We start from the raw sequence: 49,139 nt of genomic DNA, 5'->3' as shown, positions 1-49,139 counted from the left end.
TCACGACCAACCGCCGGCCGATCGCCGTGCCACGTCCGATGGCATCGACCCGATGTCTGCGCTAAAGTCGATCCCGGCAGGACCTTCGAACATGGTGCTTCACCCTCGGTTTGTTTGCACTTCCAAGGGTACACAATTTCACGGGTCCTGCCGCTCTCCTGCGGTGATTCACCAAGCCCTACGCTAGGTCTTGGCCGGATTTATGATCAAGGCCGAACATTCGTCTGGACATGCTTGGCGAGCTGTTCCATGCGCACCCGGGGCCGATTATTTGCTTGGACGTCGCACTACGCCGGGGAAACTGCGGCCCTCGTAATCTACCCTGGGGTCCGGGAATGCAGTCGCTATCAACGAGCGGAGTTGGATTGTTTGAATGGGATCAGGACCTTTGCTTTGAACGGGATTCCCATCGTTTGATAAGTGGCCGGCGGCAGACGCTCAAGGAGTGGTCCGGGCTCAAACGTGCTCGTCTTGGCGCTTTGATAAGCGCGGGACTTTCGGCTCCATCCCCGTTGACCCGGCTAATTGAACTGTACCCAGTGACCAGGGAAGGCGCCCCTTTAGCTGGCACTTGGACGCTCTTGAAGGACTACCTTCCTACCGATCCGGAGTCGGTCATATCGGCGGAATCGGGTGACTTGGCTGTTGGCGTCGCTGCCGGACTCGTGGCATTCTCGCTCAAGTGCTCGATGCCGATTCGAGAGGTCGTCGCACTAGCCCAGCCGTTCGTGAACCTTGCCGCGAAGCTGCCAGACTCGAATTCTACCCTGCCCATTCTAACCGTCGGGACACACGAGTTGCGGATTTTGTCGAGGGACTTCGACGGCAAGGCCCCATGGTTGGACGCTATTGCGCCGGCCCAAATCGCAATGGCTGCGGCGCGCCCGACTCATCTAGTCGGCAAAGTGGATGAGTTGGCCCGGGCCCTCGGAGCCCTTGGCGCTGAACTGCCACTTCCACACGACGTGTCGCCCACTCCGGCACTGACCGAACGCCAGCTATCGCTGCTCTCGCCGAACTTGGGCAGCGTGGGTCCATGGCTTGATACCATTACACCGGTCCAGCTCGCGCTCGCGGCTGCCAAGTGGTCCCTTACAATCGGCGAAGTCATATTTTTGGCGCGGCCACTCGCAGACCTCGGCGTGAAGATACCGGATCTCGGCCATATCCCTCCAGATCTCCGCTTCAACGAAACTCAGATTGAACTGCTTTCGCGGCATTTGACTGGTCTTTCCCCATGGCTGGACGGCATCATGCCCGCGCATCTCATACGCGCCGCTGCCGTATGGTCCATGCCATTTAGGGAGGTCGCGGACTTGGCCCGTCCACTCTCCGTTTTGGGCATCGAGTTGCCGGACCTGGACGCAACTTTCCCCGATCCGGTCTTAACCGATCAGGAGCGACGGCTACTCTCTTGGCAACTGGACGGCGAGGGCGACTGGCTGGATACCATCGTGCCCGCCCGGCTCGCTCGCGCCGCCGCGGAATGGACACTACCGCTTGGCGAGGTCGCGAAACTCGCCAAACCACTTGTAGCCAAGGGCGTCGAATTGTCGGCCATGCCGCCGGAAGCGGAACGGTGGCTGGAAGACCGGGCGGTCATTCAAAGCCTCGGGTTCTTGAATGGCGAAATCGACTGGGACGAACAATACTTGGACCCTCTGGACATGGCCTACCGTTGTGTGGAGACCAAAAAAGACCCAGAGGAATTCCGGGACGCCCTGGCCCTACTCAAGGCCCTCGAATTCGACGTAGACGAATGCATAGCCTACGCCGCCCACTGCGCCGCCCACGCGCAGCAGCCGCCCGTCAGGACCGATCAGACAGCGGCGGACGAAGCCTGACCGCCAAACCGGAGACCCAACAAATGCCTCCCAAGATCGACCTGACCTTGATGCACCGCTTCCGGGAAAGCGCCGAACGGGCCTTGCCCGGGCGCACGAAGCGCGTCGTGCTATTCGGATCGCGCACCCGCGCGGACGCCCGCCCGGGGTCGGATTGGGATGTGGCGGTGTTCGTCAGCGGGCGCGCATCCAGCCGGGACACACTGGAACTGGCCGACGCCGCCTATGACCTGATCGTCGAGACCGGCGAAACCATCCATCCCGTCGCCCTGTCCGAGGATGGAGAAGGCGTCAGCCCGCTGCTGCTGGACCGCATCGCGGCCGAAGGGATTCGGCTATGAGCGCCAACGAGGCCGATTACCTGACCAAGGCCCATCGGATGCTGGCTCAAGCACAGGCGATGAACCCGGCGGATGCACCAGAGAGCGTCGTGCATCTGAGTTACTACGCCATGTTCCACGCGGCCACTGCCGTGCTGCTGCGTCACCGCGCATCCGTCGCGATCACCCATTCGGGACTGATCGGCGCCTTCGGACGATTGACCAAAGACCTCGACGAATCGGCCCGCCGGCACGGCCGGGCACTGAATCGGGCGGAGGACCTTCGCCTGCGCGCGGATTACGGCGTGACTTACGACGACTTGGCCGAAGCCGCTGAGAACCTGCGGAATGAGGCCCTGGCTTTCGTGACCTTCTGCGAGTCGCTCTTGCAGGAGTAACAGCATTGCAATTGGCCGCCCTGCTCGGCTTCGTGGCCACGACCGAGGCGCGCGAAGGCGAGTCGCTTGACTAACCCCCGCACAACACCCGCACCGGCCCAAAACTGCGCCGATGCTCCGGGCAGGGTCCGAGGCTGATCAGGGCCGCCCGGTGCGCGGCCGTGGGATAGCCCTTGTGGACGGCGAAGCCATAGCCGGGATATTCCTGCTCCAGTTGGCACATGAGCCGGTCGCGGGCGACCTTGGCGAGGATGGAGGCGGCGCCGATGGCGGGGATGAGGCCATCGCCGCCGATGATGGTCTCCACCGGATAACCGCAGTCCGGGGCGCGGTTGCCGTCCACCAGCACCCGGTCGGGCCGGTGCCCAAGGGCCGCCACGGCGCGGGTCATGGCGAGCAGGCTGGCCTGAAGGATGTTGATGTCATCGATCTCAGCGGCGCTTGCCCAGGCGACGGCCCAGGCGAGTGAGTGCTCTTGGATAACGGTTTCCAGAGCATCGCGCCGTTTGGCAGTGATCTTCTTGGAGTCGCCGAGCCCGGGGATGGGACGCGCCGGGTCCAGGATGACCGCGGCGGCGCACACCGGACCGGCCAGGGGGCCGCGGCCAGCCTCGTCGACACCGGCGATCAGGAGCGCTAGGTCGGCGGTGGGGATCTTTGATTTCATTTGGGTATAAGGCTCTTGATGGGGTGCGCGTCGCAGCGAACCCAGTCGGGTGTTCCGCCCGGGCTCGCGACCCGCCTAAGCCCCGAAGGGGCGCGACATACCAAGAGTCGCTGCCGGGTCGCGGGCGTTCGCGCCTGGGAGCGCCGACATTCTGTCGGCCAACCGCCGCAGGCGGTTCGCGGTTTCGCGGTGAATCGCAAAGGGCTATTGTTTCACGAGGACCCAACGGCGCTTCGCGCCGTCGCCGACAGAATGTCGGCGCTCCCAGGCGCGGCGCGGGTTTTGGTGTCGGCAAATGCTTCCCCAGTCTCGCAGCGGTGTCACGCGTAGTGACCGGGGACCAGTGCATCGTAGTCCGACGCGAAGCTGGCGGCGAGCATGGCCTCGCGCAGGGGGGACTGGAGCGCCGGCTGGCCGTCGATGGTCTGGATCAGAAGCCGTCGCCGGCCGCCGCCGGACAGGCGGGCCAGGGCGACCAGGGCGAGGTGGAGTTCGCCGCCGTCCGCGGTCATGGACGACGGGAAGCTCGACAACTGCCGTGCGCTGCTGCCGAGATACAGGACCGGCTTGCCGGCCACCAGAATGACCCAGGCGCCGCTCACCCGGCGCGGGGCCGGGCCGCATTCAGCCGCGGTGGCGGGCCAGGGCAGCAGGGCACCATAGGGGTTGGCGGGGTCCAGTGCCGCCAGGACGCGCACGTCGCCCGCGGTAAATCCATCGATCGGCGGCTCATCCAGACGCGCGGCGCGTAGCCGCTCCAGCGCGCCGGGGGCCGCAAACTGGGCGCCGGAGAGCCCTTCGACAAACCAGCCGCGACGCACCCGGCCGGACTCCTCCATCTGTTTCAGGACCCGATAGAGCGGCGCGAAACCACCGGGCAGGCCCTCCGACTGGACCGCCTCCCGGCTCACCACGCCATAGCGATCGAGCAGCATGCGGGCATGGACGAGGAGGCGCTCGGTATCGCTCGGCGCAGGCACACCGCGACCGCCGAGGTCCGCCACCAGCGACCAGCGACCAGCGCCCGCCAGCCAGGGCCGGTTCCCGACCGCGGTGCCGCGTGGGGACCGCCGCGGCCAGGCTGCGCAGCGGGGCGAAGGTGTCGTTGGTGATCAGCCCGGCCCAGACCAGGTCCCAGACGGCGGACGCGAAGGCGTCGCGCTCAACCTTGAGTCCCGCCTGCTCGGCCGCCGTCGTCAGTTCCATCAGGAAGCAGGCGCCCCGTTCCCGCAGGTGGTCGATCAGGACCTGATGCAAGGCATCGGCCGGCGGCTCCCCTGCACTGCCGCTCGCCCCACGCCACTCCCCGCCGGCCCGGGGGTACAACGCGATCTTGCCATCTTTCGGCCCCAAGGCCCCGCGCCCAATCCAGACGATGTGGCCGGTGGCGGCCAGCAGGTCCAGGTCCTGGGAGCGGTAGCCGGGGACCCGCGCGGGCAGCAACACTCGGTCGAGCTGGGACCAGGGCAGACTCAGACCGGCGAGTTGCTGGACGACCTCCAGGAGCCGATCCGGTCCCTTGAGGTCCTCGCCAATGCCGTGCCAGGCGGGGAGGAAGCGCCCCAGGGCGGCCGCGTCGACCGGGGCGACGGCGTCGCGGGCGCACGCCAGGGTGCGGCGGCGCAGGCGTTGCAGGATCTGCGCGTCGCACCACTCGGGCTCGGTGCCCGTCGGACGCAGTTCGCCGCGCACCAGGGCGCCCTCGGATTCGAACAGGCGCAGGACCGGTTCCACCTGGGCCGGTCGCAGACCCAGCCGGGCGGCGGGTTCGCGGGTGAGGAAGGGGCCGCGGGTGCGGGCGTAGCGGCGGATCAGGTACTCCAAGGGGGCGGCCGTTGGGGCGAGGCAGGACGCGGGGAGATCAGGGGGCGGGAGCAGGCCCAGTGCATCGCGGTAGAGGCCGGCGTCTTCGCTGGCGATCCAGCGCGATTCGCCAGCGATGGCGATGGGGGCGGCGCGGCGCTGGGCCTGCAAAGCGGCCAGCCAGGCGCTTGGGGCACTCGCCGAGCTGATGCCCGGCGATCCCACAACACACCGCTCGGCGATTTCGGGCGCGGTGAGGTCGCCCAGACGGCGCAGCAGGTCGTGGAGTTCGTCGGGGTCGCGGGCGCGGCGCCCGTCCGTGCGGTGCTGGAGCTCGGCCTCCAGGTCGGCGAGCACCACCGGGTCGATCAGCTCACGCAGCTCGGCCTGGCCCAGCAATTCGGCCAGCAGGCCGCGGTCGAGCGTGAGTGCCTGGGCGCGGCGCTCGGGCAGCGGGGCATCCTGCTCATAGAGATAGGCGGCCACATAGGCGAAGACCAGCGACCGGGCGAAGGGTGAGGCGTGCGCGGTCTCCACCGGATGGACGCGGATGGACCGGGACTGCACCAAGGTCAGGACCTCCTTGAGCCCGGGCAGGTCGAAGACGTCGCCCAGTGCCTGCCGATAGGTCTCGATCACCAGCGGAAAGCGCGGGTAGCGGCGCACCGTGGCCAGCAGGGTCTGGGCGCGCAGCCGCTGCGCCCACAGGGGCTGGCGGCCCTTGGCCTGACGGCGCGGCGTGAGCAGCGCCCGCGCGGCGTTCTCCCGGAACAGGCCGGCGAAGAGCGCCGTGTCGGCGAGTTGCTCGGTGACCTGGTCCTCGACCTCTGCCCGGTCCGGCAGCAGGTCGTCCAGCGTCGGCAGGTCCTCCCCGTCCGCCAGGCGCAGGACGATGCCGTCGTCGGCGTACATGACCTGAACGGCGACCCCGGACCGTCGACCGAGCCGGGCCTGCAGGGCCATGGCCCAGGGGGCATGAATCGGCGCGCCGAAGGGGCTCAGGATGCAGACGCGCCAATCCCCCAACTCGTCGCGGAAGCGCTCCACGACGATGGTGCGGTCGCTCGGGACCTGACCGGTCGCCTCGCGCTGCGCTTGGATGTAGGCGGCCAGGTTGACTGCCGCCAGGTCGTCCAGCGGCGCCTGCCCCTGGACCCAGGCCGCCGCCGCCTCACCCTTGAGCCCCGCCGCCTGCCGGCAGAAGGCCCCGACCGCCCGCCCCAGCGCCAGCGGCCGACCCGGTCCGTCGCCATGCCAGAAGGGGAGCCGGCCCGGCTCACCGGGAGCGGGTGAGACGATGACCCGATCCCGGGTAATCTGCTCCACCCGCCAACTGGTGGCGCCGAGCAGGATGCAGTCCCCGGCCTTGCTCTCAAAGACCATCTCCTCGTCCAGCTCACCGATCCGGGGGCCATCCGCCCCCAGGTACACACTGTAATAGCCCCGGTCGGGGATGGTGCCGGCGTTGAGCCGGGCGATCAGGGCCGTGCCCCGGCGCGCGCTCAGGGTATCGGTCGCCCGGTCCCAGGCCAGCAGCGGCTTCAAGTCGGCCAGTTCGCCCCCGGGAAAGCCGCCCGAAAGCATCTCCAGCACCGCCTCCAACGCCGCCCGGGACAGTTCCCGATAGGGTCCCGCGCGGGTCACCAGCGCGTGGAGTTCGCCGACCGTCCGGTCGCCGGTCGCACAGTGCGCGGCGACCTGCTGCGCCAGCACATCCAGCGCATTGCGGGGCATGCGGAAGGGTTCCAGTTCGCCGGTCAACATCCGCGCCGCGACCACGGCGCACTCCAGCAGGTCGCCCCGGAATTTGGGGAAGATGCGCCCGCTGCTCACCTCCCCCACCCCATGCCCGGCGCGCCCCACCCGTTGCAGGCCGCGGGCGACCGAGCCCGGAGACTCCACCAGCAACACCTGGTCCACCGCGCCCATATCAATGCCCATCTCCAGCGAGCTGGTCGCGACGATGGCCTTGAGGTCGCCGCGCTTCAGGGCCTCCTCGATGGCGGTGCGACGCTCGTGGCTGACGCTGCCATGGTGGGCGCGAACCAGATCGGGGACCGGGGGCGGGTCGCCGTCGGCCGCCAGTTCATTCAGGCGCCGGCACAGGCGCTCAGCCAGCCCCCGGCTGTTGACGAAAATGATCGTGGAGCGATGGGTGCGAATAGCCTCCAAGAGGGCCGGATAGAGCGCCGACCAGATGCCCCGCTCGGGGGTAATCGGGAGGGGGCCGCGCACGACCGGCGGCGGACGCTCCATATCCGGCACCGGCACACAGACCTTCAGGTCCAGCCGCGGCGCAGCGGCGGCATCCACGATCTCCACCGCCCGCTCGCCACCCAGAAAGCGCGCCGCCTCCGCCAGCGGCCTCACGGTGGCCGAGAGCCCGATGCGCTGGGGATCGCGCAGGCACCGGGCGGCCAGCCGCTCCAGAGACAAGGCCAGATGCGCACCCCGCTTGGTGGGGGCCAGTGCATGGACCTCATCGACGATCACCGTGTGGACGGTTCTGAGGTTCTCGGCCGCGCGTGAGCCGAGCAGGAGATAGAGCGACTCCGGCGTCGTGACCAGGATCTCCGCCGGCGCCCGCAACTGCCGGGCGCGCTCCTGCGCAGGCGTGTCCCCGGTGCGGATGGCCACCCGCGGGGGCTGGACCGTCAGTCCCAGGTCCGCCGCCACCCGGGCGACCCCGGCCAAGGGCGCACGCAGGTTGCGCTCAATGTCGTAGACCAGGGCTTTGAGCGGGGAGATGTAGAGGACCTGGACACCGGGGGGGCGCAGAGCGGCGTCGTCGCCCACTGCCATCAGCCGATCGATGGCCCACAAAAAAGCGGCCAGCGTTTTACCGCTGCCGGTCGGGGCCGTGATCAGTGCGTGGTGCCCCGCGGCAATCACCGGCCAGCCGCGCGCCTGGGCCGGCGTGGGGCCGGCGAAGTGTTGGTCAAACCAGCGGCGGGTGGCGGGGGTGAAATAGTCCATTTGCGCTGGATGCTAGCCCGGCGGGTTCATCACGGTAAGGCCGCAGGCTGCGATGCAGATGGCGGCGGGAAGCAATCGCTGACCCTGCAAGACGGGGCATTCGCCCAGTCCGGAACGTTTTCCACGGACCCGCCGGCTCGCGCACCAAATGGCCAGCGACAGAATATACGTTGGGGGAGTATTCGACCCATTCCGACCCGGTTCCTGCCCGGTTCCTGCCTACGCGGGTTAACCGGCTCTTTCATAAAACTCCAGATGCGTGATCAACTCATCCAGGAACAGACATTCCCTGTTGCTGCGACTCCTGTTGCAATGATATGAAAGTTCGCCAATAACATCGGTGATCGCCGCCTTGCTGAATCGTATCCACTTTTTTCTTCTATTATTCAAGTCTTCCGCCGTTACCTCGTCCTGCACGAAAAATGATGCCTTCCGCAGAATGATTTCTTTCTGCTCGTTGTCGAGATCGACAAGTATGTATGCGATGCTCTTCAGCATGTTTGCAAATGACTCCTGAACTTGTTCTCGTAGCTCATTCGCGCCGTCCGAAGGAATTACCCTACACCGCTTTGGATCGCATACCATGCCCCATGTAAAATTTTCGCCCCTTTCCCGTGTGTTTTCTCGAGCCTTATACAGTTGCTTTTTTGCCCAAACCCGCCGCAGCTTAACGAAATCGAGCGGCAAGAAAAAAACAGGTAATACCCTAATCCGTCCCGGCTGTGCCGTCAAATCTAGCCGCCAGGAAGCGCAAATATCTCGTCCCGCGGCGACCAATGCCGTGGGACATTCGCCCCGTCCGAAACAGTTCGGTCGGATCTGCTGACCCGTGCCAACAGTCGGCGACCCGATGCATGAATATCCGCAGCCGCTCTGGTAACACGCCCCGGACGGACCCACCTGATTCTCCAGGTCAGACGAACGCCCAGAGTCCCATTCCCCGCGGCTCGAGTTCATGGGAGGCAGCACAAGATGCGTCAACAAAAATCAGGTTTCGCCTTCGCGCGATCGGCCCTTACGGGGCTGTCGCTGCTCCTCATCGGCGCCCCCGCGCTGGCGCAACCGGCGCGGGTCGCGCTCGTCATCGGCGACAGCAACTACATCGTCTTGCCGGCCTTGCCGGCCTGCCTTGAATCCTCCCAAGCACTGGCCAAGGGGCTGCGCGGGCTGGGCTTCCAGGTGGTGGAGCGCGCGGATGTCACCAGCGGAGGCATGGCGGCTGCCATCGATGCCTTCGGCCGGGGGATGGCGGCGGCGCCGGGCGCCAGCGTCTTTGTCTATGTCTGCGGCTATGGGGCCGGCATGAACGACCGGCCCTTTCTGCTGCCGGCCTCCGCGCGCATCCAGCGGCCGTCCGATGTCATGACCCAGGGCCTGCTGGTGAAGGCCCTGCTGGACGTGCTGGTCCGCGGCCAGCCCAGTCGGGGCGTGCTGGCACTGGACCTGGTGCCGGCCGCCGGGGTCCCGGAACCCGTGCTGAGTCAACTCGCCGAGCTGCCGATCCCCGAAGGCGTTGGCTTGGTGGCGGTAACCACACCGCCACCCGCGACCGGACCCACCCCGCTGGCCGCCGCGCTCACAGCGGGGCTCACGAATCCGCAGGTCCAGACCGCCGACCTCCTGGCTGGACTGGAGGCCACGCTGGGGGGCAGCCCCCGGATCGCCATGCTGCGGCTGCCGGCATCCTCGCGCCGCCTGGCGGAGGATGAGGCCGTGGCCGCCCCATCCGCCGTCCCAACCGCCACGCCGACACCAACCCCAACCGCCGCGACGCCCACCGTCCCGGCGGTCGCGTTGCCGCCCGAGGGCGAGATGACGCAGAGCGAGCGCCGACGCGTGCAGGTCGCACTCGCCGAAATAGGCTATTACTCGGGTCGTATCGATGGCGAGTTCGGACCGGAATCACGCGCGGCGATCAGACGCTTTCAGCACGAGATCGGCGCCGAGCTGACCGGTGTGCTCACCGGCGAGCAGGCGGGTCGACTCCTCAACGGGCCGTCGCGTTGACTGGCCGGGACCGAATCAACCGCCACGGGAAACAGGGGAAAACAAGACAATGAACCTGAAGACCAAGTTCAATCTGGCGATGCTGGTCGCCTTCGTGATCGGGCTGACGCTCGCCGCCACCCTGATCTACCGTGCCGCCAATGCGGAGGCCCGACGGGAGGTGATGCGTGAGGCGTCGCTACTGATGAGTGCGGCCTCCGCCATCCGCGTCTATACGGTGAGCGAGATTACCCCGCTGCTGGCCGAGCAGAGCAAGCTGCGCTTCCTCCCGCACACGATACCGTCCTGGGCGGCGCAAACCAACATGCGCCGTGTACTGGAAAAGGAATTGCCGAGCTACACCTACAAGGAGCCTTCACTCAACCCAACCAATCCGGCGGATCGGGCCACCGATTGGGAGGCGGACATCATCGGTGAGTTCACCCGCGACCCAAACTTGACCGAGTTCGTCAGTACCCGCGACTCCGCGCTCGGGCCCACCCTGTCACTGTCAAAGCCCATCCGGCTCAAGGACCCGGGCTGTCTCGCCTGTCACTCCACACCCGCGGCCGCACCGGCGACCATGATCGACCTCTACGGGACCGCCAACGGATTCGGCTGGAAGCTCAACGATGTCGTCGCCGCACAGGTCGTCACTGTCCCGTTACAGGTCGCGATCGACCAGGCCAACAAGACGCTCAAGATCTATCTGGGCGGGTTGGCCGGCGTCTTTCTCCTGGTGATTTTGTTGCTCAATATCCTGCTGACGACCCTGATCGTGCGTCCGGTGCGCCGGATGTCGGTGGTCGCCGACGAGATCAGCACGGGTAACATGGAGGCCCCGGAGATCGTGCCCACCGGCCGCGATGAGATCGCCTCACTCGCCAGCTCGTTCAACCGCATGCGCCGCAGTCTGGAGAAGGCGCTGAAGCTCCTGGAGGGCTGACCATTAACGGCCAAGCACCACTACCAGCGACGATCGGCCGCTTCGAGGTGGTGCGGACCCTCGGACGCGGCGCCATGGGCGTTGTCTACGAGGCACACGACCCGGTGATCGGGCGCCGGGTCGCCATCAAGCTGGTCCGCACCCACCTCTTGGAGGGCGAGGAGCGCCAAGACTATGTGGAACGCTTCAAGCGGGAGGCGCAGGCGGCCGGGCGCTGCAACCATCCGTGTATTGTCACGATCTTCGACTTTGCGCTGCACGAGGGCGACCCCTTCCTCGCGATGGAGTATGTCGAGGGGGCGAGCCTCGACACCGTGCTCGCACAAGGCGAGCGCTTCGCCCCGACCGCGGCGGTTCATTTGATTGGTCAGGTGCTCGACGCGCTCTCCTGCGCCCACGCGCTCGGCATCGTGCATCGTGACATCAAGCCGGCGAACATCCTGTTACTGGACGGTGGCCGGATCAAGGTCACCGATTTCGGGATTGCGCGGCTCGACAGCTCGGAACTCACCCAGGTCGGCATGGTGGTCGGCACCCCCAGCTATATGTCGCCCGAGCAGTCCTATGGCGAGGGGATCGACGCGCGCAGCGATTTGTTCTCCACCGCCACCGTGCTGCAAGAGATGCTGATCGGTAAGCGCCCCTTCAGTGGCCGCAGCTTCACTGAAATTGCCCAGGGCCTCCAACGCGGTACAGCCACGGGTGACAGCGAGCTAGTGAGCGTGGCCGGCCCCGCCTTACAGGCGGCGATTGCGCGCGCCTTGGCCCAGCGGCCGGAGGAGCGTTACGCCAGCGCCGCCGCCATGGCCGAGGCCTTGCGGCTGGCGATCGGCGAGCCGGCCGCCCAGACGACCATCGCGGCCGCAGCGTCCGCCGATCAGACCAGATTCACCGCCCGCGCCCCGGACCCGGCGACGGGGATCGAGCTCGACTCGGCGCTATTGAGCAGCGTCGAGCGCAAGCTCGCCAGCCATGTCGGCCCCATCGCCCGCTATCTGGTGCAGACATCAATCGGGAGCGCCGCCTCGCTGGAGGACCTTTGCGAAAGCCTGGGGCAGCGCATCGATCGTCCGGAGGAGCGTCGCCGGTTCATGTCAGAGGCCCTCGAGCTGGTCCAAAGCGGCCTACACCAACCCACCAGCCGGCCGCCGACCACGGGGGCCGGACGGTCGCAGGAAAGCCCTGCGTCGGCCATCCCGCCGGAGGAGATCGCGCGGGCCCAGCAGGCACTCGCGGCGACCTTGGGACCGATCGCCCGCGTCCTGGTGCAGCGCACCTTGGCGCAGGCTCGCGGCCGAGAGGAGTTCTGGGACCTCTTGGCCAACCATATCGACGCTACGGATCAGCGCGCCGCGTTTCTGCGTCGACGCGACGCTTAGGAGCGGCCACCCCGGCCGCGACCGCTCACACTCAGTTCCCCTCCCCCCGCAATGCCTGTATCTGCGCCTCGCTCAAGCCGGTCTTCTCGGCCAGCAGCCGGTCATCGGCGATGAGATCCAGGAGGCTCTGGGCAATGCGTAGGCGCTCCTGCCGTTGACCCTCATCTCGGCCCTCCTCCCGACCTTCCTCCCGACCTTCCTCGCGACCTTCCTCGCGACCTTCCTCGCGACCTTCCTCGCGCCCCAGCTTCCGCCCCTGGTGCATTCCCCAACCATAGGATGACTGCACCATGCTCGCTTGCTGGTGCAGATCGTCCTGATAACGCTCGTAGGCCCGCCGCTCCGCCTCCGGGAGTTTCAGTATGTCCAACTGTTCCTTGGCCTCTTGCAGCCCCCGCGCCCGAAAGCCATCTGGAACCTCTTCGTTCTTAAGGAAATAAATCCACTCGTCCAAGCAGTCGCGTGCGACGTCATCAAACTGGTTGACCTTGATCAGGTAATATTCCGGGAACAGTGCCTGGGGTTCGGCCCGTCCATACAGGTCGCGTTGCGCCTGAGTCAACTGCAATTCATCGTGCCGATGCAGACCGATAAAGCGGGTAGCGCCATGATACACATAGTCCTGACCCTGGCCCAGGTCGAAATACAGGATGCTGACCGAGATAACCTTGACGACCTCGCCATAGGGCTGGCCTTCCTGGAGGTTCTCCACCACGGTGCGGGCCGTACTGTGCAGAATCCGCTGCAAGTAATCGAACTGCCGCTGGTACTGCACCTCGATCAGGATGATCTCACCGCCCGCATTGCGCGCCTTCAAATCCACGCGGTTCTGTTTCTCGAGCGCCGTCTCCTTGTTGCTCTCGCTCTCCAGGACCTCCAGGATTTGAATCTCCTCGCGCAGCAATTCGCTGAGAAATCCTTCGAGAATCCCAAAATGGGCCTTGCTGCGCAGCAGGCGCTTCATCGCCCAGTCGAAACTGATCAGGCGGCGGGGGCGGGTCATGACGGTGATTGCGCCCGGGCACGCGGGTCGTGGAGCATCCGCAACGCGAGCGGGGCCGGGGTCTGGCCAGCCGCACCCTGCGCCTCATTGCCTCGCGGCACCAGCCGCTTGATCAGCCGCAGCAGGTCGTCGATAAAGGTGAAGACCACCGGGATGACCAGCAGGCTGAGGAAGGTCGAGGTGATGAGCCCGCCGATGACTGCAATCGCCATGGGTGAGCGGAAGCTGGGCTCGGCGCCGAGCCCCAGGGCCACCGGAAACATCCCGGCGCCCATGGCGATGGTGGTCATGACGATGGGACGGGCGCGTTTATGACAGGCGTCCAGCACCGCATGGCGGCGGTCCATGCCGCGTTCGCGTCGGGCGACGATGGCGTATTCCACCAATAGAATGGAATTCTTGGTGACGATCCCCATCAGCATCAGCACGCCGATGATGGATGGCATGGAGAAGCTGTTGTGGGTGAGCAGGAGCGCAATGAAGGCCCCCCCGAGCGAGAGCGGCAGGGCGGTCAGGATGGTGATGGGTTGCAGGAAGTCATGGAAGAGCAACACCAGCACCACATAGATACAAAGCACCCCGATCAGCATGGCGGTGCCGAAGGAGGAGAAGAGCTCGGCCATCCGCTGGGCGTCCCCCTGCTGAAGCCGGGTCACCGCGGGCGGCAGGTTCTTGAGCGACGGCAGGGCGTTGGCCTCCGCCAGGACGGCGCCGATCAGACGCCCACTCAATTCGACATCGATACTGACGTTGCGCATCCGGTCCACCCGGTCGATCTGCGCCGGCCCGCTCCCCAGGCTCAATGAGGCCACCGCGGACAGGGGCACCGAGCCGATCTTGGCCGGGACGCGCAACTGGGCGATGGCAGTAAGATCAGTGCGCATGGCCCGATCCAGGCGTACCCGGATGGGGATCTGGCGCTGCGGCAGGTTGAGCTTGGGCAGGTTGACCTTGAAATCGCCGGAGGTGGCAACCCGCACCGCGCCGGCCAGGGCGGAGGTGGTCACGCCCAGGTCCGCGGCACGGGCGAAGTCCGGCCGGATCTGGATCTCCGGGCGCTGGAGACTGGCCCCGGAGGTGATGTTGCCCACCCCTTGCAGGGTACGCAGGTCGCGCTCGACCGCCTGGGCGGCGGTGGTCAGGGCGATGGGGTCGTCGCTGGCGAGCGAGACTTGGAGCTTCTCGCCGGTCTGACCGGCGCCGATGGAGACCCGCACCCCGGGCAGTGCGCGCAGGCGCTCGCGGACCTCCTGTTCGATCTGCGCCTGGCTGCGGCTGCGATCGTGCCGATAGACGAGTTTGAGTTGCAGGCTGGCCAGGCGCACGTCCTTGGCCCCGCCCTCACCCATCGGACCGGCGCCGCTGGTACTGCCCACCGCGGTGAAGACCCCGAGGATATCGTGCATCGGCGCGATCAGCAGCCGCGCCCGTTCCGCCGCCAGGCGCGAGTCTTCCAGTGAACTGCCGGGTGGCAGTTCCAGTTTGACGCTGGTGAGGCTGCGATCGGCGGCAGGCACGAACCCCTTGGGCAGCAGGGGCAGCAGCTGCATGGAGCCGACAAAGAAGAGGATGGCAGCAGCGGCGGTGGTCTTGCGATGGTCGAGGCACCAACTGGCGGCGGCCAGATAGCGGGTCATGATGAACCCGTCGGTATTGCCCTCCGGGTGGGCCTTGAGGAAATAGGCGGCCATCATCGGGGTCAGCAGGCGCGCCACCATCAGCGAGGCGACCACCGCCACCGCGGCGGTGATCCCGAACTGGACAAAGAACTTGCCCGGCACCCCGCCCATGAAGGCAGTCGGCAAAAAGACCGCCACCAGGGTGAAGGTGGTGGCGATGACCGCGAGCCCGATCTCGTCCGCCGCCTCCATCGCCGCGCGGAAGGGGGGCTTGCCCATGCGCAGATGGCGCACGATGTTCTCGATCTCGACGATGGCGTCGTCCACCAGGATGCCGACCACCAGCGCCATGGCCAGCAGGGTGAGGATGTTGAGGCTGAACCCGAGCCACAACATGGCAGCGAAGGTGGGGATGATCGAGAGCGGCAGCGCAATGGCCGCGATCAGCGTGGCGCGCCAGTCGCGCAGGAACCAGAAGACCACCAAGATCGCCAGCAGCGCGCCCTCATAGAGCAGTTCCATGGAGCCCACGTAATTGTCCTGCACCGGGTCGACGGTATTGTAGGCCTCCCGGATCTGCACCTGCGGGAAGAGGACCTCCAGTTTGTCCACCGCCGCCTTGACCGCCTTGGCCACCGCCACCTCGCTGGCCCCCTTGATGCGGGTGACCTCGAATGCAACCACCGGGCGCCCGTCCATCAGTGCATGCGAACTGCGCTCCGCAAAGCTGTCGCTCACCGTCCCCAGGTCCTCCAGGCGCACCCGCCGCCCATCCGGCAGCGGGATATCCAGCTCCGCGATCCCGGCCACGGTGTCCACCGCGCCCAGGCTGCGCACCGATTGCACCGCCCCGCCGATGTCCCCGCGCCCGCCGGAGGCGTCCTGCTGGACGCGTTTCAACTGGGCGGAGATCGCCTCGGCGGTGACCCCGAGCGACTGCATTTTGGCACTCTCCAGGTCCACATGGACCTCCCGGTCCACGCCGCCGATGCGCGCCACCCGGCCGACCCCCTTGACCGCCAGCAATGATTTGGCGATCTCGTTGTCGACGAACCAGGACAGGGCCTGCTCATCCATCCGCTCGGAGGCGACGGTGTAGGTCGCAATCGGTGAGCCGGAGGTAGTAACCTTGGAAACCACCGGGTCGGTCAGGTCCTGCGGCAGATCGGCGCGGACGCTGTCCACCGCGTTGCGCACCTCGTTGAGCGCCACTTCGGTATCCTTGTCGATCTGGAACTCGACCCGGATCGTGGCGGTGCCGTCGGTCAGCGTGGTGCGGATATGCTCGATGCCGCCCAGCGAGGCGATCTGGTCCTCGATCTTGCGCGCGACCTCGGTCTCCAGTTGGGTCGGGTCCGCCCCCTCCAGGTTGGCCGAGATCACGATAGTGGGGAGTTCTACATCCGGGAAGTTCTGAATCCCCAGCGCGCGAAAACCCATGATGCCGATGATCGTCAGCAATCCGAACAGCAGAATGGCGGGGACAGGATGACGAATGGACCAGGCGGATACGTTCATAGAGATCTATACGCCACAAAGAGACTGAAAAAGACAATTAGCCGCAAATAAACGCAAAGGAACGCAAATCAACAAAGAGACTTTGTGGCATATCGGATTGATGAGAATACCGTCGAGAAAACAGCTATCCGTCGCTGCCTGTCTCAGTCATCTTCATTTGCGTCTATTTGCGTTCATTTGCGGCTAATCTTCGGGTCTTAAGCGCCGGACAACGCCGAAGATGACTCAACCCGCACCAGATCGCCATCGGTGAGGAAGGCCCCGCCGCTCTCCACGACCCGCGCGGCAGCGTCCAGACCGGACAGGATCTCGACCTGGCCAGCCGTGCGGCGACCGGTCTCGACCTTGCGTTGGGCGACCCGCTCATCGGCCAGGACCTCGAACACAAAGCTCGATCCATCGCGCAGGACCACCGCGGACTCGGGCAGGGTCAAGGCCGGGCTCGCCCCCAACCGGATCGTGCCCTGGGCAAACATCCCGGGTCGCGCCGGACTGTCGGTCGGTAATTCCACATACACCAGACCATAGCGGGTGGTGGCATCCAGGGTCGGGGATGGGATGCGCACCTTGCCGGTTACCAACGTCCCGCCCGGCAACCGGATCTCCGCCTCCTGGCCGGGGCGGACTTGGGCGAGCTGCTCGGCGGTCACCTCGGCGCGCCACTCCACCCGCCCCTGACGCACGATGCGGAAGAGTTCGGTCCCCGGCTGCACCACGGTTCCCAGGGTCGCGGCACGGGCCGCGATCACCCCGTCGTCGACCGCCAGTACACGGGTCTCAGCCAGCCGGATGCGCTGCATGTCCATGGCCGCCTCCGCCGCCGCCAGATTGGCCTTGGCACCCTCCTCCGCGATCAGGTATTGGGTGACCTGCTGCTCGGACATCGCCCCCTTGTCCTTGACGTTGCGCGCCCGGTCGCCGTTGGCCCGCGCCTCGGCCAGGGCCGCGCGCACCTGGGCCACCCGCGCCTCCTGCTGGGCCACGTCCGCCTTCACCGTATCCTGGTCCAGACGCGCCAGGACCTGACCGCGCTTGACCTGATCGCCCACATCCACCGTCACCTCCACCACCCGCAGGCCACCGGTCTCGGCCGCGATCACCCCCTCCTGCCAGGCGAACAGCCCGCCGCTGGCCTCAATCACCCGCGGCCAGTCAGTCGCCCGCGGCGCCACCAGGGTGACGGCTAGGGCAGGATGGGGCGGCGGTTTGGGCGCGGCCTTGGCCGAGGCGCTGTCGGCCCCGACCTTGCCATAGGACACCAAGGCGGCCAGTAGGCCGGACGCGGCCACCACGAACAGGGTCAAACCGGTCTTCGCCTTCATACGGATTCTCCAGTAGCGGCGCGCGGACCCGGCAGCGCCTTGAGGTCAGGCAGTCCGACGGCGCGGCAGATGAGGTCGGTGATGGTGCGGGTAAGCTGGTCCAGGCGCTCGGGGGTGTAATGGTCCCAGCCCAACTGGCGCCCGAGGATGGGGCGCGAAAACACCAGGCTGGCCAGATTGCCGTGCAACACATTGGCGGTGAGGCGGACGGCCTCGGACGTGGGCGGCAGGCCCCAGGCGGCGCCCACCAGGCGCGCCAGAAGCCGCAGCACCGGCTCGGCACGACGGCGATAGATCAGGTCGAACAGGTCGCCCGGAAAGGCCAGTTCCCGGGCCACGAGCACGCTGAACCAACGCAGATGTTCAAAGGTCGACAGGCGCCCCACCAGGCCGCGGGCCAGGGACTCGACCGCCGTCGTCAGCAGGAGCGGATCGGACCCGGCGCGCCCGAGCAGGGTCGCGACTTGATCGATTTGCGCCGCGAAGCGCGCCTCGTCCTCGTCCAGCACGGTTTCGAAGATGGTGTGATAGAGCCCCTGCTTACTGCCGAAGTGGTAATTGACTGCGGCCACATTCACCTGGGCCTCGGCGCTCAGATCGCGCACCGAGACGCCGCGGAAGCCATTCTCCGCGAAGAGCCGCAGCGCGGTCTCAATGATGCGCTGGCGCGTTTCGCAGGGGCGCGGCTCAGTTAGGCGGCTGGACAGGGCTTGATCGAGAGGGGGCATAGACACGCGCAAGCGGTGGGTCCGGAAGTAGCCCGGCAGTCTACCCCTTTGACTGAATCTTTCAAACGTTTGTTTGGCCTAGGTGCCGACTGCCGGGCGGCAACGCGTGTCCGATCATTTTCTGACCGCACCTGCCAAACCACTGTTTGGAAAGTGCCCTGACAGCTTCGACACAGGTTATCCACCGAAGCGGTCACAGCGCATGTGGAGAAGTGCCCAACCGAGAAGACTCTATAATGAGCCCCGCCCAAGGGTGGCGAACACTGCGTGACCACCCGGGCCAAGCCACTGTCCGTTAAGGCACCGCCACAGCTTCGGCACAGATTATCCACAGAGACGACCACAGCGATTGTGGAAGAGCGGTATCCGCGTCCTGTTCTGCCTGTTCGCCGAGGACATCGAGCTTCATCGTCATTCCGGCCGGGATGCCGGAATCCAGGCCAGTGACGGCAACTCCTCGGCCGCCGCGGACTCTCAGAATAGAGCGGACTGGCCGGAGCGACGCTTAAGGCCTTCGCTCGCTGCTGGAATCGCCCGCCTGCCGATCAAGGTTTCTGCCCGTGCAACCGCCAGATATGAAATCATGCCCCAAGCGGAAAACTGGCCTTGATCGTCACTCCAGCCGCAGACCGCGGGCCTCGGAGTGCAGACCAACCCAGGCGTGACACCGCGCTGGAAAGCCAGCTCTTGTTTACGGGCCGGGAGATGCTAACCTCGTAGCGGAGGCCGCGCAGTCCGCGCGGGTCGATCGAGGATATCCGTGATGGCCATCGCCGAGCGAGTTTACGAGTCGGTCAAAGGACTGCCCGCACCCGCCGCGCAGGAAGTTCTTGATTTCGCCAATTTTTTGGCTGAACGTGAGGCCAAGCGGGAGGATCGGGCACTCATGCTCGGCCAACAGAGTAGCTTGGGCGATTGGGACAATGAGGAAGACGATGCCTGGAACCATGCCCCAGCCGTGTGACATCGTTGTCCTGCATTTCCCTTTCACCGACCTCTCGGCCACCAAGCAGCGACCGGTGCTGGTCCTGACGCAGCCGACTGCCCACGGCGATTTCATTGCCGCCCAAGTGACATCCCAGATGAATCATCCGGTTCAGATGGCGTTGAGCGACAGCGACTTCGAGCTTGGCCGCTTGCCGAAGGCCAGCATCGTCCGGCCGGATAAGGTCTTTACCCTCAATCAATCCCTGATTGTCCGTCGGGTCGGGCGACTCCGGCAAGCTGCATTCGAGCGCATCCATGCAGAGATTTGCCGATACCTCCGTTGTGTAAATCTCCCGACCGGCTAAAGCCTCGACATCGTGTGGCCGGAACGACTTTACTCCGCATTTTCCCGACAGGCGCTTTCTTAGCAAACGGTAAGTCGCTTAAACAGAAGATCGTGGTCTGTCCCTAATGGACTCTTGACTAACGATCATCGTCTACGCCATTCCACTTACCATCACCGTCGCGCGCTCCATCAATGCAGGGTTTGTCAGAAAAGATAATAGACCCATCGACGTCGCGGCATTTGAAAATGGGTGCCGATGCCTTAGCGTGGTCAGGCGCCGTCATCTTGTCCAGTGGCTTAACGTAATCCGGCGCCTTAAGCGGTTTCTTATAATAGTCCCAACAGTTGGCGGGCTGATCGTCGATCGCAACCCAGAACCGAGAATCGCTTGGCACATTTCCGAAAGCCCAAAAATTCCAACCGCCGTTGCCATCGTGGAACTCCGCCATCCGATAACCGTCCCCCAGTTGTTCGCGGCAGATTGCATCGGCATAACCTCGGCTTTCCAATGTCATTCCAATGACTGATGCGGTTAAGGCGATGGTCCCAGCCGCCCAACCTTGATAATACTCCTTCGGCATCGCATGATCTTCGCCGGTAATCTCGTAAGGCGGCCTCGGCGAATGGTCGACCTTCAGGCAAAGGATGGGGCGCGCCTCCCGGCAACTCGTGTCGCCCTGGTAAGCATTACAGCCGCCACACCCCACATAGTCGATCCGCAGCTCTTGCGAATGCCGATGCTTCACCCAGGTCAACCCCTTACCTGCGCTCTCGTCAGCAGATAGGCTTTGCGGAAAGAGCGAGGCACCGATCAGCAAGATGATAGCAGTGGCATGACCATGGCTCTCTTTCATATTCATAAGGGGATCGATAACCTATTCTCAGGGTCTGGTCGCTATTATCCGACACATGCGTGCCACCGCTTGAGCAGTGGCACGAGAAGGGGGGCGTGGCCGGATCGTTAGCCGGCCCCCAGGCCGCGACGGGTTACCGCAAGCCCCGATGCCTTTAGCGTCTCAACCCCAAGGCAGCATCCGTGAGAGTGCGCCGTCGCGCTTGTACCATTGGTGCCAGAGCGCGGCGACCACATGCAGGCCGATCACCACATAGAAGAACATGGCCATGGGCTCACCGTGAAAAAAATTATGCATATAATGAGCGATCTCAGGAGATTCACCGATGAAGTTAGGGACCTGTGTCCCGAAGAACTCGATTGGACGCGGCTTGGCGGCGGCGCGCAGATAGCCGAACACGGGCACCACGAGGGTGGCGATATTGAGCAACAGATGGGTCAGCTTGGCGCTGACCTGGGTCCAGCGGGCACCGGGGACGGGCGCCGGCTGGTCGCTGATGCGCGCCCAGAGGATGCGCCCAATCACCACTACGAACAGCAGGATACCGAACGACATGTGCAGATTGAGGAACGCCAGGCGCTCGGGCGTGTCCTTCGGCGCCCCTTCACGCAGGGTATCGGTGACAAACAGGCCGATCATCAGCACCACCACCGTCCAGTGGAAGAGCTGCGCCAACAGGTTGTAACGCTTCAAAGATGGGTTTTCGCTCATGGGTCGAGGGTCTCCGCAGTTTGTAGGGGGCTTTATGATCGCACAGGACGCGGCAGAAAAGATGGCGCCCGGGGATGGAATCGGGCGATGAAATATATTAGCATTTGCTTAAAGAGGCGGCGAGGGCGGCCTGGCCCACCGCCGTCAGGCGATACCCGTGCCCGGTGATCGGCACCGGCAGCCAGGTGCCGGGGGCCGACTCGATCAGCCGCCGCTCCAAAAGCCGCCGCATGACCGCCCGGGGGCACGGGTCCTGGCGATCGGTGCCCCGCGCGGACAACGTCTTGAGACAGTCGATCTCCTGGGGGTCAAGGACGGCGATGGACATCGGTCGGCTCCGGTTTGCCTGCGACAGTGCATTGCGATTGTGTCACGAACGCCACGCCCTGACGTCAGGGCGTCTCTTTAACAGCTCGACCCGCCCCGCGCCAGCGGGGTCAGACCCGCCAAGAGGTATCAGCGATGTCTTCCCGCCCGGCCCCGGCCGCCCTCCCCGCCCATCACCCCAAGGGCCCAGGCCTGCCACCCTGGCTGTTGATGCTGTTCCCCTTTCTGCGTTGGTGGCGGCGGGTCACGCCGCAGAATCTGCGCCTCGACCTGATGGCGGGTCTGACCGGCGCGGTGGTGGTCCTGCCGCAGGGTGTGGCCTTCGCGACCATCGCCGGGATGCCGCCTGAATACGGGCTCTATGCGGGCATGGTCCCGGCGGTCATCGCCGCCCTGTGGGGCTCGTCCTGGCACCTGGTCTCCGGCCCGACGACAGCGGCGTCCATCGTCGTGTTCTCCACCCTCAGCGTCTTCGCCGAACCCGGCAGCGCCGACTATGTGCGACTGGCACTGACCCTGACCTTCATGGTCGGTATCCTGGAGCTGGCCATGGGGCTCGCGCGGCTGGGAACCCTGGTCAACTTCATTTCACACTCGGTGGTGGTCGGCTTCACCGCCGGGGCGGCCTTCCTGATCGCCGGCAACCAGGTCAAGAATTTCTTCGGGCTGGACATCGCCCGCGGACTGGGGCTGCATGAGGTCGTCGGGACCTTGCTCTTGAACCTCTCACACGTCAATCCCTTTGTGACCGGGGTGGCCGTGGCGACCCTGGTTTTGGGACTGGCGGTGCGCTATTTCTTCCCTAAGTTCCCCTATATGATCGCGGCCATGGTGGGCGGCAGCCTCATCGCCTATGGGCTCAATCAGGTGCTGGGGGTGCAGACGACCGGCATCCGCACCGTCGGCGCCCTGCCGGCCGGCTTGCCGCCCCTGTCCATGCCCGACTTTTCGCTGGAGACCATCCGGCAACTCGCCCCGGCGGCCCTGGCGGTCACCCTGTTTGCACTCACCGAGGCGGTCTCCATCGCCCGCTCGTTGGCCTCTCGTGCCCATCAGCACATCGACGGTAACCAGGAGTTCATCGGCCAGGGGTTGTCCAACATCGGCGGTGCCTTCTTCTCCGGCTATGTGGCCACCGGCTCATTCAACCGCAGCGGGCTCAACTTCCAGGCCGGCGCGCGCACGCCGCTGGCCGCGGTGGCGGCCGGCCTGCTGCTGGTCGGCGTGGTGGTGCTGGTCGCCCCGCTGGCGGCCTATCTGCCCAACGCCGCCATGGCGGCGATCCTGTTCCTGGTTGCCTGGGGCCTGATCGACTTCCATGCCGTACGCAACATCCTGCGCACCAGCCGCTCCGAGACCGCGGTGCTGGGCGTGACCTTCTTCGGCACCCTGTTCCTCCAGTTGGAATTTGCCATCATGGCCGGCGTGCTGCTGTCGCTGGGGCTGTATCTCAACCGCACCTCGCGCCCCAAGCTGATCAGCCGGGTGCCGGACCCACGCACCCCGGGGCGCGACTTTGTGACCGACCCGAGCCTGCCTGAATGCCCACAGGTCAAGATTGCGCGGCTCGACGGGTCGCTCTTCTTCGGCGCGGTCAACTATGTCGCCGAGACCCTGCACCGGCTGGAGGAGACCCGCCCCGGGCAACGCCATCTGGTCATCTCAGCCACCGGCATCAACTTCATCGACGTGGCCGGGGCCGAGTTCCTGGCCCAAGAGGCGACCCGGCGCAACGCCGAGGGCGGTGGGCTCTACCTGATCCGGCTCAAGCCCGCGGTGTGCGAGCCGCTCAATCGCGGCGGCTATGTCGAGGAGATCGGCCGGGCGAATCTGTTCAACGGCAAGACCGAGGCCATCGCCACGGTCGTCTCCCGACTCGACCCGCAGATTTGCCGCACCTGCACCGCGCGGATCTTCCGCGAGTGCGCCGCCCAGCCCGGAGCGGACGGCGTGGCCGAGAGCGGGGCTGAGTAGCCCCCCGCCGGCACTTCAATACTTAACCGAGCAGCCATAGGGTCGGGTCACCGGGGCGGCCAGGGGGCGGCCGGCCTCCAGGTCGGCCATTGCCTGGCGGACGTAGTTGCGAGTGCTTGCGCACGTAAGGACAACCGTCGTTGGTCCACTCCAGGATGACCTTCTTGCCCTTCAGGTCAGCCAGGTTCCAGGTCTTGCCGGCCGTGTCGGCAACCGCAAAGGGCGGCGCCGGCTGCCCCACCTGGGGTGGGGCGGCGCCCCAGGCCAGCCCCCAGGTCAAGAGTACCCCGATCAGGGCGAGCGTCGTTGCCGCCAGGGGACGGGGTGTGCGTGAGGGACGGTCGATGTGGGTCATTGGACGCTCCGGCGGTTGGATGTTCGATGACTCAGTATCTGGGGTCGACGGGAGCGCTCCCCAGTGCCTGGAGCACCATGGCAGGGGTCAGGATCTGGGGCAGCACGCGCGGCTCGGCGCCCGGCGGATAGTAGACATAGAGGGGGACGCCGGTGCGTCCAAAACCGGCCAAGTAGTCGCCGATCCCGGGGTCGCGATTGGTCCAATCACCCTTGAGATAGCGCACATCCGCGGCCTGGAACGCCGCCACGACGCTGGCGTGGGTCAACGCCACCCGCTCGTTGACCAGACAGGCGATGCACCAGGCGGCGGTGGCGAACATGGGAAAGGCCAGGAGCTGTTTCAGGTGCTCCATCCAGGCCCCGGGCCGGGGCAGTCGGCGGGCCAGGCCCGGGGCGAGCGACAGCGCCAGAAAGGGGGCGGCCAGCCCGAGCCCCAGGGCGAGCAGGATGGCGAGCGCCAAGGGCCAGGCCAGGGTCAATGCATAGCCCAAGGCGGCGCCCATGAACCTAAACCCGGGAATTGCTCACGCCAAGGCGCCAAGCTCGCCAAGAAATACAATCGGGTAGAACCACTATCCAGAACACCCTCCGGGTGACTGTCGCAGGGCTGATAACGCACTGAAAAGCCTTGGCTAGCTTGGCGCCTTGGCGTGACAACCGCTCTTTCTAGGATGAAGGGTGCGGTGCAGGGCGCCGCCACCAGCGCCGCCAAGGCACCGGTCCCGAAGGCACCGGCAACCCCGCCGCCCGCCCGCCCCCCGGCCAGCCCCATCAGCCGGCCGCCCAGCGTGACGGCGCCCGCCAGGGACAGCCCCAACACCAGAAAGACATCGGCCATGATCGCCACGAAGGGCGGGTACTGGAGTTGGAAGCCCCACCCGACCGCGTTACCGCCCGCCCGGACGGCGAGCAGGATCGCGGTCAGCACGGCAAAGAAGACCAGGACCCCGGCGGTGTAGGCGAGCCCATGGGCGATGCGCCCCCGCGCGCCCAATCCCCCCTGCCCGGCCAGACTGAGCGCCTTGATGGCCAGCACGGGAAACACACACGGCATCAGGTTCAGGATCAACCCGCCCAGGAAGGCGAACACCAGGGCGAGTGGCAGGCCCAGCGTTGGCGCTGCCACTGGGGCCGCTTGGGAGAGCGCGTGATCCGGTGTCCCGCGCGTGGCGTTCACCTCGAAGGATCGGCTGCTGCCGTCAGCCCGCTGCACCGTCAGGAGTCCGCCGGGGTCCGCTGTGGCGGCCGCCTCGCCCGGGCTCAGGTCGAGCTCCAGCCGATCCCCGACCAGCCGCCAGGGCTGCTCCGCCGCGGGCTCGATCAGCCCCCAGGCCCCGGGGAAGAAGCGGACCGCGAACGGTGCCGGTCCCAGCCCGGCGCTGGGCAGCGACAGCCGCAACCCGCCCGGCGACTGCACCAGCACCGCGCCGCCGAGCATCCCCGCGGGGAGTCCGGCACGCGCCTGCGCGAACGCCGTTGCCGCCTGCGGGTCGCTTGGACCGGCCGTCGCGGCGGTGCGCAGCGTCAGGTGCATCAATCCCTCATTACAGCCTACCGGCCGGAATCGAGGCCGTCGCGCCAGCCTCTGGAGTTAGGATTAATGAGCAGCTGCGCGCCTTCACGCACCAGCCGCTGAACCATCGCCGGTGCGTTGTGCGTGCCGTGCTCTGGAACCAGGGACAGCACGACTTCTTCGGCATTCTCGGCCACCCCCTGGCCGTCTTCCCAGCGCACGCGCAGGCCGGTGTCATGCGTCGCTATGCCTTCCTGATTGATTTGCCAGCGCTCCTGCCAGCCACGGTGCTTGGATGTCATAGGCGTCGGTCGATCCTGAAATCACTGGGGCATGTGGTGCAACATTTTCGTCGGGCCGCAGACCGGCTCACTCAACGTAGGTAAACGACTGATCGACGATGGGTAGGGTGAGGGTGTCCTGCCGCTCGCCGGTGCTCACGACCACGACAATCTGCTCCAAGTGAGCCGGCAGGCGCAGGTCGCCAGTATAACGGCCCTGGGCGTCAGTGAAGACATTCTCCAGCAGCCGCAGCCCATTCGGTCCCTCGCTGTAGAAGCTCAACAATGCCGGGCCGCCATCGGTGGCGGCAAGGGCGATATCGGCCGCTACCAAGCGACTGTTATCGTAGCTGAAGACGTTCGCTTGCGGGTCGGCGAGCGACGCCGACACCGTGGCGCTGTAACCGCCTCCGGAAAAAATCAGGACGGTCAGCATCCCGAGCACCTTGAGATCCGTCCACAAGGATTGCGACTGGCTGTATTGCAGGTCCAACTCCACCAGCCGATCGATCCGGACCTCGGGCTGGCTGGCGCTCTGCCAGATGCCGGGGGCGATTTCCAGGCGGCAACGATCCGCCAGCGAGTACAGGTCCACCTCGTGCGGCAATGCCGGGCGCGGTCCCACCAACGACATCTCGCCCTTGAAGACATTCACGAGCTTGGGTAACGCGTCGATTCCCAGCTTGCGGATCAGGGCGCCGATTCGGGTGAGGCGCAGATCGCCGGTGCTGGCGTCCGAGCGCGCCACCGGCCGATCCGATCCGTCGTCAGAGCGGTCGGACAAGGTCGAGCGAAACGACCACACGCCGAACGGCTTACCCCAGCGTCCCACCATGGTCTGTTGGACCAGGACCGGCCCGGGGTTTTCCAGCCAGATCGCCAGGGCGACCAACAGCAATAGCGGTAGCAGCAGCACGAGCAGCAGCGACGACGCGCCGATGTCCAGCACCCGCTTGACGACCGCTGTGCCATGCACGATGACTGTCCAACCGATCCGTTTCAGATAGAACTTCAGTAGATAGCGGTGCGCACTCCGGTCTATTCCGGCGTAGCGTTTGATCAGCAGCTCGCGTAATTGACGGTCATCGATCTTGGCGGCCATGGCATTTACTCAACCTCTTGGATTTTCTTGTTTGTCAGATGGACCGCGCCGCGCGTCTCCGCCCCTATTGCACACGGTGACCAGGCACGCGGCAATCAAGGTAGTGATTGGAGAAACAGCGCAACCTCGTTCATCTGCTCGCGCGTCAGCTGCGCAATGCTCTGTTTCATCGCGACCCCCGCCGGGCCGCCGCGCTGCCCACCCTGAAAAGCCACCAACTGCGCGACGGTATAGCCACTGTGCTGACTCGCGAGGCGCGGCAGCGGCCCGCTGCCGTGGGCCGCGGGGCCATGACAAGTCTGGCACGCCACCACGGCGAGTCGAGTGTTTCCAGTCTGGTAGATCGCCCGACCCGGCTCGAGGCGTGGCACATCCCCGGAGTCGATCGGGTTCGGCGTTGGCGACTGCTTACTATAGTAATCGGCCAGGCCCCGCATCTGGTCAGTCGTCAGCCCGTCGGCGACACGCAACATGCGTCTGGCGTCCAGGTTCGTCAGCCCACCGGCCATCCCCCACAAGCGCTTGGCACTCAGTTGCATGCCGGCGCGCCCCTGGAAGGCCACCATTTGATTGAGCAGATAGTCCTTGGTTTGACCGGCGAGTCGGGGGAAGCGGGCTGAGGTGGTGTTACCGTCGACGCCATGACAGCTCGCGCACACCGCAACGGCGAGCGTCTTGGGGCTCACGGTGGGATCGCCAAGATAGCGCAGCCGATTGATGCCGGCACAGCCGACGACCGTCGCCAGGAGGGTCACAGCGAGCGCCATGCGCGTTAGATTCATCATTACACGCTGCCTAAGTTGCCGCGTTCCGGCCGTGATGACCCAGGCCGACTAGCCAGAGAGCGCGACTTCATTCGCGACACCGTGCGGCACATGTCCGGTCGCCACATGCAACCTGGCCTGGTCGCAATGGACCTCCTGGTCGTCGAAAAAGATGTCGGCGTCGAAGGCGGCAAGGAAGCTGGCCTTGGAGAGCCCGCCCAAAAACAGGGCCTCGTCGATGCGGATGTCCCAGGCACGCAGCGTGCGCACCACGCGCTCGTGGGAGGGGACGCCGCGGGCGGTCACCAGCGCGGTGCGCAGGGGCGAGGCGTCATCCGGGGGGAAGAGCGCCTGGAGTTGCTGGATCGCCACCAGCAGCCCCTTGAATGGACCGCCCGGGAGCGGTTCATAGGCGGACGCGGACTCGCTGGCGTTGAACACCGCCAATCCCTCCTCCCGATAGAGTCGCTCGGCATCGTCGGAGAACAGCACCGCATCGCCGTCGAAGGCAATACGCACCTGGCCGTCGTCCGCGCCCCCCCGGTCGGTCGAGGCCGCCGGCAACACGGTGGCGGCGGCGCACCCGCACGTCAGGGCCAGTCGCACGTCATTCGGGTCGGTCGACAGGAACAGGTGCGCCCCGAAGGCCGCGACATAGCGGTACGGGCTGGCGCCGCCGGTAAAGGCGGCACGGGTAATATCGAGCCCGTGGCGGTGGGCGGAGGTCAGCACCCGCAGGCCGGTATCTGAACTGTTGCGCGACAACAGGATGACCTCCACGCGGCCGCGGCTGCCCAGGGTGGCGTTGAGATTCATCAGCTTGCGCACCAGGGGAAAGGCGACCCCGGGCTCCAGGGTGGCGTTCTCATGGGCCACCTGATAGGCCCGATAGGCGTCCACCCCGGCGGTCTCGAAGACCCGATGGGACTCGCTGAGATCGAACAGCGCGCGCGATGAAATGGCGACGATCAGACGCACCGGCTGGGGGTCGGCGGGATTCATCGCGCGCCCGGATGGTCCCAGCTACCAGGGCATGAACGAGTTCATCATCCGCATAGGTCGGCCGATCGTGCGGTTCATGGAGGCAATATCATCTCGCATGACAGTGGTATTCAGCGTCATGTCCTGCATGGACCTGTCCATGTTGGCCATGCTGGCGAGCATCGGCTGCAGGGTCTTCATGTCCACCGACATGGCAGCCACACTCCCGGACATGCCGCGGACATCGGTACTGATCTGCCGCATGTCGCTGGACACGGACAGCATATTCTGGGCCAACACCGTCATGTTCTTATCCACGGTAATTGCCAAAACATGGACGTCCTTGGCCAGACTGTACACCAGATAGAAGCCGTAGGTGGCCAGGATGATGAAGGCGAAGAGGGATGGATAGACCACCAACTCCCAACGCTTGACACTGGATTCAAAGGCATGAGAAAGGCGATCGATGGCGACCAAATTGAGCCGCGCATCGGTGACTCCAGCGGCGTCACCGATCGGAACGACGCCGTCTCCACGACCATTCCCGGAGTTTTCGGGAGTGATCGGCGCGCCAGTGGGGGTCTCATGAGCCGCCATGTGTAATCACCGCACGGGGTAAAAAAATTGACTGCATTGGTCGGAAGAGCTTAACAGAAAACGGCCGATCAAAACGGCGTTTCACCGCTACCCACACCCATGCCATGGTCAAGTCAACTCGTCGGCATAGAGCAGGGCCGCCAGCCCCAGAAACTCGCGGGCGGCCTTACCCTTAGGCTCCAGCTCAAAGACCGCGAGCCCCTCGCTGAACGAACGCCGGAACACGGTTCGCTGGGACAGCCGCGGCCTGATGAGGCGGATGCCGGGGAGCGCCACCAGTGCGGCGGCGGCCTCATCGGTCTCGCGCACCGCGTGATGGGTGTCGCCGCGGTTGATGAAGCCGAGCACCTCGGGCGGCGTCTCCCGCGCCACCGAGTCGACCAGACGGATGAAGCGCTGGGCCGACCAGATGTCCGCCTGGGACGGCTGCACCGGCACGACCACCCGATCGCACAGTGCCAACGCCAGGCGCAGGCTATCCATGTCCGCCGTGCCCGCGTCGATGAGGACCTCGCCCGCACCCTGCAAGTGTTCGCGCGACAGGCCAGTCTTGTCGTGTACGCGCAATGGCGGGGCAAACCCCTCCTCCTGACGCACCTCGATCACGTCGGTGAGGGTTGCCTGGGGATCGATATCCACCAACTGGCAGGCCACGTCCGCCAGCGCCAGCCAGACCCCAAGATTGAATGCCACCGTGCTCTTACCCGAGCCGCCCTTGAGACTGCCTACCAGGGTGATCATGCCGTGCTTGCGACTCCGCGTCGGTATCCATTGGTCCGCAACCGTCCGCCGCCCAGCGGCTCCAGACGGTCGGCGCAGGCACCGCCGCAGGGAGGCGGCGGTGCGCTCACGCTATTTCCCGTCCGGTTGGGCCGGTGCAGCCGGGGGCGTTGCATCCACTGGCGGCGCACCCGGGAGCTGCGCGGGCTGGGGCAGGGTCTTCTTGGTGTACCCGTCAGGGATCTTAAACAGGTCGTCCGGCTGGGTACCGACCTTGATGTTCTTGAGCTCGCTCACCGCCCCGCCGCGAAACTCCTCCCGCACGGCCAGCTTCAGTTCCGGGTCATACCATTGCATGCTGCTCGCCGGCGGCTGGTTGGGTAGCGCGGTGGTCATCTCCCACTTCTCCGCCGGGCGACCGTTGAGGGTCTCGCTGCCGATCAGTTTGAGCTCCATCGTCTGACCGTTCGGCAATACATTCTTCAAGGGCAGGCCCCGCTGCACGTCCAGCCACTGGGTGGCGGTCAGGGCCTGGCCCTTGTCGGTCATCGACATCTCCCACTTCACCGCGGGGCGCCCGTTGACCTCCTCGATACCGACCCGACGGCAGGTGAGCCCCTTGAGGGCCGCGCAGGGATCGGCCTCGGCCGAAGGCGTCGCCGGGGGGCGCCCCGCGGGTGCCGAGCGCTCCAGATAGGTCTTATCGGCCGGGAACAGCATCCACTCCATGCCGCGCTGCTGATCGCTGATCCGCACCACGTCCCGACCCTGTTGCGACAGCTCCATCCGGGTCCGCCCATCGCCCACGAACAGCTTGCCCCCGACGGTCTGACCGTCCGGTGCGCTGCGCGCCATGTCCGCGGCGAACTGGACGGCGGTCCCATCGGCCCGCACCGCCCCCGCCGCCGCCATCGCAACGGCCAGCAATGCCGCCGAAACCACCCGTGTGTGTATGCTCATGATGCCCTTGCGCCTCCTTTAAGTTCGTTACTCGGTTAGACCTCAAAAAACGTGTTCCCCACGGCCGCGCGACCGGGTTCAAACGGACTCGCTCACCATGACGGCCAACGCCCGCTGCCATCCTCGGTGGGCGCGTCCGGGGGCGGTGGCGGGCGGCGCGGGCGCTGTCGCGGCTGCGCACCCGCTCCCCGGCGCTCCTCCTCCCGCTCAGTCAGGGGACGAAAACGATAAGAACCCGGGTCCGGCGAGCCGGCACCAGGCCCGACCGACCCTGGCGGATCACCGCGAAAGCGATAGCCAGCGGTGGGAATCGCCGGGGTATCGACAGAGCGCAGGGCCCCCGCTCCCTGGGGTTGCACCGGTAGATCGGCGTCGCCGGTGTCCGGGCGGAACCGATAGGCTGGACCCGGCGGCTCGCCGGCCGCAACGCCGCGACCCCAGTCGCTGTTCGAGGCCGGCGCGCTCCCCGTGTCAGGCCACCCGGGGAGCGATCCGTCACTCGCCCCGACCGCATCGCCAGACGACCAGTCGCGATCGGCTGCCGCCGGGGCCGCAGTACCCTGAATCCAGTCAGGACCCGGGGCCGGCCGCTGGGCCGCGCCCTGGTCGTCACGGATGCCCCAGGGATTCGCCCCCGCCGTCCCGGGTTGGACCAGTAGGGCACCCGCCAGCAGCGGCAGTATCCGGGACAGCGCGCCGGCCTGCGACGACCGGAGCACGGCGGGGCGCAGCAGCGGCCGGCGCCCTCGGCTCAAGACTTGTCCCCCGCCGAATCATCATCGACCTTTAGCCGGATGCCGCGGCGCGGCGAGCGCTTCGGCGGCGACTGGTTTGCGACCTTCGGCGCCGCCTCGGCCGGCTGGGCACCCGCCGGCGCGGCCGAGTCCGGGGACGCTCCCGCGACCGACGCAGCGTCCGCAGCAGGCGTGTCCGCACTCGCCGCGGGGGCCGGTCGCATCACCAACGCCGAACGCGGCTTGGCGGTCGCGGTGGCGTCGGTCTGCGCCGGCGCCGCCGCACTCGGCGGCGCGTTGGCCGCCCCGGCATCCGCGAGCGGGCCAGCGCCAGCATCATGATCGGCACCCGGGGTTGACGGCGAGGGCGTCGTGGGCCGCCGCGGGCGGGGTGGCGGCTTGGGCTTAAAGGCGTTCTTCACCAGGTCAAAGAGCAGGATGAAGATGCCGCGCAGCGCATAGAAGACCAGGGTCAGCACCTCCCACAGCTTCGCCAGTACGCCACCGGTGGGTTGCGCCGGCCCCGCCGCACGTGCGGCCATCTGCGCCTGGCACGGCAGCCCGGAGGCCGGCAGGTGCAGCGCCGTGGCGGCGGCGACTGTACACATATCATCAGCGCGGGCCACGCAGCCCAGGGGGATAACGATCAGGGTCAAGACCGTGGCGACGAGGGTGCCGGCCAGCAGTGAGATGGCCATCCCCTGGAAGATCGGATCGGTGATGATCACGCTGGAGCCGGCGACCAGGGCCAGGGCGGTAATGAGGATGGGCCGCGTGCGGACCTTGCAGGCGCGAATCACTGCCTCGGCCACCGGCGTGCCGCGCCGGATCTCGTGCAGCGAGAAGTCCACCAACAGGATGGAATTGCGCACGATGATACCGGCCAGCGCGATCCAACCGATCATGGAGGTGGCCGTGAACGCCCCCCCGTACCCCAATTGGAACATGATGAAGTGGGCCGGGATGATGCCGAGCAGCGTCAGCGGGATTGGCGCCATGATCACGAGCGGGATACGGAAGTGACCGAACTCCCAGACCAATAGGATATAGATGAGCACCAGGGCGACCATGAAGGCCGCGCCCATGTCACGGAAGGTCTCGAAGGTGACTGTCCATTCCCCGCCCCATTGCACGACGAGCCGATCGGTGGTCGGCGGGGGTTTCAACCAATAAAAGGCATTCGCGTCCACCGCTGGCTGGGTGCCGTCCGGGGCGGTATAGTTGGCCGCCGCCATCAGGTCCTGCACCTGGAACATGGCATAGACCGGCGCGGCGAGGCGCCCGCCCACATCGGCAACCACGAACTCGACCCCACGCAGGTCCTTGTTATAGATCAGGTCCTCCTCTTGGGCGTAGCGAAACTGGCCCAACTCACGCAACGGGACCGTAAAGCCCTGGTTGGACTGGATCGGCAGGTCGCCCAGTCGATCGACCTGCGAGCGTTCCGCGAGCGGGACCTGCAGAATGATCGCCGTGGGCTCATGACCGCTCTGCTGGCCCGCCGCCTGCTTAATGTCGCCGATGGGCGCACTGCCCAAGGCCATGGAGAGGTTGCGATTGATCGTGTCGACCGAGATCCCGCGCCGAACCGCCTTCTCTGCATCGACGTCGAAACGCCAATAGCTGTAAGGCGCGCGCAGATAATTGTCGACATCGCGGGTACTCTCCGCCTGGCGGAAATAGTGAGTGACATCGCGGGCGAAGGCACGCCGCAACGCGGGTGTCGGCCCATAGATCTCCGCCACCACCGACTGCAGGACCGGCGGACCCGGGGGCATCTCCACCACGGCGAGCGTGGCCCCGGTGCCCTTGAGCAGCGGCTCCAGCGACTCGCGCGCCGCCACCGCAATCTCGTGACTGGTGCGCTTGCGCGCGTGCTTGTCGGTGAGCTGGACCTGGATCTCCGCCTCCCAGGGTTCGGCGCGCAGATAGTAGTGCCGCACCATCCCGTTGAAGTCGAAGGGCCGCGCGGTCCCGACATAGGCCTGGAGGGCAGTCACCTCGGGCAGGGTCCGCAGGTTCGCCGCCAGGCGGTCGGCGAGGTTCGCCGTGACCGGCAAGGCGGTGCCCTCGGGCAGGTCGACGACCACCGAGAATTCAGGCTTGTTGTCGAGCGGCATCATCTTCACCGCGACCCAATTGAAATAGAAAAAGGAGCAGGTGAAGAGGAATGAACCCCATAATACCAGCCGAAAGACGCGCCGCTTGCCCGGGCTCTCGATCAGGGGGACAAGAATCGCGCGGAAAAAGCGCTCGATGTGTTCCGCGTCCCGGTGCTCACGCCGCTCCGCCGCCGCCAGGTATTTGAGCGATGGACGCAGCCACTTAGAGATGGCGAGATACGGGGTGAAGACGAAGGCCGCAAACAATGAGATAAACATGGCCACCGACCCCAGCTTGGGGATCGGGGCCATATAGGGACCCATCATGCCGCTCACGAAGCCCATCGGCAGCAGCGCGGCAATCACCGTAAAGGTAGCCAGGATGGTCGGGTTGCCCACCTCGCGTACCGCGTCCACCGCGGTCTCGTCATCGGTGCGACCCTCCGCCAGCCAGCGCCGGTAGATGTTCTCAATCACGACGATGGCATCGTCCACCAGGATACCGATGGAGAAGATCAGCGCGAACAGACTCACCCGATCGATCGTCATGCCCCAGACCCAGGCGGCAAAGACAGTCATGAAGAGCACGACCGGGATCACCAGCATGACCACGATGGCGGGGCGCAGCGCACGAAACGCCAGCAACACCAGCACGAAGACAAAGAAGGTCGCCTTGATCAGCTTGCCGATCAGCTCACTTACCTTCTGGTCCGCTGTCTGTCCATAATTGCGGGTGACACTGACCTCGACGTTATTGGGGATGCGGCTGCCCTTGAGCTCCGTCACCCGCTCGATGATGGCATTGGCCACGGTCACGCCATTGGTCAACTCCTTCTTGGCCACCGCGATGGTCACCGCCGGACGGCCATCGGGTGCCTCCTGGCGCTCTGCCGCCGGCCCGGTGTAATAGGCGACCAGCTGAGTGGCGTCTTCCGGTCCCAGGGCCACCCGCGCCACATCGCGGATGTAGACCGGTGCCTTGTTGAAGGTCCCGACCACCAGCCGATTGATATCGTCGACGCCCGCCAGGAAGGCACCGCTGGTCAGGGTAAAGTGTGAGCCGCTGGATTCCAACGCGCCAGCCGAGGTCTCGGCATTGGCGGTCTTCAGCGTCTGGGCCACCTGGTCCAGGCTGATCTGATAACCGGACAGTCGCTCCGGCAGGACATCGACCGTCACCTGCTCGCGCCGACCGCCGATGATCATGCCGGGGCCCGTGTTCTTGACCTGTCCGATGGCCTGGAGTACGTCCTGGGCCAGGAGGCGCAACTGTCCGTCGTCCACGTCCGGGATACCGTTGCCGTCCAGGTCCTTGGACCACAGGGTGAGGGTGACGATGGGCACATCGTCGATGCCCTTGCTCTTGACCAATGGCGGCAGGACCCCGGGGGGGATCTTGTCCATATTGGAGGCCAGCTTGTCGTTCACCTTCACCAGCGACGGCCCCATCGGCTGGCCGACGTCGAACTCCACGGTAACGAAGCCCTGGCCGCGTTGGGAGGCGGAGTAGACGTGTTTGACCCCGGGGATCTCGCTCATGATCCGCTCCAGGGGCTGCATCGCCATATTGGCGACCTGCTGGGCCGAGGCCCCCGGGTACTGCACCATGATGTCGACCATGGGCACCGAGATCTGGGGGTCCTCCTGGCGCGGGGTCAGGATCAAGCCCAGCAGCCCCATGAGCAGCATGGCGACATAGAACAGCGGGGAGAGCGGCGAGCGGATAAAAAACCGCGCGCTACGCCCAGCGATTCCCAGATTTTCCTCGCGCGACGGCGGCTCAGTGGGGGGGGGGCGGTCACTTCTTGGCTCATGAGACTTCCAGGCAACTATCCGTTTATTCGTATGCGTCGGGCGGAACGCCACAGGCGGTTCCGCCATTGCGGCACGCCGGGATGGCGGATCGCCCTACTGACCGCGGCCAGCCCCCTGGGCCCAACCGGAGGTGACCCGCGGACCCGGATTGACCAGCACCCGCTCACCCGCCGTGAGGCCGCTCAACACGGTAACGAAGCCACCGTTGAGCCCCTCGCCGATACGAATCAGCCGCAATTGGGGCTCGCCGCTCTCGCTGACCACATAGACGCCGGGCAGACTGCCGTTGTAACGGATCGCGCTCGACGGGACCACCGGATTGGCGCGGGCCGGGGCGCTCGGGTCAGGGATCAGTACCTTGGCATACATGCCCGGCTGGGACACCCCTTCGGGCAGGTCGAACTTGACCTTGACCGTGTGCCGCTGACTGTCGGCCACGGGAAAGATTTGGGCCACCCGCACCGGCACCTGCCGATTGGCTTGGTCCAACTCCGCCTTGACCATCATGCCCTCATGCAGCCCCGCGCGCAGACGCGCCGGCACCTCCACCTCGACTTGCAGGTAGGCCACATCGGCGTAATTGAGCAGGGGCTGCCCCGGCTGGACCGTGTCCCCCACCTCGACGAACTTCTTGGCGATGACCCCGGCGAAGGGGGCGATGCTGCGGGCGTCGCGAATCTTGGTATCCAGGCCCTGGAGTTCGGCCTGCAGCCGCATGATGGTGTTTTGCGCCTCCTGGACCTGGATGCGGGACGCAAAGATGTCCGCCCCGCGCTCGGTCCCGCGCTCCCGGTCGCCGATGACGCTCTCCATCGGGCGGGTGAACATCTGGTCGAACAGATTTGGCATCCCCATGCCACCTGGGGCATTGTTGGAGCGCGGGGAGAACACCTCCCGATTATATTGCACCCCGGCGTTGCGCAACTGGGCGTCGGCGCTGTCCAGTTGCGCGAGCATGGCACGGCGTCTGGCCAACAGTTCAGCGTCGTCGATCCCGACCAAGAGGTCGGACTCTTTGAAGGTGTCGCCCTCGATACCGGCGAGCCAGGCGACTCGACCCGGCAACTGGGCGGCCAACGTGACCTCTTTGTAAGGGACCACGGTCCCACCCAAGGACACGCTAGGCACCCCCTGAGCCTGCTGGACCACCACCGAGTCACCCAAGTCCCTGGACCCCGGGGCGCCGGGACCGGCAGCCAGGACGGCCCCGGCGGCAAGGACCAACAGGCAGATACCAACAGCGCTTCTCATCATAGTTCCCATCGGCTCGCACACTAAGCGATTGGTTTTTAATCGGATCACCGGCCCGCCGGTTCACGGTCGACGCAACGCGACGACGCACCGGCCGCTCAGTATGCACGCGCCCCCCGGGTCGATTCAAGCAACGCGCGGGAACACAAAAGAAAACAGGCTGATAGCAAGCCCCCTGGGCCGACCCCAACGCGCCGCCACCAACCGCCGCGCCGCACCCCAGGGTTTCAGACTACCGCGCCACGGTTGATCGGTATACCATCTGCCGTCATTTTCGTGCCGTGCGGCGACGCGTCACGACCGAATACTGCCCTCCCAAGCGGACCCCGATCCGGATCCTGGGTGGCCCTCACCCGACGCGGCGTTTGCTGCTAACCTTAAGGAATCGCTAAATGCCGACAGAAGAGGTTGTCTCCCAGCGTCTGAGGAACCTGGAACGCCATTTGGAACAAGAAAATCCAGTGCTGCTCAGTTCGATTCAGAGCTTCCGGGAACTGGACCGGGTCGCGCACGGCATGGGGCTGATGCCCGCCAGCGAGTCCTATGCCACCCAGATTCCCTGGTGGCCCCTGATCGCGGTCCTGGGGACCTTCTCCTCCGGCAAGTCAACCTTCATCAACCACTTCCTCGGACAGAAGGTGCAGCGCACCGGCAACCAGGCGGTGGACGATCGCTTCACCGTCATCTGCTACAGCCGCGCCGCCACGCCCCATGCCCTGCCCGGCGTGGCCCTGGACGCGGACCCGCGTTTCCCGCTATATCGTATTTCAAATAGCATCAATGAGGTAGCCAGCGGCGAGGGCGGACGGATCGACGCCTATCTGCAACTCCAGGGCTGCCCCAGCGAGGCCCTGCGCGGCAAGATCCTGATCGACTCCCCCGGCTTCGATGCAGACAAGCAGCGCACGGCCACCTTGCGCATCGTCGATCACATCATCGATCTGTCCGACCTGGTGCTGGTTTTCTTCGACGCCCGCCACCCGGAGCCGGGCGCCATGCGCGACACCCTGCACCATCTGGTCGGCAAGACGATGAACCGGATCGACCCGGGCAAGTTCATGTTCATCCTAAACCAGATCGACATGACCGCGCGCGAGGACAATCCGGAGGACGTGGTAGCCGCCTGGCAACGCGCACTGAGCGACGAGGGGCTGACCGCCGGGCGTTTCTACACCATCTACAGCCCGGACGCGGCTAGCCCGATCGAGGACGAGGCCAAGCGCCGTCGCTATGAGGCCAAACGCGACGCGGATCTCAAAGAGATCCATGGGCGCATGCACTCGGTGGAGGTGGAGCGCGCCTATCGTATCGTCGGCGCCTTGGACAAGACCGCCACGGCCATCGGCAAGGGCGCCGCGGCCCTGCTGACCCAGGCCCTCGGGCGCTGGCGCCAACGCGTCCTGCTCATGGATGTCGCCGCGTTTGCGCTGGCCATCGCCATCTTCCTGCTCTGGGGCATCAACGCCGGCCACTGGCAGGGTCTGAGCTACAACCCCCCCTGGTGGGACGCGTTCGCCCAATCGTCATGGGCACCCCCGGCCCTGACCGTCCTCCTGACATTACTGGCCGTGGCCGTCCATTTCGGCGTCCGACACCTGGCCGCCAAGGGGTTGCTGGGCTGGGTGCGCGGGCGGGCCGCGGAGTCGAACCTGGCGGGCGACCTGGTCGGGGCCTTCCAGCGCAACACGCGCCCGGTGCGGCCCATGCTGCTCACCACCCCGGCCGGTTGGGGGAATGACGCGCAACGGCAGGTGGAGCTGGTGTTGCAAAATTGCGACATCTACATCCAGACCCTCAATGACCGCTTCACCAACCCCTCCGGGGTTGAGAGCCCCGACGGACCCGAGGCCTGAGGCGATGCGCATCGGGGTCGACCTGGGCGGCACCAAGATCGAGGCCATTGCACTCGACGGCGCCGGCGCCACCCTGGCCAGACGCCGCATCCCGGCCCCGCGGGATGACTATGGCGCAACCCTGGGGGCGATCGCGAGCCTCATCGCCACCATTGAGTCCGAGACCGGCCAGCGCGGGTCCATCGGCCTCGGCACCCCCGGGGCCATCTCGCCCTTCAGCGGGCGACTGCGCAACGCCAACTCGATCTGGCTCAACGACCGGCCGCTGGGGCAGGACCTGACGCAGCGCCTGGGGCGCCCCGTGCGCCTGGCCAACGACGCCGACTGCTTCGCCCTCTCGGAGGCCACCGACGGGGCCGGCCGCGGGGCCGGCAGCGTCTTCGGGGTGATCATCGGCACCGGCACCGGCGGCGGGATCGTGATCGCCGGCCGACTCCTGGCCGGACCCAATGCCATCGCCGGCGAATGGGGCCACAACCCCCTGCCCTGGCCCACGCCCGAGGAGGGCAACGGACCGCCCTGTTACTGCGGCAAACACGGCTGCCTGGAGACCTACCTCAGCGGTCCCCGACTGGCCGCCGACCACCAGCGGCACACCGGCGCAGACCTCACCCCGCTCGCTATCCAGGCCGCGGCCGCCCGCGGCGACCCGGCGGCGCAAGCAACCCTGCACCGCCATGCCGACCGCCTCGCCCGCGGGCTGGCCACCGTCATCAATGTGCTGGACCCGGAGGTGATCGTCTTGGGTGGAGGACTCTCCAATCTCCCACATCTCTACGCACAACTCCCCGGCCTGATCCGCCCCCACCTCTTCTGCGACGGCTTCGCCACCCGCATCCTGCCGCCGGTCCATGGCGACGCGAGCGGCGTGCGCGGCGCGGCCTGGTTGTGGGGAAGCGAATCGCCCTGACATCATGCTCAACCCATTTTACGGTCTGCTATTAGAAATACTCCACACGCATCCCGCCCCGACCACCAGGGTTCGGCTTGAGACGTTGAGCCCCGACGACTGGCATCGTCTCGCCCGTCATGCCATCCAATGCCGCCTGGCATTCGAGTTCAACGCCTACCTCAAGAACAACGAGGGGCTGCGTGCGCGGATGAGCGAACGGGACCTACGGCGCCTGAATCACACCGTGCGCTCAACACTCATGCAGAACTTGCGAAGGCAGGCACAGCTGCGGAAAATGCGCGCTGCCTGCGAGTCGGCTGGAGTACCGTTCCTGCTGATGAAGGGCCTGTGGCTGGCGGAAACGATCTACCGCGACCTCAAGGCCCGCGGCTCCTGTGACATCGACCTGCTGCTGCGTCCGCAGGACATGCCAAGATTCACTCAACTGGCGCAGGCCCAGGGCTTCAATATCCCGCCCAACTGCTCGGATATCCGTGATCTCGCGACGGCCAATAATGAATTTAAACTCATTCACCCGGTGTCGGGCGCCTTTTTCGACATCCATTGGTCCTTGACCCACCCGATCGATGAAACGGCGGTTGACGAGGACCCATTCTGGCAGCGGTCGGACATCGTGACGCTGGCGGGCCAGCCCTGCCGCAGCCTGTGTCTGGAGGATCACTTGCTGCTGCTCTGTTTCCACGCGGCGATTCACCATCGCTTTGCGTATGTCGGGCCGCGCGCGCTGCTCGATATTGCCCAACTCATTACGCGACCGCCGCGCCCCATCGACTGGAGCGATGTCCTGGCGCGCGCCCATGAACTGGGCTGGAGCCGGGGTGTCTGGCTGATGTTGGACCTGGTGCGGGAACATCTGGGGGTGCTGCCGCCGCCGGCGGTATTGGATGGGCTGCGACCACTGGACGCGGACGAGCAGGACGTCCGTCAGGCCGCACTCGAAGCCATGTTTTTGCATCAGCAATCCAAGCAGATGCTGGGCCACACGGTGGAACACCTGGCGAAGGAAAAGACGGCACGCGGGCGCCTGTTGCTGCTGATCAACCGGATATTCCCACCACGCCGCCATATCGCCAATTATTTCACGGTCGCCATCGACCATCCCGGCATCTATTGGCTGTATGTGAAACGCTGGGGAATCATCATCGTGCAAATGACACCCCGCGCACTCCAACTCTGGACCAATGACCCACGGCGAACGGCCGAACTGAAGCGATCCACCACCATCACCAAGTGGCTGCGCTACGAGAAGGCATCGTAGCCGCATGCCACACGTGACTTGGCCCCGGCGGCGCGGATCGGGTATCACATGGCGAGCATGAAAGAACGGGAATCACTGATCGCCGAGAGGCGCTGTCATGGTGATTTTGTCGCCGGCGGTGCAGCCGCCGGCCCGCCCATCATGCCCCCTTGGCCGTAGCCCATCATCCCCGGGGCATTGCCACCTTGATGCATCTGTTCCCATTGCTGCTGCCGCTGCTCGGGGGGCGGGTTCGACCCGGCGCCGTACCCCCCCCTGCTGCATCTGCTCCCAGTGCTGCTGGCGTTGCTCGGGGGTCAGGTTATACATCATCCCTGGGCCATAGCCGGGCGCCTGGGGCTGATTGCCCGGGGCCTCCGCTGCGCTGGCCAGCGAGCCCGCAAGCAGCAGCCCAAGCGACAGCCCGCTGGCCGTCGCCAGACGGACGTTCATTCTGTAATGATTCATGATCGATTCTCGGTGTGGATAGGGGGCGCTCTCGCCCCCGGAGTACCGCCGATGCCCGACCCTGGGCCGCGTCATCGCGGTCGATTTGGAACCCCCGTGGCTTACCGCCATCGGGGCGCGGGACGAGCAACACTGGCGTGTCGGTGTCCTCATCGGGAGGCCTGCGATGGATCGCGGCGCCCTTTGTTCAGACCGTTCGTTCAGACCGCTCGTTCAGACCGATTGTTCAGACCTCTGGTCTGCTGGGGTTTGCGTCTTCATCTTGGGATGCCCGGCGGCAATGCAAGATTCCCGCATGGCGCAAATCATAAACGCAATGGTATTGGCGTCGATGGCATACGATCCTGCCTCCCGTCTTGGCGGCTTGAAATCGCCGGCGATGGCTGCAATGAAGCAGGACTGGATCGCCACCGGACGCAGCACCCGGTGGGCGGTGCGCCCATCTCCCAAGAACCCGAGGAGCAAGATGTAATGTACGGATTTTCCACGACACTCAAGGGCCCCTTCGACCAGGCCGTCACCCAGGTGACCGAGGCGCTGAAGGGCGAAGGTTTTGGTGTCCTGACTGACATCGACGTACAGGCCACACTCAAGGCCAAACTGGGGATCGAGCAGCGACCCTACCGCATCCTCGGTGCCTGCAATCCGCCGCTAGCCCATCGGGCACTGGAGGCCGATCCCGACATCGGGCTGCTTCTGCCCTGTAACGTGGTCGTTCGCACAGAGGCGGACGGCGCCATCACCGTCGCCTTCATGGACCCTGAGGCGGTCCTGAAACTGGTGGATAAACCGGAGGTCGCGCTGCTCGCCGCCGAGGTCAAAGGACGGCTGGAGCGGGTACGCGACGCACTGATGGCCACCTGATGAGCCTGCGGCCGCCCCCCTCAACTGACTTCGGTCGCCAATTGGCATGACGTTGGCCGCCAACAGCGACGATCTTAAATACGGCAATTGCTCACGCCAAGGCGCAACGCTCGCCAAGAAAGACAATGCGATGTGTCGAGTGTCCAGCTCACCCATCGGGTGAATCGCCGAGCACCGATCTCATCTTCCTCTGCGCCTGCGCGTCTCTGCGTGAGTCAATAATGTCTCACGCAGAGGCGCCGAGACGCAGAGAACGGTAAAATCTGGCTTGTCTATGGGGCGAGTAGCCGGAACGATAACCAACGCCGCCTAGTCCCAGGGCGATGTCATCGCCCTGAGTTTCGCGACGCTGGAGCGTCGTCGCTTGCTCCCACGCTGGAGCGTGGGAGCCAGAAAAAGACCTCATGCGATCGGCGGGACCATAAATCTCACGCCGTGCCGCGCAACAGACGGAAAGCCGTAGTCGCCCGGTGACGGCACGAGTCAGGCCATTTTCCAAGCGACCGGGCAACCACTCAACGATCACGAGGAACGATTCGATGATGCAGAACTCTCGCAAACTGACAGGGGGCATCGTGCTGGCGGCGTCGCTGCTGATGCACGGTTTGCCGCTCACGGCCACGGCAGAACCCGCTCGTGCGGAGGTGGCAGCGGGCGACAATGCCACTCTACTCGAGCGTCTTTCTTTGTATAAAGAACTGGCTCCCGCAGATCAGTCGGCCGCATTGACCTATTACCGGAGTCTATTGCAGGAAGCAGGCACGGATCAAGCCAAGATCAAAGGCGCTAAAAAGGCAACGTTTTCCTTCATTACTGCCATGAAGGCCATGGGCAATAATCCACAAGGATTCAGAGGGAAGGCCGTCGTTAATTTAGACTTCGCAATCCAGGAAACAAGAAAATATTTTCCGGAACGCTATGCCGCCGCGTTGGAACGACACAGGGCATCTGCAACAACAGCCGATGAAAGAGGAAACGCTGTAAACAGTCGGCTTGAGAAAGAAATAGCAGAAACAGACAAGAGAATAGCAGAAGACAGAAAAGAAATAGCAGAAACAGACAAGAGAATAGCAGAAACAGACAAGAGAATAGCAGAAACAGACAAGAGAATAGCAAAATTAAGAGAAATACAAAAGGTTCTAAAAGGAGTTGTTGGAGAACTTAAAGAAAAGAAATAGCTTCAACTTGCTTCCAATGCTCCACTTGGCAAAAAAGACCATGAGCCGCAGAGCGGCTAACACATGGGTGACACCGCGAAGCGGTGTCAGCAAAGCCTAGTCGGCCTTGGTCATCGTTCCGGCCAGCGGCCGCCATTCTCATCTTCCTCTGCGCCTCCGCGTCTCTGCGTGAGTCAATAATGCCTCACGCAGAGGCGCCGAGACGCAGAGAACGGTAAAATCTGGCTTGTCTCTGGGGCGAGTGGCCGGAACGATGCCCAACGCCGCCGAGTCCCAGGGCGATGTCATCGCCCTTATTTCGCGACGCTGGAGCGTCGGCACTTGCTCCCACGCTGGAGCGTGGGAGCCAGAAAAGAGCCCCGGATGCATTCCCACGCGGAGCGTGGGAACGAGTTTTTTTCGCCCAGCGGGCGAAAAAAACGATCAGAAACCCATCTTCTCAAAGAAGCTCTTGACCCCATCCACCCAGGTGGAGGCCTGCGGACTGTGCCGGGAGCCGCCCTCCTGCAGGTGGCCGTCGAACTCGCGCAGCAGTTCCTTTTGGCGCTCGGTCAAATTGATCGGGGTCTCGACCAGGACGCGACAGATGAGATCGCCGTTGACGCTCTCACGCACCGGCTTCACGCCCTTGCCGCGGACGCGGAACATCTTGCCGGTCTGGGTCCCTGCGGGGATCCGCAGACTGACCTTACCATCCAGCGTAGGCACCTCCATCTCCCCGCCGAGGGCGGCGACGACGAAACCGATGGGGACCTCGCAGTAGAGGTGGCTGCCCTCGCGGGTGAAGATGGGGTGTTCCTGGACCTGGACCTGGACATAGAGATCGCCCGGAATGCCGCCCGTCTCACCGCGCTCGCCCTCCCCGGCCAGGCGAATGCGATCGCCGGTGTCCACCCCCGGTGGCACCTTGACCGACAAGGTCTTTTCCTCCTGCAAACGGCCGCGCCCGCGACAGTGTGGACAGCTCTCCTCGATGATGTTGCCCTTGCCGCGGCACTGCGGGCAGGCCTGCTGAATGGAAAAGAACCCTTGCTGCATCCGCACCTGCCCGGTGCCGCTACAGGTCGGACAGGTCTTCGGCTTGGTCCCGGGCTTGGCGCCGGAGCCGCCGCAGAACTGGCACTCCACCAGGGTGGGAATACGGATCTTGACATCCTTGCCGGCGACCGCCTCCTCCAACGTCAGACTCAGGTCATAGCGGAGGTCTGAACCGCGCCCGGCGCCGCGGCGGCCGCCGCGCCCGCCAAAGATATCGCCGAAGACATCGCCGAAGATGTCTTGAAAGGACCCCCCGCCAAAGTCGCCGGGACCGGCGCCGAAGCCCCCCGCCCCGGCCTCCACGCCGGCATGGCCGAATTGGTCATAGGCGGAGCGCTTTTTGGCGTCGGACAGTACGTCGTAGGCCAGCTTGACCTCCTTGAACTTGGCCTCGGCACTGGCATCGCCGGTGTTGCGATCCGGGTGGAACTTCATGGCGAGCCGCCGGAAGGCCTTCTTGACGTCGGCCTCGCTGGCGTTGCGTGCGATCCCCAGGATCTCGTAATAGTCGCGTTTGGGCATGGGCTGTGGTCGATGATCGGTGTCTAGTCGTCAGTGAACGATCCCTCTGGGCAGATGACGGTAACGACGAAAGGCGCGTTCCACAGGCACGCGCCTTTCGTCGACCGACCACTGCCCGCTGAACACTATTTCTTATCGTCCTTGACCTCTTCAAACTCGGCATCGACCACGTCGTCCTTGCCGGCGCCGGTCCCGTGCTCGGCGTGGGGTGTACCCTCGCCCGGGCCGCCCTGACCGCCCTCCGGCGCCGCGCCTTGGGCATAGAGACGCTCGGCCATCTTGGCCGAGGAGTCCCCCAACGCCTTGGTCAAGGACTCGATGCGATCCTTGTCCTCGCCCTTCATGGCCTCTTCCAGGTCACGGATGGCGGACTCGATCCCGGACTTCTCGCCGGCCTCCATCTTGTCCCCGAGCTGCTCCATCGACTTGCGGCAGGAGTGGATCATGCTGTCGGCGTGATTGCGGGCCGAAACCAGTTCGTGGAAGCGCTTGTCGTCCTCGGCATGGGCCTCCGCGTCCTTGACCATCTTGGCGATCTCGGCGTCCGACAACCCGGAAGACGCCTTGATGACGATGGACTGCTGCTTACCGGTCGCCTTGTCCTTGGCGGAGACATTCAAGATGCCGTTGGCGTCGATGTCGAACTTGACCTCGATCTGGGGCACGCCGCGCGGGGCCAGCGGGATATCGCTCAGATCGAACCGGCCCAGCGACTTGTTGTCCACCGCCCGCTCGCGCTCGCCCTGGAGCACATGCACAGTGACCGCGGTCTGGTGGTCATCCGCCGTGGAGAAGACCTGTTGGGCGGAGGTCGGGATGGTGGTGTTCTTCTCGATCAGCTTGGTCATGACCCCACCCAGGGTCTCGATGCCGAGCGACAGCGGGGTGACGTCCAGCAGCAGCACGTCCTTGACCTGACCGCCCAGCACACCGCCCTGGATGGCGGCACCGATGGCCACCGCCTCGTCCGGGTTCACGTCACGGCGTGGCGTCTTGCCGAAGAACTCCTCGACCTTGGCCTGCACCTTGGGCATACGGGTCTGGCCGCCCACCAGGATCACCTCGTCCACCTGCCCGGCGGTGAGACCGGCGTCCTTCAGCGCGATGCGGCAGGGCTCGATGGTACGATCCACCAGCTCCTCGACCAGGGACTCGAGCTTGGCGCGGGTGAGCTTGACATTCAGATGCTTGGGACCGGTCTGGTCGGCCGTGATATAGGGCAGATTGATATCGGTCTGCTGGCTGCTCGACAGCTCGATCTTGGCCTTCTCCGCGGCCTCCTTGAGCCGCTGCAAGGCGAGCGGATCATTGCGCAGGTCCACCGCCTGTGACTTCTTGAACTCGGCCACCAGGAAATCGATGATGCGCATGTCGAAGTCTTCGCCACCCAGGAAGGTATCCCCGTTGGTGGACAGGACCTCGAACTGGTGCTCGCCCTCGATCTCCGCAATCTCGATGATGGAGATGTCGAAGGTACCGCCGCCCAGGTCATAAACGGCAATCTTCTGGTCCCCGCGCTTCTTGTCCATGCCGTAGGCCAGGGCCGCGGCGGTCGGCTCGTTGATGATGCGCTTGACCTCCAGCCCGGCGATGCGTCCGGCGTCCTTGGTGGCCTGTCGCTGGGAGTCATTGAAGTAGGCGGGCACCGTGATGACCGCCTCGGTAACCGGGTGGCCCAGGTAGTCCTCGGCGGTCTTCTTCATCTTTTGCAGGACCTTGGCCGAGATCTCCGGCGGCGCCATCTTCTTGCCGTTGACCTCCACCCAGGCGTCGCCGTTGTCGGCCTTGACGATCTTATAGGGCACCATGTCCTTGTCCTTGGCCACCACCTTGTCCTCAAAACGGCGGCCGATCAGACGCTTGATCGCGTACAGGGTGTTGTGCGGGTTGGTCACCGCCTGCCGTTTGGCGGACTGGCCCACCACCACGTCGTCTCCCGTATAGGCGACGATGGACGGCGTGGTCCGGTCGCCCTCGGCGTTCTCGATGACCTTGACCGTATCGCCCTCCATCACGGCGACGCAGGAGTTGGTGGTGCCGAGGTCGATGCCTATGATCTTTGCCATTTAATTATCTCCGAATTCTCTATGATCTCGCGGATGTCGGTCCCGCATTGCCCCCTCAGTTGGGGGGTAAGCGACGGCCGTTCAAGCCGGTTTGTTGATAGCGCCGCGGTGGCGGGTGCCGGGTCGGTCCGCCTCAGGCGGCGCCGGACACCATGACCAGGGCCGGACGCACCAGTCGGCCGTTAAGCGTGTACCCCTTCTGCAGCACGACCGTGACCGTATTGGGTGCCAGGTCGGCGCGCGGCTGCACGGACATGGCCTGGTGAAATTCTGGATTGAAGGGCAGTCCCTCCGGCTCGACCGGCGCCACGCCGAAACGGGTCATCACGTCGCCCAAGAGCTTGAGGGTCAGCTCGTTGCCCTCGCGCAGCTTGGTGAGATCGGCGCCCGGGTCCAAGGAGGCCGCCACCCCCAGCTCCAGGCTGTCGTGGACCTGGAGCAACTCACGCACGAAACTGTCCAGCGCGTATTTGTGCGCCTTCTCCAACTCCGCGGCCTGCCGACGGCGCAGGTTTTCGGTCTCCGCCCGCGCCCGCAGCAGTTGGTCCCAATGCTCGTCGGCCTTGGCACGCGCCGCCTCCAGTTCGGCATTGAGTTCGGCCAGGGTCGCCGCGTGCTGCTCGATGGCCGTTAACTCCGCCGCCGACGAGCCCGAATCCGCTGCCGCCGCGGCGACATCTGGGGTTTGTTTGTCCGTAGACTCTGGTGTCATGTTGACCTCCGTAACTGCAAATCGCCGCGCCGATGATCCGCAAAGCGGCCCCCGGCCCGGCATGGTCCCGGGGCCTGCACCGACCCGCGCGGGTCGGTCGCTGGCCCCGGCCAATCGATCGCTACTGCCGCAATGCGGCGGCGAGCAGCCGCGCGGTGACGTCCACGATCGGTATCACCCGCTGGTAATCCATCCGGGTGGGACCGATGACGCCGAGCACCCCCACCACCTGGTCGTCCACCCGATAGGCGGTGGTCACCAGACTGCAATCGTCGAGCAGGTCATACCCGGACTCGTCGCCAATAAAGATCTGCACACCATCGGCGGCGATACAGCGATCCAGGATATGCAGGATCTCGCGCTTCTGATTGAAGGCATCGAACAACTGCTTCAAACGATCCATCCCGGCGAGTTCCCCGAACTCCATCAGATTGGTCTGCCCGGCAATGAAGCAGTCGTCCGCCCCCTCGGCCGCCGTCACCACCTCATGGGCCAGGGTCACGGCGCGCATCATGAGCGCGTCCATATTCTGGTGGGTATCCTTCAAGTCCTCCAGAAGGCGCTTGCGCACGTCCTTGATGTCCTGGCCGGTGAATACCCGGTTGAGGTAATTCGTCGCCTCCTCCAATTGGGCGGGCGTGAAACTGCGCTCGGTGGTGATGATCCGGTTGTGGACCTCACCCTCGCTGGTAATCAAAATCGCCAGGACGCGCGCCCCCGACAGGGGCAGCAGCTCGATCTGGCGAAAGGCATGGCGCTCATGGCGCGGCAACATCACGACCCCCGCCAGGTGGGTGATGCCTGAGAGCAGCCGCGAGGTCGACTCCACCAGCGATTTGGCATCCATGGGACCGGCGAAGCGCTGCCGCAGGGCCTCCAGGTCCTGTGGCGAGGGCTGATGCACCGTCAGCAGCGAGTCCACGAACACCCGGTAGCCGGCCGCCGTCGGCACCCGCCCGGCCGAGGTATGGGGGGAGACGACCAGCCCCAGGTCCTCCAGGTCCGCCATCACATTGCGGACGGTCGCGGGGCTGAGATCCAGGCCCGCGTCCTTCGACAGGGTCCGCGAGCCGACCGGCTGACCGTCTTTGATATAGCGCTCCACCAGCACCTTGAGGAAGTGCATGGCGCGCTCGCTCACCGGGGTTTCGACCTGTCTCGCCTGGGATACCAATGGATAATTGCTCTAGTTCTCTGGTGGTTGAGTAACGCGCCGGTCGCTGATCGGCCGGCGCCGCCACTGTTAGCACTCGCCCACCGAGAGTGCTAAACCGCCAATCTAGGGGCTTGGCGCCGGACTGTCAAGGCGCAGGGAGGCCGCGACCACGGCAAATCCGTTCTAGCCCGCCGTGGCTGGCCGTCCCCGCCGACGGCGGGAATTTTCGGTCATGCCCAGGTAGTCGAACACCAGGCGGACGTTGCGTGCCAGGCGCTGGATGGTGGCGGCGACGGTGTCGCGGGAT

The 49,139-nt window shown here is 65.4% G+C and carries 41 protein-coding genes and 1 pseudogene; 14 read left to right on the top strand and 28 right to left on the bottom strand.

The features are described from left to right. Positions 1-581 precede the first annotated feature (581 nt). Genes QZX93_RS19130 through QZX93_RS19120 form a run of 3 tightly spaced genes read left to right on the top strand, consistent with a single transcriptional unit; the run spans position 582 to position 2,562 of the window. The gene (locus QZX93_RS19130) at positions 582-1,844 is read left to right on the top strand and encodes a hypothetical protein (RefSeq protein WP_295391513.1); all 1,263 of its coding nucleotides are present in this window, start codon (positions 582-584) and stop codon (positions 1,842-1,844) included. Between the two features lie 23 nt (positions 1,845-1,867). Beyond that, positions 1,868-2,185 carry a nucleotidyltransferase family protein gene (locus QZX93_RS19125; protein ID WP_295391511.1) on the top strand — a complete coding sequence of 106 codons (318 nt, stop codon included), beginning with the start codon at positions 1,868-1,870 and terminating at the stop codon, positions 2,183-2,185. Continuing rightward, entirely contained in the window at positions 2,182-2,562 is a 381-nt protein-coding gene (locus QZX93_RS19120) for a HEPN domain-containing protein (RefSeq protein ID WP_295391509.1), read from the top strand. Before QZX93_RS19125 ends, QZX93_RS19120 begins: the two co-directional genes overlap by 4 nt. A gap of 70 nt (positions 2,563-2,632) precedes the next feature. Here the strand turns inward: QZX93_RS19120 and rnhB are convergent, their stop codons facing one another. From rnhB to QZX93_RS19105, 3 genes and pseudogenes are all read right to left on the bottom strand, one after another. After that, entirely contained in the window at positions 2,633-3,229 is a 597-nt protein-coding gene (gene rnhB / locus QZX93_RS19115; protein WP_295391508.1) for a ribonuclease HII, read from the bottom strand. A 320-nt stretch (positions 3,230-3,549) separates the two neighbouring features. Further along, positions 3,550-8,008 (bottom strand): annotated as a pseudogene (locus tag QZX93_RS19110) (DEAD/DEAH box helicase). Between the two features lie 228 nt (positions 8,009-8,236). Continuing rightward, positions 8,237-8,506: a hypothetical protein gene (locus tag QZX93_RS19105; protein WP_295391506.1), complete on the bottom strand. Its 270-nt coding sequence runs from the start codon at positions 8,504-8,506 to the stop codon at positions 8,237-8,239. 474 nt (positions 8,507-8,980) lie between these two features. Here QZX93_RS19105 and QZX93_RS19100 point away from each other — a divergent pair, with 474 nt between their 5' ends. The 3 genes from QZX93_RS19100 to QZX93_RS19090 are packed head-to-tail and all read left to right on the top strand — an operon-like array spanning position 8,981 to position 12,319. After that, positions 8,981-10,015, top strand: a complete 1,035-nt coding sequence (locus QZX93_RS19100) for a peptidoglycan-binding protein (protein WP_295391504.1) — start codon at positions 8,981-8,983, stop codon at positions 10,013-10,015. 49 nt (positions 10,016-10,064) lie between these two features. Next, a complete protein-coding gene (locus QZX93_RS19095) occupies positions 10,065-10,940 on the top strand; it encodes a DUF3365 domain-containing protein (RefSeq protein WP_295391502.1) in 876 nt (291 codons plus the stop codon). Between the two features lie 47 nt (positions 10,941-10,987). Next, complete coding sequence (locus QZX93_RS19090; protein ID WP_366760736.1) at positions 10,988-12,319, top strand: serine/threonine-protein kinase; 1,332 nt, start codon at positions 10,988-10,990, stop codon at positions 12,317-12,319. Between the two features lie 31 nt (positions 12,320-12,350). On the opposite strand, the gene QZX93_RS19085 is transcribed toward QZX93_RS19090, so the two are convergent. The 4 genes from QZX93_RS19085 to QZX93_RS19070 form a co-directional block, all read right to left on the bottom strand. Beyond that, entirely contained in the window at positions 12,351-13,322 is a 972-nt protein-coding gene (locus tag QZX93_RS19085) for an Rpn family recombination-promoting nuclease/putative transposase (protein WP_295391500.1), read from the bottom strand. Further along, the gene (locus QZX93_RS19080) at positions 13,319-16,459 is read right to left on the bottom strand and encodes an efflux RND transporter permease subunit (protein WP_295391498.1); all 3,141 of its coding nucleotides are present in this window, start codon (positions 16,457-16,459) and stop codon (positions 13,319-13,321) included. The genes QZX93_RS19085 and QZX93_RS19080 overlap by 4 nt, the downstream gene beginning before the upstream one ends. A gap of 197 nt (positions 16,460-16,656) precedes the next feature. After that, positions 16,657-17,781: an efflux RND transporter periplasmic adaptor subunit gene (locus tag QZX93_RS19075; RefSeq protein ID WP_295391496.1), complete on the bottom strand. Its 1,125-nt coding sequence runs from the start codon at positions 17,779-17,781 to the stop codon at positions 16,657-16,659. After that, positions 17,778-18,509 carry a CerR family C-terminal domain-containing protein gene (locus tag QZX93_RS19070; RefSeq protein ID WP_295391519.1) on the bottom strand — a complete coding sequence of 244 codons (732 nt, stop codon included), beginning with the start codon at positions 18,507-18,509 and terminating at the stop codon, positions 17,778-17,780. Before QZX93_RS19070 ends, QZX93_RS19075 begins: the two co-directional genes overlap by 4 nt. Positions 18,510-19,272: 763 nt before the next feature. Between QZX93_RS19070 and QZX93_RS19065 the strand changes: the two genes are divergently transcribed. After that, on the top strand, positions 19,273-19,473 hold the full coding sequence (locus tag QZX93_RS19065) for a DUF2281 domain-containing protein (protein WP_295391494.1): 201 nt from the start codon (positions 19,273-19,275) through the stop codon (positions 19,471-19,473). Next, positions 19,457-19,801 (top strand): type II toxin-antitoxin system PemK/MazF family toxin, encoded by a 345-nt coding sequence (locus QZX93_RS19060; RefSeq protein WP_295391492.1) that lies wholly within the window; start codon positions 19,457-19,459, stop codon positions 19,799-19,801. Before QZX93_RS19065 ends, QZX93_RS19060 begins: the two co-directional genes overlap by 17 nt. Positions 19,802-19,919: 118 nt before the next feature. Here the strand turns inward: QZX93_RS19060 and QZX93_RS19055 are convergent, their stop codons facing one another. The 3 genes from QZX93_RS19055 to QZX93_RS19045 form a co-directional block, all read right to left on the bottom strand. Then, positions 19,920-20,642, bottom strand: coding sequence for a hypothetical protein (locus QZX93_RS19055; RefSeq protein ID WP_295391490.1), 723 nt, complete (start codon positions 20,640-20,642; stop codon positions 19,920-19,922). 156 nt (positions 20,643-20,798) lie between these two features. Beyond that, positions 20,799-21,347, bottom strand: coding sequence for a cytochrome b (locus QZX93_RS19050; protein WP_295391488.1), 549 nt, complete (start codon positions 21,345-21,347; stop codon positions 20,799-20,801). Between the two features lie 97 nt (positions 21,348-21,444). Continuing rightward, positions 21,445-21,675 carry a hypothetical protein gene (locus tag QZX93_RS19045; RefSeq protein ID WP_295391486.1) on the bottom strand — a complete coding sequence of 77 codons (231 nt, stop codon included), beginning with the start codon at positions 21,673-21,675 and terminating at the stop codon, positions 21,445-21,447. Positions 21,676-21,884: 209 nt separating this feature from the next. Here QZX93_RS19045 and QZX93_RS19040 point away from each other — a divergent pair, with 209 nt between their 5' ends. Then, complete coding sequence (locus QZX93_RS19040; RefSeq protein WP_295391517.1) at positions 21,885-23,648, top strand: SulP family inorganic anion transporter; 1,764 nt, start codon at positions 21,885-21,887, stop codon at positions 23,646-23,648. Between the two features lie 22 nt (positions 23,649-23,670). Here the strand turns inward: QZX93_RS19040 and QZX93_RS19035 are convergent, their stop codons facing one another. From QZX93_RS19035 to QZX93_RS18975, 13 genes are all read right to left on the bottom strand, one after another. Then, positions 23,671-24,003, bottom strand: a complete 333-nt coding sequence (locus QZX93_RS19035; RefSeq protein ID WP_295391484.1) for a redoxin domain-containing protein — start codon at positions 24,001-24,003, stop codon at positions 23,671-23,673. 31 nt (positions 24,004-24,034) lie between these two features. Beyond that, positions 24,035-24,508 (bottom strand): thioredoxin family protein, encoded by a 474-nt coding sequence (locus tag QZX93_RS19030; RefSeq protein WP_366760731.1) that lies wholly within the window; start codon positions 24,506-24,508, stop codon positions 24,035-24,037. Beyond that, the gene (locus QZX93_RS19025; RefSeq protein WP_295391482.1) at positions 24,481-25,539 is read right to left on the bottom strand and encodes a hypothetical protein; all 1,059 of its coding nucleotides are present in this window, start codon (positions 25,537-25,539) and stop codon (positions 24,481-24,483) included. Before QZX93_RS19025 ends, QZX93_RS19030 begins: the two co-directional genes overlap by 28 nt. A gap of 17 nt (positions 25,540-25,556) precedes the next feature. Continuing rightward, positions 25,557-25,820, bottom strand: coding sequence for a hypothetical protein (locus QZX93_RS19020; RefSeq protein WP_295391481.1), 264 nt, complete (start codon positions 25,818-25,820; stop codon positions 25,557-25,559). Positions 25,821-25,887: 67 nt separating this feature from the next. Beyond that, entirely contained in the window at positions 25,888-26,901 is a 1,014-nt protein-coding gene (locus QZX93_RS19015; RefSeq protein ID WP_295391479.1) for a sugar transferase, read from the bottom strand. Positions 26,902-26,996: 95 nt separating this feature from the next. Further along, a complete protein-coding gene (locus QZX93_RS19010) occupies positions 26,997-27,668 on the bottom strand; it encodes a c-type cytochrome (RefSeq protein WP_295391477.1) in 672 nt (223 codons plus the stop codon). A 66-nt stretch (positions 27,669-27,734) separates the two neighbouring features. Next, positions 27,735-28,667, bottom strand: a complete 933-nt coding sequence (locus tag QZX93_RS19005; RefSeq protein WP_295391475.1) for a 5'-nucleotidase — start codon at positions 28,665-28,667, stop codon at positions 27,735-27,737. Positions 28,668-28,688: 21 nt separating this feature from the next. Beyond that, positions 28,689-29,243, bottom strand: coding sequence for a hypothetical protein (locus QZX93_RS19000; protein ID WP_295391473.1), 555 nt, complete (start codon positions 29,241-29,243; stop codon positions 28,689-28,691). A 108-nt stretch (positions 29,244-29,351) separates the two neighbouring features. Beyond that, a complete protein-coding gene (locus QZX93_RS18995; protein ID WP_295391471.1) occupies positions 29,352-29,984 on the bottom strand; it encodes an AAA family ATPase in 633 nt (210 codons plus the stop codon). A gap of 111 nt (positions 29,985-30,095) precedes the next feature. After that, positions 30,096-30,923: a hypothetical protein gene (locus tag QZX93_RS18990; protein ID WP_295391469.1), complete on the bottom strand. Its 828-nt coding sequence runs from the start codon at positions 30,921-30,923 to the stop codon at positions 30,096-30,098. Between the two features lie 92 nt (positions 30,924-31,015). Then, a complete protein-coding gene (locus QZX93_RS18985) occupies positions 31,016-31,678 on the bottom strand; it encodes a hypothetical protein (RefSeq protein ID WP_295391467.1) in 663 nt (220 codons plus the stop codon). Beyond that, complete coding sequence (locus QZX93_RS18980) at positions 31,675-35,448, bottom strand: efflux RND transporter permease subunit (RefSeq protein WP_295394842.1); 3,774 nt, start codon at positions 35,446-35,448, stop codon at positions 31,675-31,677. Before QZX93_RS18980 ends, QZX93_RS18985 begins: the two co-directional genes overlap by 4 nt. Before the next feature lie 219 nt (positions 35,449-35,667). Next, positions 35,668-36,828: an efflux RND transporter periplasmic adaptor subunit gene (locus tag QZX93_RS18975; protein WP_295391463.1), complete on the bottom strand. Its 1,161-nt coding sequence runs from the start codon at positions 36,826-36,828 to the stop codon at positions 35,668-35,670. A gap of 389 nt (positions 36,829-37,217) precedes the next feature. Here QZX93_RS18975 and QZX93_RS18970 point away from each other — a divergent pair, with 389 nt between their 5' ends. From QZX93_RS18970 to QZX93_RS18960, 3 genes are read left to right on the top strand one after another with little or no spacing between them, the layout of a single operon-like run. Continuing rightward, positions 37,218-38,678 carry a dynamin family protein gene (locus tag QZX93_RS18970; RefSeq protein WP_295391461.1) on the top strand — a complete coding sequence of 487 codons (1,461 nt, stop codon included), beginning with the start codon at positions 37,218-37,220 and terminating at the stop codon, positions 38,676-38,678. Positions 38,679-38,682: 4 nt separating this feature from the next. After that, complete coding sequence (locus tag QZX93_RS18965) at positions 38,683-39,588, top strand: ROK family protein (RefSeq protein ID WP_295391459.1); 906 nt, start codon at positions 38,683-38,685, stop codon at positions 39,586-39,588. 4 nt (positions 39,589-39,592) lie between these two features. After that, a complete protein-coding gene (locus QZX93_RS18960) occupies positions 39,593-40,849 on the top strand; it encodes a nucleotidyltransferase family protein (RefSeq protein WP_295391457.1) in 1,257 nt (418 codons plus the stop codon). A 72-nt stretch (positions 40,850-40,921) separates the two neighbouring features. On the opposite strand, the gene QZX93_RS18955 is transcribed toward QZX93_RS18960, so the two are convergent. Continuing rightward, on the bottom strand, positions 40,922-41,296 hold the full coding sequence (locus tag QZX93_RS18955; RefSeq protein ID WP_295391455.1) for a hypothetical protein: 375 nt from the start codon (positions 41,294-41,296) through the stop codon (positions 40,922-40,924). Positions 41,297-41,767: 471 nt separating this feature from the next. Between QZX93_RS18955 and QZX93_RS18950 the strand changes: the two genes are divergently transcribed. Then, positions 41,768-42,160: a DUF302 domain-containing protein gene (locus QZX93_RS18950; protein ID WP_295391453.1), complete on the top strand. Its 393-nt coding sequence runs from the start codon at positions 41,768-41,770 to the stop codon at positions 42,158-42,160. Positions 42,161-42,699: 539 nt separating this feature from the next. Then, positions 42,700-43,338: a hypothetical protein gene (locus QZX93_RS18945; protein ID WP_295391452.1), complete on the top strand. Its 639-nt coding sequence runs from the start codon at positions 42,700-42,702 to the stop codon at positions 43,336-43,338. Positions 43,339-43,761: 423 nt separating this feature from the next. On the opposite strand, the gene dnaJ is transcribed toward QZX93_RS18945, so the two are convergent. The 4 genes from dnaJ to hrcA form a co-directional block, all read right to left on the bottom strand. After that, positions 43,762-44,898: a molecular chaperone DnaJ gene (gene dnaJ, locus QZX93_RS18940; protein WP_295391450.1), complete on the bottom strand. Its 1,137-nt coding sequence runs from the start codon at positions 44,896-44,898 to the stop codon at positions 43,762-43,764. Between the two features lie 125 nt (positions 44,899-45,023). Beyond that, positions 45,024-46,964 (bottom strand): molecular chaperone DnaK, encoded by a 1,941-nt coding sequence (dnaK, locus tag QZX93_RS18935; RefSeq protein WP_295391448.1) that lies wholly within the window; start codon positions 46,962-46,964, stop codon positions 45,024-45,026. 133 nt (positions 46,965-47,097) lie between these two features. Further along, positions 47,098-47,676, bottom strand: a complete 579-nt coding sequence (grpE, locus tag QZX93_RS18930) for a nucleotide exchange factor GrpE (protein WP_295391446.1) — start codon at positions 47,674-47,676, stop codon at positions 47,098-47,100. 121 nt (positions 47,677-47,797) lie between these two features. Next, entirely contained in the window at positions 47,798-48,802 is a 1,005-nt protein-coding gene (hrcA, locus tag QZX93_RS18925; protein WP_295391515.1) for a heat-inducible transcriptional repressor HrcA, read from the bottom strand. Positions 48,803-49,139 lie beyond the last annotated feature (337 nt).

Origin of the sequence: uncultured Thiodictyon sp. (assembly GCF_903946935.1) — a bacterium.
Classification (GTDB): Bacteria; Pseudomonadota; Gammaproteobacteria; order Chromatiales; family Chromatiaceae; genus Thiodictyon.
The sequence above is the reverse complement of the archived record's forward strand: the minus strand, read 5'-3'. Positions and strand labels throughout refer to the sequence as shown.

Excerpts from the sequence above, each read along its gene's own strand:
- QZX93_RS19015 (WP_295391479.1), bottom strand. The coding sequence starts at position 26,901 with ATGGCCGCCAAGATCGATGACCGTCAATTACGCGAGCTGCTGATCAAA.
- QZX93_RS19070 (WP_295391519.1), bottom strand. The coding sequence starts at position 18,509 with ATGCCCCCTCTCGATCAAGCCCTGTCCAGCCGCCTAACTGAGCCGCGC.
- QZX93_RS19075 (WP_295391496.1), bottom strand. The coding sequence starts at position 17,781 with ATGAAGGCGAAGACCGGTTTGACCCTGTTCGTGGTGGCCGCGTCCGGC.
- QZX93_RS19065 (WP_295391494.1), top strand. The coding sequence starts at position 19,273 with ATGGCCATCGCCGAGCGAGTTTACGAGTCGGTCAAAGGACTGCCCGCA.
- QZX93_RS18980 (WP_295394842.1), bottom strand. The coding sequence starts at position 35,448 with ATGCTGCTCATGGGGCTGCTGGGCTTGATCCTGACCCCGCGCCAGGAG.
- QZX93_RS19080 (WP_295391498.1), bottom strand. The coding sequence starts at position 16,459 with ATGAACGTATCCGCCTGGTCCATTCGTCATCCTGTCCCCGCCATTCTG.
- QZX93_RS19000 (WP_295391473.1), bottom strand. The coding sequence starts at position 29,243 with ATGGCGGCTCATGAGACCCCCACTGGCGCGCCGATCACTCCCGAAAAC.
- rnhB (WP_295391508.1), bottom strand. The coding sequence starts at position 3,229 with ATGAAATCAAAGATCCCCACCGCCGACCTAGCGCTCCTGATCGCCGGT.
- grpE (WP_295391446.1), bottom strand. The coding sequence starts at position 47,676 with ATGACACCAGAGTCTACGGACAAACAAACCCCAGATGTCGCCGCGGCG.
- QZX93_RS18945 (WP_295391452.1), top strand. The coding sequence starts at position 42,700 with ATGATGCAGAACTCTCGCAAACTGACAGGGGGCATCGTGCTGGCGGCG.
- QZX93_RS19095 (WP_295391502.1), top strand. The coding sequence starts at position 10,065 with ATGAACCTGAAGACCAAGTTCAATCTGGCGATGCTGGTCGCCTTCGTG.
- QZX93_RS19030 (WP_366760731.1), bottom strand. The coding sequence starts at position 24,508 with ATGGGCGCCGCCTTGGGCTATGCATTGACCCTGGCCTGGCCCTTGGCG.
- QZX93_RS18975 (WP_295391463.1), bottom strand. The coding sequence starts at position 36,828 with ATGATGAGAAGCGCTGTTGGTATCTGCCTGTTGGTCCTTGCCGCCGGG.
- dnaJ (WP_295391450.1), bottom strand. The coding sequence starts at position 44,898 with ATGCCCAAACGCGACTATTACGAGATCCTGGGGATCGCACGCAACGCC.
- QZX93_RS18960 (WP_295391457.1), top strand. The coding sequence starts at position 39,593 with ATGCTCAACCCATTTTACGGTCTGCTATTAGAAATACTCCACACGCAT.
- dnaK (WP_295391448.1), bottom strand. The coding sequence starts at position 46,964 with ATGGCAAAGATCATAGGCATCGACCTCGGCACCACCAACTCCTGCGTC.
- QZX93_RS19010 (WP_295391477.1), bottom strand. The coding sequence starts at position 27,668 with ATGGCGCTCGCTGTGACCCTCCTGGCGACGGTCGTCGGCTGTGCCGGC.
- QZX93_RS19060 (WP_295391492.1), top strand. The coding sequence starts at position 19,457 with ATGCCCCAGCCGTGTGACATCGTTGTCCTGCATTTCCCTTTCACCGAC.
- QZX93_RS19085 (WP_295391500.1), bottom strand. The coding sequence starts at position 13,322 with ATGACCCGCCCCCGCCGCCTGATCAGTTTCGACTGGGCGATGAAGCGC.
- QZX93_RS18970 (WP_295391461.1), top strand. The coding sequence starts at position 37,218 with ATGCCGACAGAAGAGGTTGTCTCCCAGCGTCTGAGGAACCTGGAACGC.
- QZX93_RS19035 (WP_295391484.1), bottom strand. The coding sequence starts at position 24,003 with ATGACCCACATCGACCGTCCCTCACGCACACCCCGTCCCCTGGCGGCA.
- QZX93_RS18995 (WP_295391471.1), bottom strand. The coding sequence starts at position 29,984 with ATGATCACCCTGGTAGGCAGTCTCAAGGGCGGCTCGGGTAAGAGCACG.
- QZX93_RS19025 (WP_295391482.1), bottom strand. The coding sequence starts at position 25,539 with ATGCACCTGACGCTGCGCACCGCCGCGACGGCCGGTCCAAGCGACCCG.
- QZX93_RS18965 (WP_295391459.1), top strand. The coding sequence starts at position 38,683 with ATGCGCATCGGGGTCGACCTGGGCGGCACCAAGATCGAGGCCATTGCA.
- QZX93_RS19005 (WP_295391475.1), bottom strand. The coding sequence starts at position 28,667 with ATGAATCCCGCCGACCCCCAGCCGGTGCGTCTGATCGTCGCCATTTCA.
- QZX93_RS19020 (WP_295391481.1), bottom strand. The coding sequence starts at position 25,820 with ATGACATCCAAGCACCGTGGCTGGCAGGAGCGCTGGCAAATCAATCAG.
- QZX93_RS18990 (WP_295391469.1), bottom strand. The coding sequence starts at position 30,923 with ATGAGCATACACACACGGGTGGTTTCGGCGGCATTGCTGGCCGTTGCG.
- QZX93_RS18950 (WP_295391453.1), top strand. The coding sequence starts at position 41,768 with ATGTACGGATTTTCCACGACACTCAAGGGCCCCTTCGACCAGGCCGTC.
- QZX93_RS19055 (WP_295391490.1), bottom strand. The coding sequence starts at position 20,642 with ATGAATATGAAAGAGAGCCATGGTCATGCCACTGCTATCATCTTGCTG.
- QZX93_RS19040 (WP_295391517.1), top strand. The coding sequence starts at position 21,885 with ATGCTGTTCCCCTTTCTGCGTTGGTGGCGGCGGGTCACGCCGCAGAAT.
- QZX93_RS18955 (WP_295391455.1), bottom strand. The coding sequence starts at position 41,296 with ATGAATCATTACAGAATGAACGTCCGTCTGGCGACGGCCAGCGGGCTG.
- QZX93_RS19120 (WP_295391509.1), top strand. The coding sequence starts at position 2,182 with ATGAGCGCCAACGAGGCCGATTACCTGACCAAGGCCCATCGGATGCTG.
- QZX93_RS19045 (WP_295391486.1), bottom strand. The coding sequence starts at position 21,675 with ATGTCCATCGCCGTCCTTGACCCCCAGGAGATCGACTGTCTCAAGACG.
- QZX93_RS19125 (WP_295391511.1), top strand. The coding sequence starts at position 1,868 with ATGCCTCCCAAGATCGACCTGACCTTGATGCACCGCTTCCGGGAAAGC.
- QZX93_RS19100 (WP_295391504.1), top strand. The coding sequence starts at position 8,981 with ATGCGTCAACAAAAATCAGGTTTCGCCTTCGCGCGATCGGCCCTTACG.
- QZX93_RS19050 (WP_295391488.1), bottom strand. The coding sequence starts at position 21,347 with ATGAGCGAAAACCCATCTTTGAAGCGTTACAACCTGTTGGCGCAGCTC.
- QZX93_RS19105 (WP_295391506.1), bottom strand. The coding sequence starts at position 8,506 with ATGCTGAAGAGCATCGCATACATACTTGTCGATCTCGACAACGAGCAG.
- hrcA (WP_295391515.1), bottom strand. The coding sequence starts at position 48,802 with ATGCACTTCCTCAAGGTGCTGGTGGAGCGCTATATCAAAGACGGTCAG.